This window comes from Streptomyces sp. NPDC002032 (assembly GCF_042890765.1).
GTDB lineage: Bacteria > Actinomycetota > Actinomycetes > Streptomycetales > Streptomycetaceae > Streptomyces.
On record NZ_JBIASM010000016.1, the window covers coordinates 1 to 55756 of the forward strand.

Genomic DNA, 55756 nt, shown 5'->3' on the forward strand with positions numbered 1-55756 from the left:
CAACGGCCCGATCACATCCCAGGCCTGATCAGTCACCTCATGACGTCGCACCACGAACGGAGCAACGACCGACCTACATTGCGGACACGCCCTAGGCCGCGCCTCCCCCTGCGGACCCGCGCCCGGGCCGCCCCGCCCGGGCCCCGCCGAACGCGCGTGCGGGCGTCTCGCCGGCCAGCCGGAACGCGTGCGCTGTGCGACGCTGGCGAGGGGTCCGCGGGCGGGGCGCGGACCGTGGAGCGAGGCGGTACGGCGTGTGGCGAGGGCGGTTGCGGTGGCGGGCCGCGGGCGGGGCACTGGTACGGGTGGTCCTCGTCTGGGCCGCGTCCACCCTCACGATGCTCGCGCTCGCCGCGGTCCTGCCCGACTTCCGCCTCCAGTCGCCCGACGGGGACAGCGTCTCCCGGGTCGCGCTGACCGCCGCCTGGGCCGCCGGAGCCTTCGGCCTGCTCAGCGCGCTGGTATGGCCGGTCCTGGTCCGGGCCCTGCTGCTCGTGCCCGCCCTCGTGCTCGGGCTCCTCGTGTTCTTCCTCAACGGCTCGCTGCTGCTGATGGCGCTCGACCTGATCCCCGACGCGCGGGGAGCGAGGGTCGCCCCCGAGACCGCGGTGGTCGTCGCCGCCGCCATGTCCGCCGTGGCGTCGGCCACCTCCACCGCCCTCGCGATGCGGGGCGACGAGGCGTACAGCCGCCGCCTGCACCGGCTGGCCGACCGGCGCCGGCGCCGGCGCCGCCACGGGGCGCCCCCGGGCGGCGCCGGCCCCGGGCTGGTCTTCCTCCAGCTCGACGGCGTCGGGTACGAGGTGCTGCGGCGGGCGGCGGCCGACGGCCTGATGCCGACGGTGGCCGGCCTGCTGGAGCGCACCCACCGGCTGACGCCCTGGCGCACGGACTGGTCCAGCCAGACCGGCGCGAGCCAGCTCGGCATCCTGCACGGCTCCAGCTTCGACGTCCCGGCCTTCCGCTGGTACGAGAAGGACACGGGCGAGGTGATGGTCTGCAACCGGCCCACCAGCGCCGCCGAACTCCAGCGCCGGGCGATCGAGCGGACCGCGGACGGCGGCCTGCTCACCCTCGACGGCGCCAGCCGGGGCAACCTCTTCAGCGGCGGCGCCGACCAACTGGCGCTGGTGCTCTCGGTCGCCGCCCGCCGGGGCCGCGCCAACCGCTCCCGCGCGGGCTACTTCGCGTACTTCCGCGACCCGGCCAACGCGGTGCGCACCGCCCTGTCCCTGGTCGCGGAGGTGGCCCGGGAGATCGGTCAGTCGCTGCGGGCGCGGGCGCGCAAGGTGACGCCCCGGGTGTCGCGGGGCGGCCTGTACCCGGTGATCAGGGCCTTCGCCACGGTCATCGAACGGGACGTGGTCGTCTCGGCGGTGATCGGGGACGTGCTGGCGGGCCGGGCCGCCGTATACGCGGACCTGGTGGCCTACGACGAGGTCGCGCACCACTCCGGGCCGCGCGGCCGCGACACCGACCAGGTGCTGGCCCGGCTGGACCGGAGCCTGGCGCTGATCGCCCGGGTCGCCGAGCACGCGCCCCGGGAGTACCGCCTGGTGCTGCTGTCGGACCACGGCCAGAGCCCGGGGGAGACCTTCCTCGCCCGCTACGGCCTGACCCTGAAGGACCTGGTCCGGGCCGGCTGCGGACTGCCCGTCCCGCGCCGGGCGGGCCGTACCCGCAGCGGCGCCGAGGCCCGCGCGGCCGTCCTGGCGGCCCTGCACCGGCCGGTGGAGGAGGCGGGCGAGGAGGCCCGCCCGGCGCCCGGCTCCGATCCGGTGGTGCTGGCCTCGGGCAACCTCGGGCTGGTCTCCTTCCCCGAGGTGCGGGGCCGGGCCACCCGGGAGTGGATCGAGCGCGCGCACCCGGCCCTGCTGCCCACCCTGGCCCACCACCCGGGAGTGGGCTTCCTGCTGGTGGACGGGGAGGTGCTGGGTCCGGGCGGGGCGAGCGCCCGGCTGGACGTGCCGGGGGCGGCGGAGGAACTGCTGGCGGCCTTCGGTCCGGGCGCGGCCGACGCGGTCCGGCGGACCGACTCCTTTCCGCACGTGGCCGACATCATGGTCAACTCCGCCTACGACCCGGAGACCGGGGCCGTGCACGCCTTCGAGGAGCAGATCGGCTCGCACGGGGGCCTCGGCGGGGAGCAGGGGCACCCGTTCCTGATGTGGCCGACGGTGCTGTCGGACCCCGGCCCGGAGCCGGTGGGCGCCGAGGCCGTGCACGGCGTGCTGCGCCGCTGGCTACGGGAGGCCGACGGCCCCCAGATCCCGCTGACCGGCGGGGATCCGGTACGGGAACCGGTGCGCGAGCCCCTGCGCGGGGCGGCCCCGCAGCCGCCGCCTGAGCGTGCGCGGGAGGATCACCGGCCGGAGCCGGAATCGAGTGGAACCCTTCCTTCCGCAGGGGTCCCCGCACCGGACGAAACCCGGTGATTTGATGCCGACTTCGGCGTGGTCAACCATGTGGGGACCTGCCCACCATGTGAGACGTTCCGAGGCGCACCCCCGATGACCAGCACCGCAGTCCCATCCGCCGTGACCGACACGGCCCCCGCGACCCCCGCGACCCCCGCGGCCTCCTCGGCGGCCACCGCCACCGGCACGGCCGCCCCGGCCCCCGGCCAGGGCGGCGACCGGCACGCCCGCCGCTTCGGCCTCCCGGTCGCCATCTGCCTGGTCATGGGCAACATCATCGGCGGCGGGATCTTCCTGCTCCCCGCCTCGGTCGCCCCCTTCGGCACCATCAGCCTCGTCGCGTTCGCCGTCCTCACCGCCGGTGCGATGGCCCTCGCTCTCGTCTTCGGCCGGCTCGCCGAACGCCACCCGCGCACCGGCGGCCCGTACGTGTACGTCCGCGCGGCCTTCGGCGACTTCGCGGGCTTCCTCGCCGCCTACAGCTACTGGATCACCGCCTGGGTCTCCAACGCGGCCCTCGCCGTGGCGGCCGTCGGCTACCTCGGCGTGCTCTTCCCCGCCGTCGGCGCCCACAAGTGGTCCATGTGCCTGGCGGCCCTCGCGGTCCAGTGGCTGCCGGCACTCGCCAACCTGGCCGGCACCCGGTACGTGGGCGCCGTGCAGCTGGTGGCGACCGTGCTGAAGCTGGTCCCGCTGCTCCTGGTGGCCGTGGGCGGGCTGTTCTTCTTCGACCCGGCGAACCTCGGGCCCTTCCAGGCCACCGGCCAGGGGCCGGTCGGGGCCGTCTCGGCCTCGGCCGCGATCCTGCTCTTCAGCTACCTCGGAATGGAGTCCGCCGCCGTCAGCGCCGGCGAGGTCCGCGACCCGGCCCGCAACGTCGCCCGGGCCACCCTCCTCGGCACCGGCGGCGCCGCCGTCGTCTACCTCCTCGGCACCCTTTCCGTCTTCGGCCTGGTCTCCCACGCGAAGCTGGTCGACTCCCAGGCCCCCTTCACCGACGCCGTCAACGCGATGTTCGGCGGCACCTGGGGCGGCACCCTCGTCGCCTGCGCCGCCGTGATCTCGATGCTCGGCGCCCTCAACGGCTGGACCCTGCTCAGCGCGCAGACCCCGTACGCGGCCGCCAAGGACGGGCTCTTCCCGAAGGTCTTCGAGATCAAGCGGCGCGGGGTCCCCGTCGTCGGCGTCCTCGTCACGGCCGCCCTGGCCTCCGCGCTCACCGTCTACAACTACACCGCCGGCTCCGAAGGCGTCTTCGAGGTCCTGGTCCTGGTCACCACCTTCACGGCGACCGTCCCGTACCTGCTGTCCACGGCCGCGCAGCTCTACTTCCTGGCCTCCGGCCAGGGCGGGCGCGTCCACCGCGGGCGGCTGGTGCGCGACGCCGTCCTGGCCTCCCTGGCCTTCGGCTTCTCGATGTGGCTGGTCGCCGGATCCGGCTACGCGGCCGTCTACCAGGGCGTGCTCTTCCTCTTCGCGGGCGTCCTCGGCTACGCCCTGATGGCGGCCCGCAAGCAGCGCGCCGCCGGGCGGGGGGCCTGACGCCGAAGCCCGCGCCGTAGCGGCGGCCGCGTCGTGTTCCACGAGGCGGCGCCGTACGACGCGGGCTGTGTCCCGCGACCGGCCCGAGGGCTTAGTCGAGGTAGTCGCGCAGCACCTGCGAACGCGAGGGGTGGCGCAGCTTCGACATGGTCTTGGACTCGATCTGGCGGATGCGCTCACGGGTGACCCCGTACACGCGGCCGATCTCGTCCAGCGTCTTCGGCTGGCCGTCGTTGAGGCCGTAGCGCATGGAGACCACGCCCGCCTCGCGCTCGGAGAGCGTGCCCAGGATGGACTGGAGCTGCTCCTGGAGGAACGTGAAGGACACGGCGTCCGCCGGGACGACCGCCTCGGAGTCCTCGATGAGGTCACCGAACTCGCTGTCGCCCTCCTCACCCAGGGGGGTGTGCAGGGAGATCGGCTCGCGGCCGTACTTCTGGACCTCGATGACCTTCTCGGGGGTCATGTCGAGTTCCTTGCCCAGCTCCTCCGGAGTGGGCTCCCGGCCGAGGTCCTGGAGCATCTGGCGCTGCACGCGGGCGAGCTTGTTGATGATCTCGACCATGTGGACGGGGATGCGGATGGTGCGCGACTGGTCGGCCATGGCACGCGTGATCGCCTGCCGGATCCACCAGGTCGCGTACGTGGAGAACTTGAAGCCCTTGGTGTAGTCGAACTTCTCCACCGCGCGGATCAGACCGACGTTGCCCTCCTGGATCAGGTCCAGGAAGAGCATGCCGCGGCCGGTGTAGCGCTTGGCCAGGGAGACCACGAGACGGAGGTTGGCCTCCAGCAGGTGGTTCTTGGCGCGGCGGCCGTCCTCGACGAGGATCTCCAGCTCGCGCTTGAACGCGGGCTTGTGGTCCTCCTCCTCTTCGAGCTTGTACTCGGAGAACAGGCCCGCCTCGATGCGCTTGGCGAGCTCGACCTCCTGCTCGGCGTTGAGGAGCGGCACCTTGCCGATCAGCTTCAGGTAGTCCTTGACGGGGTCGGCGGTGGCGCCGGCCACCATGACCGTCTGCGCCGGGGCGTCGTCCTCGTCGTCGTCGGACAGGACGAAGCCCTGGGTGCCGCCCGTCTTGGGCGCCTCCTCCTCGGGCTCGTCGGCGAGGTCTTCGGCCGCCCAGTCCTCGCCCTCGGCGGCGGGGGTCTCGGCGTCGTCGCCGTCCTTGCCGCCGGCCTTCTTCGTGGCGGCGGTCTTCTTCGTGGCCGTGGCCTTCTTCGCGGCGGTCTTCTTGACCGCGCGCTTCTTCGGCTCGGCAGCGGCTCCGGCCGTCACCTCGTCCTCGGCGCCGGCCGGCGAAGCGGATATCGCCGCGGCGGTGGCCGGGGCGGCGGTGGCCGCGGTCTTGCGCGCGCCGATGGGGCGCGGCGCGGCGGCCTTCTTCGTCACGGTGCGGGCGGGGGCGGCTGCCGCCTTGCGGGGCTTCTTGGCGGCGGCCTTCGTGGCGGGGGCGGCGCTGACGTGGAGGGCGACACCCTCCTCGTCCAGGACCTGGTTCAGGCTGCGCAGGACCCGCTTCCACTGGTCCACCGGGATGCGGCCGGCCTCGAAGGCCTGACGCACATCGTCACCGTTGATGTGACCCTGCTCGCGGCCGCGCTCGACGAGCGCGACGAGGGCCTCCGATTCGGCGATCTCCGGAGGGAACGTACGGGACGGGCTGAGCGACACAAGGAGCCTCTCGTTGCGAACAGATAGGGAGTGGGCGGGACATCATCGCGCGAACTCGGGAAACAGACCCGAGGGGGGTCTGTATTCCGGGGCCGCGCGAGGACACCTGTCGGTTCATCGCATGCCCGAGTCGATTCGTTACGCGCTGAATTGAGTGACCTGCGCCACGCTGTGGCCGCGCAACCGATCCCACGAGGATCCGTCCGCCCCGGATTCGCGCCTTCCGCCGGTCCCGACGTCAGCCCGTTCTGCGGGCTTGGATCAAGAACCGGGCGGTGTGCGCGACGAACGGGCCGTCGCGCTCGATCCGTTCGTGGAGCTCGCGCAGCCGGTCCCGGTACTGCCCGACCGTGAAGCCGGGCACCATCCAGATCACCTTCCGGAGAAAGTAGATCACGGCTCCGATGTCGTGGAACTCCGTCCGCAGTCGCTCGGAGCGCAGATCGACGACTTCCAGGCCCGCTTTCGTGGCGTCGGCGACCGCGTCGTCGGGGTGCCGGCCGCGCCGCACCTCCTCGGGCTGGGGGCCCAGGAAGTACTCGACGAGCTCGAATACGCTCGCCGGACCGACCTGCTGCGAGAGGTAGGTGCCGCCCGGTGTCAGCACCCGGGCGATCTCGTCCCACCAGATGGTCACCGGGTGTCGGCTGGCGACCAGCTCGAAGGCGGCGTCGCCGAAGGGCAGCGGCGGCTCGTCGGCGTCCGCGACCACGACCGCGCCCAGGGGGTGCAGCAGCCGGGTCGCCTTCTCGATGTTCGGCGGCCAGGACTCCGTGGCGGCCGTCAGCGGGGGCAGCGGACCGGCTCCGGCGAGCACCTCGCCGCCGCCGGTCTGGATGTCCAGTGCGGAGCGGACCCGCGCCAGATGCTCGCCCAGCAGCTTCTGGTAGCCCCAGGAGGGCCGCTGCTCGGTGGCCCGGCCGTCGAGCCACGAGAAGTCCCAGCCGTCCACGGAGACGGACTCCGCTTCTGCGACGAGATGGTCGAAAGTGCGCGTCATGCCCCGATCGTCCCAGGCCGGGCCCCCGGCGACCACCGGATATGTCGACTAGACTGTGCGGCGGGCCGTGACTGGCGTTCGGGTGGATCACCACCGGGGAGCGGCCCGGCGTACACCCACTCCCGTACGCCGACTGCCGCGCGCCTGGGCGATCCGCGATCCGCGTTCCGCTGCGACGTCCAGGAGACCCCATGACGACCGCCACCGCCCGCCTGATGGACGGCACCGCCCTCGCCCGCCGCACCGCCGAGCGGACCGCCGCCCTCGCGGCGAAGATCACCGGCAGCACCGGCACCGCGCCCTGTCTCGCCACCGTCCTGGTCGGCGAGGACCCCGCGTCCGTGACCTACGTACGGATGAAGCAGAACCGTTGCGCCAAGGCCGGGATCACCTCCCGCCACGTGGAGCTGCCCGCCTCGACCACCACCGAGGAGCTCGTCGCGCAGATCACGGCCCTCTCCGAGGACCCGGAGATCAGCGGCATCCTGCTCCAGCACCCCGTCCCGCACCACATCGACGAGCGCGCCGCCTTCGAGGCCATCGCCCCGGGCAAGGACGTCGACGGGGTCACCATGCACTCCTTCGCCGCGATGGGCTTCGGCCTGCCGGGCTTCGTCTCCTGCACCCCCGGCGGCATCATGCGCCTGCTGGAGGCCTATGACGTCGACCTCACCGGCAAGCACGCCGTCGTCGTCGGCCGCAGCGCGATCCTGGGCAAGCCCGCCGGCATGCTGCTGCTGGAGCGCAACGCCACCGTCACCTACTGTCACTCCCGCACCGTGGACCTGCCCTCGATCGTCCGCCAGGCCGACGTACTGGTCGCCGCCGTCGGCAAGGCCGAGTTCATCCGCGGCGAGGACATCAAGCCCGGCGCGGTCGTCCTCGACGCCGGCTACAACGAGGGCAACGTCGGCGACGTCCACTTCGAGTCGGCCGCCGCCCGCGCCTCCCTGATCACCCCGGTGCCCGGCGGGGTCGGCCCGATGACCATCGCGGTCCTGCTGGAGCAGACCGTGCACGCCGCCGCCGCACAGGCCGGTCTTGACCTCGCGGACCTCCTCGCGGACCTCTGACCCACCCCACCGCGCGCCACTGGGCGCGGGATGACGCGACGCCCCGGACCCCTCGGTCCGGGGCGTCCGTCATCCCGCGCGGGGCCGCGACGGCCGCCGCGGGCCCCGTACCGGTGCCGGCCGCCTGCCGGGCGGCCGCGCCCTCAGCCTGGCGGTTCCCCCCGGGCCGCCGCCGCCACGATCGGGGAGGTGCGCAGCGCCCGGGCGAGGGCGCGCAGCGGCGGACGCTCCGGGAGCTGCCCGGCGCCCTCCCCGACGGGCCAGGGCGGGGGCGGGGGCTGCGCCGTGCCCGCGCGGTCCGCGGCCTCCCGGCTGCGGCAGGCCGCGGCCAGGACGGCCGCGTCGGCCACCACCGAGGCGGCCCCCTCGTCCAGACCCCGACGGCGCGCGGCCGCGTACGCCGCCTCGCGGACGGCGGGGTCGAACCAGCCGGCCAGGGCCAGCAGCCCGTCGTCGATCACCGACTCCCGGTGGACCAGCCGGATCCCGAGCGGCGACCACCAGGCCAGCGGCACCGTCGTCACGCTGCGGGACGCGAACGCGCGCAGCGCCTTCCACAGCGGACGCAGCCCGTGGTGGTGGCGCAGGTCCCGCCAGGCGGACGAGCCGCCGGCCAGCGGTACGAGGAACCCCGCGCCCAGCGTCAGGGAGGCCCCGGAGGCCAGCGGCGGCGCCACGTCCGTGGACAGCACCACCCAGTCTCGGCCGGCCCAATGGGCGGCGAAAGCGGCCCACTTGGCGGCGAGGTAGGCCAGGTCCAGCAGCCCGCTGAGCACGATCAGGGCCAGCCCGGTGCGCAACGGCCGCAGCGAGCGGTCGGCCCGCCGCCACCACTGCGCGCACAGCGCCGTCAGGGCCAGAGCGCCGACGGTGTGCGCCAGCAGGAAGCAGACGATCATCTCGCGGATCCAGGGCGTCGTGGCGTAGTACGTGTCCAGGTCCCGCAGCCGCTCCACCGGCGCGTCACCGATCACGAACAGGACGACGATCGCCACGGCCGCCCCGCCGAACACGGCCGCCGTCAGCCGCGTGGCCCGGCGCACCGCCGCGGCCGGCCCGCCGCGCCACCGCAGGACCAGGACCACACAGGTCCCGGAGAACAGGGTGGCGAGGGAGAACACAAGCGGCGCCGAGAAGTTGACCACCCCGGTCGCCCGGTTGACCGCCGAGATCGTCGGCGGTGACGCCAGGAAGGTGATCGGGGCGCCCAGTACGAGCAGGAGGCACGCGGTCCGGTTCAGCGGCCGGTCCCACTCCCGGCGCAGCGACGGCACCTTGACCAGCAGCGCCAAGACCATCAGCGAACCCGGCAGGAAGCGCAGCAGCCCGCCGTTCACCGGGTCCGTCCCAGCCCGGCGACGGCGCGCTCGGCCGCGGTGAGCGGCGGTTCCCGGAGCGCGCCGCGCTCCGAGGCGCGCAGCACGTGCCAGACCACCGAGGGCCGCAGCCAGTCACCCGGCGGCCCGCTCATGGTGATCACCTTGAACAGGGCGTCGGTCAGCACCCCGTCGGTGGTGGCCCCCGTCATCAGCCGGCCGACGTACCGCTCGAGCAGACCGGACCCGGCCTTCGGCTTCATCCCGGTGGCCCCCGGGTACAGGATGTCCTGCGAGGTCGCCAGCTCCCAGGCGGTGGCCACCTGCGGGGTGATCGCGCGCTGCGCCGCGCGGCCGGTCCCGGGGTCGGCGAGGTCCCTCTCCCGGAGCAGGGCGCGCACGGCCAGCAGCCCCTGGGCGGCGACCGTCATGCCCTGCCCGTACAGCGGGTTGAAGGTGGCGACCGAGTCGCCGACGGCGAAGAAGCCGTCGGGCAGCGCGGCCTTCTCGAAGTAGACGCGCCGGTTGGCGGTGCCCGGGGTGACGGCCACATCGGTCAGGGGCTTCCTGCCCTCCAGGAGTTCACCGACGACCGGGTGCCGCAGACCCTTGGCGAACGGGACGAACAGCTCCGGATCGGCGGTCGGCCGGCCGCCCCGGGTGCCGGAGAGGGTGGCCTGCCAGCGCCCGTCCTCGATCGGCACGATCGTGCCCGTCCGCCCGGGTACGGGCGCCCGCGGGTCGGACTGCACGTTGACGATGGGGAACCCCGACGCGTGCGCCCCGGCCGGGGCCTCGAAGATCCGGGTCGCGTAGACCAGCCCGGAGTCGACCTCGGCCCGCCGGATGCCGGCCACGCCCAGTGCCCCGAGCCAGGCCACCGCCCGCGAGCCGCGTCCGCTCGCGTCGACCACGAGGTCGGCCGCCAGCAGTCGGCCCCGCTCCCCGGGCGTGTCGACGCGGACCCCGGTGACCCGGGCCGCCGTGCCCGCAAGGCCCCCGACCCGGCTCCGCCGGAGCGTGGTGACCCCCTCCAGGCCGCCCACCCGGGCGCGGAGCACCGAGTCGAGGAGGCCGCGGCTGCACGCGAGGGCGAACTGCGTCCCGCCGCGGCGCGGGATCCAGCCCCGGGCGGTCAGGGTGACCAGGTCGGCGGGCAGGCTGCGGCGCAGCGCCCCCGCGCCCGTCAGCTCGTCGAGGATGCCCGGGAGTATCCCCTCCATGGCGCGGGCGCCGCCCGACCACAGCAGGTGGGTGTGGCGGCCCTGCGGAAGCCCCCTGCGCGGGGCCGGGCCCTCGGTCAGCGCGTCCGCTTCGATGACGGTGACCGCCGCGTGCTCGGCGAGGACGGCGGCGGCGAGCAGCCCGGTCAGACTGCCGCCGATGACGACGGCGTGGCGGCGCGGTGGGGACTGGTTCATCGTGTCGTGCTCTCTGTCTCGGGCCGTATCGGGGCCTCGGCACGCGGCGTGCGACGGTCCGGGTCGGTGTGCCGGTGTGCCGGTGGGTCGGCGTGCGCGTGTGCCGGTGTGCCGGTGAGTCGGTGTTCCGGTGGGTCGGTGTGCGGGGGCGGGTCACCCGCGGGACGTGGGGCTTCCCCAGCCGAGCGAGGTGTTGATGCGCTCCAGCGCCCCGGGGAAACGTTCCTCCCGGCGGGCCGGCAGATAGGGCCGCAGGAGCATGCCCAGGTGCAGGCCGAAGGTCTCGGCCCGGATCTCCGCGGGATCCCCCTGGTCGGCCCGGGCGGCGGCCTGCCGGACCACCGCGTCCAGACCGCCCTCGCGGGCCAGCAGCTCGGCGAGACCGGCGTGGCGTGCCGTCAGCCGGGCGGCCACCGCCATGCCCGGCCCGAGCTCGTAGCCCGTGCCCTCGGCCACGTGCCACAGCTCGTGGCAGGCGATGACGATCTGGTGCTCGGGGCGCGTGCGCTCCTCGATGACGACCAGGTCGACGTCCTCCAGCTCCAGCCAGAGCCCACTGGCCGAGTCCGGCGGGAAGGCGGTGAAGTGGAAGTCGACCGGCCGCCCGCCGCGCCGGCGCCCCAACGCGGTGCACAGGGCGCGGATGAGCCCGGCGACATCGGCGGGCGGCGCGGAGCGCACCTCGGCCAGCAGCTCCGCGCCGAGCCTGCGCATCTCCCGCGTGGTCCTCATGACGCCGTCCCCGCGGCGGGGTCCGGGGCCACGGTGGCTTCGGGTCGGGCGGCGGCTCGCACCGGGTCATTCTCCGTTTGTCGACAAGACGTTCGAGTGGGGGGCTCTGCGCAGCCTAGTCCCCGCTCCCGGCGCCCGACCAGCGCCTTCCCAAAAGGCGGAACCCGTGCGGAGGACCCCACCCGCCCACCGCGTTGACCCCGGAGGTAATCGACCCCGCCCCGGTGCCCCGGCACCGTAGGGGTACGGGTTCCGGGGCCGCGCACACGGCCCCGGGAACCGCACCCGCCCACCGCACCCACCCCCCGACGGAGGCCGATCCGCCATGTCCGCGACCCTCTTCGCCGCCCTCGCCCGCACGAGCGCCCCGCAGACCGCGCTGCGCCGCTTCCTCGCCCTCGACGCCGTGGTCACCGCCGGCAACGGCCTCGCCTACGCCGTCTTCGCCGGACCCCTCGGCCGGCTGCTCGGCGTGGACCGCCCGGCCCTGTTCGTCCTCGGCCTCGTCCTGACCGGCTACGGCGCCGGGGTCGGCCGGCTGGCCGCGCGGCGCAGGCCGCCTGTGTGGCAGGTGCGGTGCGTCATCGGGGCCAACTGCGCCTGGCCGGTCCTCAGCCTGCTCTCGCTCGCCCTGTGGTTCTCGCCCACCGCGGCCGGAGCGGTGTGGATCCCCGCACAGGCCCTCGTCGTCGCCGCCTTCGCCCTCCTCCAGCAGCTGGCGCTGCGCCGGGCCGGCTCAGGGGCCCAGTGAGCGCAGGTACTTCACCGTCGCCGGATCGGCCGGGAGGAAGGTCTCGATGGCCAGCTCGGCGACGGTCACGTCCAGCGGCGTGTTGAAGGTGGACACCGACGACACGAAGGAGAGCAACTGCCCTTCGTGTTCGATCCGCAGCGGCAGGGCGACGCACGGGTACCCCTCCGCGCCGGCCTCCGCCCCGGCCTCCCCCTCCTCTTCCGGCAGCGGTACGGGGTAGGCCGCGACCTCCTCGTACAGGGCGCGCAGCGGCTCCGAGCGCACCAGAGCCATCTGCCGCTCCATCTGCTCCAGCAGGTGGCCCCGCCACTGCCGCAGGTTGCGGATCCGCGGGGCGAGCCCGCGCGGGTGCAGGGTCAGCCGCATGGCGTTCAGCGGCGGCGCGAGCAGCTCCTCCGGGATCCCGTCCAGCAGCATCGCGATGCCCCGGTTGGCCGCCACCACCGTGTACGTCCCGTCCACCACCAGCGCCGGGTACGGCTCGTAGCCGGTCAGCAGCTGCTCGATGCCCTCGCGCAGCGCACCCATGGCGGGCGCGTCCAGCGGGGTGTGCGCGTACCGCGGGGCGTAACCGGCCGCCACCAGCAGGGCGTTGCGGTCCCGCACCGGCACGTCCAGGTGCTCGGCCAGCCGCAGCACCATCTCCTCGCTCGGCCGGGACCGGCCGGTCTCCACGAAGCTGATGTGCCGGGACGAGGAGTCGGCGCGCCCCGCCAGCTCCAGCTGGCTGACCCCCCGCCGCTCCCGCCAGGCCCGCAGCAGCGCACCCACACTCGCCGTCGTCATGCCCCGACGGTAGCCGAGCGCGGGACGCGGCCCACCGGCGGCCGCCCGGACGGCGAAGACCCGGACGGCGCCGCCCGGCGCCCGGGGTGTGCCCGTGCGCCGGGAGCGCTCTGGCGCACCGGGGCGCGGAAGGGTCCCGCCGGCGCTCCCTGTGGGAAACTGACCACACGTCACACGGAAGGAGAACGCGGATGCAGAGCGAGCCGCTTTCGCAGAAGGAGATCGAGGACCGGCTGCGGGAGCTCCCCGGCTGGGCCTTCGAGGACGACCGGATCCTGCGCACCTACCGGCTGGCCACGCACCGGGCCGCCAGCGCCCTGGTCGCCCACATCGCCGTCGTCCAGGACGAGTTGAACCACCACTCGGACCTCACCCTCGGCTACGACACCGTCCGCCTCGCCGTGCACAGCCACGACGCCGGCGGACTCGTCACCGAGAAGGACTTCGGCCTCGCCGAACGCGTCGAGGCCCTCGCCCCCGCCCATGGAGCCGCCTGATGGCGGGAGCGCGACCGCTGCTCGTCGACTACGACGCCGAGGCCGGGGTCTACGACGCCACGCGCGGCGGGGTCCCGCGCGCCTAGGCCGCCGCCGCGGAGGTGCTCGGCCTGCTCCCGGCGCACGCCGGCCCGCACCCTGCTCGACCCCGGCTGCGGCACCGGCATCGTCACCGCCCGGCTCACCCGGCCAGGGCTCCGCGTCCTCGGCGCGGACACCTCGTACGGGATGGCCTCCGCGGCCGTGCGGCGCGGCGTCCCGGCCCTCCTCGCCTCCGGGACCCGGCTGCCGCTGCACCTGCTGCGCGGCCCCGGCGCGGTGGCGGAAGCGGGGCGGGTGCTGCGGCCCGGCGGGGTGCTCGTCACCACCGTCGACAAGGACGCCGCGCACGACGTCGGCAGCGACATAGACGCCCTGCTCGCCCCGCACCTGACGGCCGGACCCGCCGACGCCTCCCACGAGGTCGAGGCGTACGCGGCCCGGGCCGCGAGACCCGGTTCACCGGCCACGGCCAGGGCCGCACCCCGCGCGGCGCGGCCACCGCTCTGCTGGCCGGGCGCTACGCCTCGCGGATCAGCCCGCGCGGGACCACCGCGGCCGCCCCGGCCGCCCGGCCGGCGGACCTGCCCGGGCAGGACGCCCCGCGCGCGGAGCCCACGTACCGCGTACGGAGCTTCGTGCGCGTCTGAGGGCGAGCGCCGGGCCCGGGGTCTACGCCCGTTCCAGGCGCCACCACTGGGACGCGGAGTCGGTGTCCTCGGCCTGGCGGGCGCGGCCCTGCGCGTCGGCCTCCAGCGGGAGGCCGCTGATGCACGCGATCAGCGAGACCACCCCCGGCTCGTCGAGGTGCTCCTCGACGAGCCACTCCTGCGCCCCGAACGCGTTGGCCCGCCACACCTGCACCCGGGCCCCGCTGTCCGTCGAGGCGTTCGCGACGTCGAGGCGGCGGCCGTTGTCCTCGCTCACCACGTGGAAGATCCCGCCGCCGCTGTGCACCGGCGAGATCCGCCACCGGCGGGCGGCCGCCGGCGCGGGCGGCCCGTCCGGGCCGACCCGCACCCGCGAGGCACCCTCCAGCTGGAGCACCAGCCCACTGTCGACGTTGCGGATCCGGTAGATCCCGTCCGGAAGGTTCACGCCGCCCTCAGACGTCGAAGACGGCCGGGTCGGGACCGATCCGGCGGCCCGCCGCGCTCGCACCCAGGGCGTCCAGCGCCGCGAGGTCCCCGGCGTCGAGCTCGAAGCCGAACACGTCCAGGTTCTCCCGGATCCGCTCGGGCGTCACCGACTTCGGGATCACCACGTGGCCGAGCTGGAGGTGCCAGCGCAGCACCACCTGCGCGGCGCTGCGGCCGTGCTTGGCGGCGACGGCGGCGACGGCCGGCAGGGTCAGCAGCTCCTTGCCCTGGCCCAGCGGGGACCAGGCCTCGGTGACGATGCCGCGCGCGGCGTGCAGGGCCCGCAGTTCCTCCTGCGGGAAGAGCGGGTGCAGCTCGATCTGGTTCACGGCCGGCACCAGGGCGCTCTCGGCCGCCAGCCGCTCCAGGTCCGCCGGGCGGAAGTTCGACACGCCGACCGCCTTGGCGCGGCCGCTCGCGGCGATCTCCTCGAAGGTCTTCCAGATCGCGAGGAAGTCCTCGCGCATCGGGCGCGGCCAGTGGATCAGGTACAGGTCGACCTGGTCGAGGCCCAGCTTGCCGAGCGACTCGTCGAAGGCGCGCAGCACCTCGTCGCGGCCCCAGCGCACCTTCGGGCCGTTCCACAGCTTGGTGGTGACGAACAGCTCCCCGCGCGGCACCCCGGACGCGGCCAGGGCCCGCCCGGTGCCGCGCTCGTTGCCGTAGACCGCCGCCGTGTCGACGCTCCGGTAGCCGGCCTCCAGCGCCGTCCCGACGGCCCGCTCGGCCTCGGAGTCCGGGACCTGCCAGACCCCGTAGCCGAGCCGGGGCATGAGCGTGCCGTTGTTGAGCGTGACGGTGGGGACCTGGTTCACGTGGTGTCGTTCCCTCGGGGTCGGTGCGGTGTGGCCCGTGCCACGGCGTACGAGGGGCGACAACCAGCCCCCCGGACGCCGTATTCCCGCCATCCGGACGGTCTTTCGCGCCGGCCGCTGAGGCCGGACCCAGGTACGCCTCACGGACCAGGGGATCCGCCCGGACCTCGGCCGCGGTGCCCTCGGCCAGCACGCTGCCGAGGTCGAGTACGACGACCCGTGCGCACAGGCCCATCACGAAGGCCACGTCGTGCTCGACGAGCAGCACCGCGCAGCCCTCCCGTTCGGCCGGCCCCCGCACCACCGAGGCCAGCCGGTCCCGCTCGGGCGCCGACAGCCCGGACAGCACGTCGAACACGGTGGTCTTACCGGCCCCGTTCGGCCCGATCAGCCCGCACACCTCCCCGGCCCGGATGCCGAGGCCGACCCCGGCCAGGGCCCGGGCCCCGCCGAAGCGCACGGTGACCCCGCGCGCCTCCGGTACGTACGCGCGTCCGCTCATGGCGCCGTCCCCGGGTAGGCCTCGGTGAGCCGGTCCGGCTCCATCCCGGCCCGGGGGCCGCACCAGGAGACCCGGCCCCGGGAGAGGCAGGCCACGGTGTCGGCGATCCCGAGCACCTCGGCGGCCCTCTCCTCCACCAGCAGCAACGCGGCGGCTCACGCGGGGTAGAGGGCCGCCACCTCCCGCGCGTACGCCTTCTCGATCGCCCGCCGCTTCAGCTTCAGCGACGGCGTCAGCAGCCCGCGCTCCTCGGTGAACTGCCCGGGCAGCACCCGGAAGGCCCGGATCCCCTCGGCCTGCGAGACCAGCGTGTTGGCCGCCACCACCGCCCGCCGCACCTCCGCCGCCAGCTCCGGATCGTCCACCAGCTCCTCGGCGGGCCGCTGCGCCAGCCCGCGCATCGACAGCCAGTGCGCGATGCCCTCCGGGTCCAGGGTCACCAGCGCCGCGATGAACGGCCTGTCGTTGCCCACCAGTACGCAGTGCGACACCAGCGGATGCGAACGCACCCGCTCCTCCAGCGCGGTCGGCGCCACGCTCTTGCCGTTGGAGGTCACCAGGATCTCCTTCTTGCGGCCGGTGATCGTCAGGTACCCGTCCTGGTCCAGGCGCCCCAGGTCCCCGGTCGCCAGCCAGCCGCCGCGCAGCACCTCCTCCGTCCCCCGGGGGTCGTTCAGGTACCCGGAGAAGACGTGGCCGCCGCTCAGCCACACCTCCCCGTCGTCGGCGATGTGCACGGTGCAGCCCGGGATCGGCCGCCCCACCGTCCCGTACTTCGTCGCGCCCGGCGGATTCGCGGTGGCGGCGGCGGAGGTCTCCGTCAGCCCGTACCCCTCGTACACCGTGATCCCGGCGCCTTCGAAGAACAGCCCGAGCCGCCGGGACATCGCCGAGCCGCCCGACATCGCGTGCCGCACCCGGCCGCCGAGCGCCGCGCGCACCTTTCCGTACACCAGCTTCTCGAACAGCTGGTGCTCCATCCGCAGCCCGGCGGAGGGCCCCGGCCCGGTGCCGAACGCCTTCTGCTCGCGCGCCTCCGCGTACCGCACGGCCGTCTCCACCGCCCGGTCGAAGGGCCCCCGGCGCCCCTCCGCCTCCGCCGTGCGGCGGGCCGCCGCGAACACCTTCTCGAAGACGTACGGAACCCCCAGCACGAAGGTCGGCCGGAAGGCGGCGAGGTCCGGCAGCAGCTCGGACGCCGCCATCACCGGCTGGTGCCCCAGCTTCACCCGGGCCCGCACGGCGGCCACCTCCACCATCCGCCCGAAGACGTGTGCCAGCGGCAGGAACAGCAGGGTGGAGGGCTGCTCACCGCCGCCCGCCTGGAACACCGACTCCCAGCGGGCCACCATCGTGTCGGCCTCGAACATGAAGTTCGCGTGGGTGAGCACACAGCCCTTGGGGCGGCCCGTGGTGCCCGAGGTGTAGATGACGGTGGCGACGGCGTCCGGGGTCACCGCCCGGCGGTGGCGGTGCACCACGTCCTCGGCCACCGGCTCGCCCTGCGCCACCAGCTCCGCCACCGCCCCCGCGTCGAGCTGCCACAGCATCCGCAGCTGCGGCAGCCGCTCGATCACCGAGCCGACGGTCATGGCCTGGTCCTCGTCCTCCACGACGCACCCGGTGCAGGAGGAGTCGTAGAGGATCCAGTGCACCTGCTCGGCGGAGGAGGAGGGGTAGACGGGCACCGGCTGCGCGCCGATCGCCCACAGCGCGAAGTCGAACAGGGTCCACTCGTAGCGGGTGCGGGACATCACGGCCACCCGGTCCCCGAACCGGATCCCCTGCGCGAGGAGCCCCTTGGCGAGCGCCAGCACCTCGCCGGCCAGCTCCCGGGAGGTGACATCGCGCCAGATCCCGTCGGTCTTGCGCCCGAGCACGACCCGGTGCGGATCCTGTGCCGCATGCTGGAAGACGACGTCGGCCAGACCGCCGACCGGCGCTCCTGTGACCACGGGTGGCACGGTGAACTCGCGCAACATCCCGCTCCTCTCCGTGCTGGGCGCCGCGACGCTACCCCACCCACCCCGTCGGCCGGCACCCCCCGGAAAACCTCCACAAGATCCCTACGGCGGCGGTGGCGGGGGGCCGGTTCAGGCCGGACGGCTCAGGCGGTCGGCGCCCCTCAGGACGGCGGCCGCCAGGGCTTCCGCGGCCGGGGCGGGGCGGCGGCCCTGGAGCAGCGCGAACTCCACCGGCCCCAGTTCCGGCAGGCCGCCCACCCGGACCAGGCCCGGCGGGATCAGCCCCCGGGTGTGCGCCATCACCCCGAGTCCCGCACGGGCCGCCGCGACCAGACCGCTGAGGCTGCCGCTCGTACACGCGATCCGCCAGGCCCGCCCGTCCCGTTCCAGCACCTCCAGCGCCCTCGCCCGGGTGATTCCCGGCGGCGGGAAGACGATCAGCGGCACCGGGCGCTCCGGGTCCACCCGCACCCCCTCCGCCCCGATCCACACCATCCGGTCCCGCCACACCAGCCGGCCCCGCTCGTCCTCCGGGCCGCGCCGCTTGGCCAGCACCAGGTCCAGCCGGCCCGCGTCCAGCCGCTCGTGCAGGGTGCCCGACAGCTCGACCGACAGCTCCAGGTCCACCTCGGGGTGCTCGTGCCGGAACCCCTCCAGGATCTCCGGCAGCCGGGTCAGCACGAAGTCCTCGGACGCCCCGAACCGCAGCCGCCCGCGCAGCCGGGTCCCGGTGAAGAAGGCCGCCGCCCGCTCGTGCGCCTCCAGGATGGTCCGCGCGAACCCCAGCAGCGCCTCGCCGTCCTCCGTCAGGGCCACGCTGTGCGTGTCCCGGGCGAAGAGCGGGCGCCCGGTGGCCCCCTCCAGCCGCCGCACGTGCTGGCTGACGGTGGACTGCCGCACGCCGAGCCGGGCCGCGGCCTGGGTGAAGCTGAGCGTCTGGGCCACGGTGAGGAAGGTGCGCAGCTGGACGGGGTCGTACATGGGGACAGCATAGGGCGGTCCATCGCGTTCCGTGATGACAGTGAGTCTGGTGTGCGGGTTTCCCGATGGGCGCGCGGCGGCGAGCATGAAGGGGGACCCCATCGGCGCCCCGCCTTCCCCCCCTCGCCCCCAGTGCCCCCTGCCCCCCGGCCGTCCCGACCCCGAGTGAGCACCGACCATGCGACGCCCCCGCCTCCCCGCCCGGCTGCCCCTGGACCCGTACGTCCTCGCGCTGCTCGCCACCGTGGGCCTCGCCGCCCTGCTCCCCGCCCGGGGCGCCGCCGCCCCCGTCGCCGACGGCGTGTCCACCGCCGCCGTGGCCCTGCTGTTCTTCCTCTACGGGGCCCGCCTCTCCACCCGCGAAGCCCTCGACGGCCTGCGCCACTGGCGGCTCCACCTCACCGTCCTCGCCTGCACCTTCGTCCTCTTCCCGGTGCTCGGCCTGGCGGCCCGCTGGATGGCCCCCGGCCTGCTCACCCAGCCCCTCTACAGCGGACTGCTCTTCCTGTGCCTGGTCCCCTCGACCGTCCAGTCCTCGATCGCCTTCACCTCCATCGCCCGGGGCAACGTGCCCGCCGCGATCTGCGCCGGATCCTTCTCCAGCCTCGCGGGCATCGTCCTCACCCCCCTCCTGGCCGCCACCCTGCTCGGCGCCGGCACGGGCGGCTTCTCCGCCGGGGCCCTCGGCAAGATCGTCGTCCAGCTGCTGCTGCCGTTCCTGCTCGGCCGGCTCCTGCGCCCCCGGATCGGCGGCTTCCTGGTCCGCCACAAGCCGGCCCTCGGCTACGTCGACCGGGGCTCGATCCTCCTCGTCGTCTACGCCGCCTTCAGCGCGGGCATGGCCGCCGGGGTCTGGCACCAGGTCAGCCTCCCGCGCCTCGGGGCCCTGCTGGCGGTGGAGGCCGTACTCCTCACCGTCATGCTCCTGGTCACCTGGTACGGGGCGGGCCGGCTCGGCTTCGGCCGCGAGGACCGCATCGCCATCCAGTTCGCCGGGTCCAAGAAGAGCCTGGCCGCCGGACTCCCCATGGCCAGCGTGCTGTTCGGGGCCCAGGCCGGCCTCGCCGTGCTGCCGCTGATGGTGTTCCACCAGATGCAGCTGATGGTCTGCGCCGTCCTGGCCCGGCGCCGCGCCCGCGACCCGCTGGCACCCGGGCCCGAACTCCCCGGCGGGCGTGTGGCGGAGGTCTCGCCCCCGGCCCAACACCCCGCCGCACGGGGCCGGTAACGTGCGTCGGTGACCTGGATACGCCCGCTCGCCGCCTCCGCCCCGCGCCCCTGCACCCTCGTGGTCTGCCGCGGCTGCTGCTGCGGGGACCCCCGCAAGAACCCCGGCACCGACCACGCGGGCCAGCTCGCCCGGCTGCGGGAGGCCGCCGCCGCCTCCGAGGGGCGCCTGGCCGTCCGGACCAGCGACTGCCTCGGGCCCTGCGCCCAGGCCAACGTCATCGTGGTCCAGCCCACCAGCGAAGCCCGCCGCCGGGGAGCGCGGGCCGCCTGGTTCGGCTGGGCCCTGGACGACACCGCGACCGACGAGGTCATCGCCTGGGCGCAGTCCGGCGGCCCGGGCGTCACGCCGCTCCCGGCCACCCTGGACCTGCACCGCATCGACCCGCCGGAACCGAAGCCGGCCCCGGCGCCGCGCAAGGGGCGCCGGCGCTAGGCCGCCGGTCAGGCCGCCGGGGTCAGGCCTCCAGGGTCAGGCCTCCGGCCGGGAGGCGGGGCCGGAGGGCAGGATCACGCGCTCCTCGCCCGCGTAGACGTTCATGTCCCGGCCCCGGAGGAACCCCACCAGCGTCAGCCCGGACTCCACCGCCAGGTCCACCGCCAGCGAGGACGGCGCCGAGACGGCCGCCAGCACCGGGATGCCCGCCATGACCGCCTTCTGCGCCAGCTCGAAGGAGGCCCGGCCCGACACCAGCAGCACCGCACCGGCCAGCGGCAGCCGCCCGGCCTGCAGCGCCCGCCCCACGATCTTGTCCACCGCGTTGTGCCGCCCCACGTCCTCCCGTACGTCGAGCAGCTCGCCGCCGATGGTGAACAGCCCGGCGGCGTGCAGCCCGCCCGTGCGGTCGAAGACCTTCTGCGCCGCGCGCAGCCGGTCCGGCAGCTCGGCCAGCAGCTCCGCCCGCACCCGTACGGGATCATCGGCCAGCCCCGGGAACCGGGTCGCCGTACGGACCGCGTCCAGGCTGGCCTTCCCGCACAGCCCGCAGGAGGAGGTGGTGTAGACGTTCCGCTCCAGCGTGATGTCCGGCACCGGCACTCCGGGCGCCAGCTGCACGTTGACCACGTTGTAGGTGTTGGAGCCTCCCCCAGCTACCGCTGGGAGGGGCCCCCGGTCGGTCGCGCCCTCGCAGTAGGTCACGGCCCGGACGTCCGACGCATGCGCGATCACGCCCTCGCTGGCCAGGAAACCCACGGCCAGCGCGAAGTCGTCCCCCGGCGTCCGCATCGTGATGGCCAGCGGCTTGCCGTTCAGCCGTATCTCCAGCGGCTCCTCCGCGACCAGCGTGTCGGGGCGCATGACGACCGCCCCGCCCCGGATCCGCACGACGCGGCGCCGCTCGGTGACCCGTCCCATGGCGATCAGCCACCCGTTCTGTCTTGGTCGTGCACCTGACGAGCACATTCTCCCGGATCCACGGTGTACGAGGCTCCCCGGCAGCAAGTTGCTCGGAATTCTCCAAATTACGGTGTGTGAATCCTGTCGGGTCACGCGCACCCGTACCCATCGGTAGCAGGCCAAGCTGGGTGATCCTGACCGTCGTACAAAGGGGGACCCCGCCCATGACCGGTTCACGCGTGGTGGCGCTTGGGCACTACCAGCCCGCGAAAGTGCTCACCAACGAGGACCTCTCGGCCATGGTCGACACCAATGACGAGTGGATCCGGTCCCGGGTCGGCATCCGGACCCGGCACGTCGCGGGCCCCGAGGAGCCGGTGGACGAGCTGGCCTACCAGGCCGCCGGCAAGGCCCTCGCCAATGCCGGTCTGCTCCCGGACGACGTCGACCTCGTCCTGGTGGCCACCTCCACGGCCATCGACCGTTCCCCCAACATGGCCGCGCGCGTCGCCGCCAAGCTGGGCATGGGCGGCGGCCCGGCCGTGATGGACATCAACGTCGTCTGCTCGGGCTTCACCCACGCCCTGGCCACCGCCGACCACGCGATCCGGGCGGGCGCCGCCACCCGCGCGCTCGTCATCGGCGCCGACAAGATGACCGAGATCACCGACTACAGCGACCGCACCACCTGCGTGCTGACCGGCGACGGCGCGGGCGCGGCCGTGGTCGAGGGCTGCGCGGAGCCGGGCATCGGCCCGGTGCTGTGGGGCTCGGTGCCGGAGATGGGCCACGCGGTCCGCATCGAGGGCACGCCCCCGGTCTTCGCGCAGGAGGGCCAGGCCGTCTACCGCTGGACCACCAGCCAGCTCCCGCCGCTCGCCCGCAGGGTGTGCGAGAAGGCCGGAATCACCCCCGAGGACCTGGCCGGGGTCGTACTGCACCAGGCCAACCTCCGGATCATCGAGCCGCTCGCGGCCAAGATCGGGGCCGTGAACGCCGTCGTCGCCCGCGATGTCGTCGACTCCGGGAACACCTCCGCCGCCAGCATCCCCATGGCCCTGTCCAAGCTGGTGGAACGCGGCGAGATCCCCTCGGGCGCCCCGGTCCTCCTCTTCGGCTTCGGCGGCAACCTCTCCTACGCCGGCCAGGTCATCCGCTGCCCGTAGCCCCGCCCCCCTCGCACCACGCCGCAGGCCCGTTCCCACCCCGGGGGCGGGCCTGCGGTGCGTGCGACCTGAGAGGTAGCGGATGTGGCCCGCCGGAGTGACGCCTTCCGGCCCCGGCCCGCCCCAGGATGGCAGTACGCACCCCGCCCCCCGCCGAAACCAGGAGCGCGATCCCCATGAGCCGCCGCAGGACCCTCGCCCTGACCACCGCCGCAAGCGCCATCGCCGTCGGCCTGGCGGCCGTGGCGGCCCTCCCGGCCGCGGCGCACTGGTACGGCGGACGGCACCAGGAGTCGGGCAGCTACGCGACCGGCGCCGAGGCGAAGGGCGCACGGGCCTCGGTCCCGCGCTGGCTCCCGGACGGCGCGACGTCCGTGGAGTACGCGATGGGCACCACCGGCGGCCGGCGCCTCCTGAAGGCCACCCTCCCGACCGGGGGCCTCCCACCCCAATGCACCGACGCCCCGCGCTCCGGCGCGGGCAAGCCGGAGCTGGCGGCGTCCTGGTTCCCGCAGGGCGCCGAGGACAGGGCCACCGCGCGCTGCGGCCTGTACTACGCCTACGTCCAGGGCGACACCCTCTACGCCTGGCAGCTCAACGACGACTGGATCAAGGACGGCGCCGGCCGCTGACCAAGGCGCCTCGTCCCGCCCACGCCGCCGGACATGCCCGCAGGTCAGCGCGGCGCGTCTCCCGTCCGACCGCCCGGATAAGTGGTCGGAGGCCCGCCGATCCTTTGCTATTGTTGTCCATGTCGCCGCGGGAAACCGGGGCCGACCACCTAGTCCGGGTGGCGGAATGGCAGACGCGCTAGCTTGAGGTGCTAGTGCCCTTTATCGGGCGTGGGGGTTCAAGTCCCCCCTCGGACACAGAGTCAGTACACGAGAGCGGATCATGACCTACCGGTCATGATCCGCTCTCGTGCGTGGGGGCGTCCGGGCCGGCGGCCCGGCGGCCGGCCGTGAAGACGTGGCGGATGCGGCGGAGGGCGTTCAGGTCGGTCAGCGGGTCGCCGTCGACGACGATGAGGTCGGCGCGCTTGCCGGGGGCCAGGACGCCCGTGTCGGCCAGCCCCAGGGCGTGGGCCGCGTTGACGGTGGCCATGTCGAGGATCTCGCGCCGGGTGAAACCGAGCGAGGCGAAGAATTCCAGCATGCCGACGTAGTCGCCGAAGCGGGCTCCCGGCACGCCCGCGTCGGTGCCGGCGATGAACCGGACACCGGCCTCGCGCATCTCCAGGATGACCTCGGCCATCGCCTTCGCGCGCTCGGGCCCCATCTGATCGAGGAACAGCCGCCAGTCCCCGGACACGCACCGGCAGACGGCCACGTCGTCCTCGGCCATGCGGCGGATGACCGCCGGATCGTGGACGATGCCCTCCGCGGTCCGCCAGGAGCAATGCTCGATCGTCCGCACGCCGGCGGCGACGCAGTCCGCGATGGTCTGCGAACCGTGCGCGTGCGCGGCCACGCCCAGGCCGTGGCGCCCGGCCTCCTCGACGATCAGACGCAGTTCCCGAGTCGATGGACGCCCGCAATGTCACGGTCAGCGCGTGACGGCGGGCTCCGGCTTCACCTGGGGAGTGACGGCGATCCGCCGGAGGTAGCCGCCCGCGCGGCAGACGCCGTGGCCCCCGGTCCGTATGGACCGGGGGCCACGGCGTCCGTCCGTCAGCGCCGGTGGACGGAGTCCAGGTCCACCGTCAGGAGCTGGAGGGCCGCCTCGTGCGGGGAGTCGGGCTCCGCGTGGTAGAACTTCAGGATGTTGCCGTCCTGGAGGTCGGCGGACTGGTACATCAACTCCAGCTCGCCCACCACGGGATGGTCGAATAGCTTGGTGCCCTCGATGCAGTTCGCCACCCGCTGGCGGCACCAGAGCGCCGCGAATTCCTCGCTGTGAATGGTCAGTTCGCCGATCAGTTCGGCCAGTCGCGGATCGTGCCGGTGATTCCCGGAGATGAACCGCAGATACGTCACGTTCGACTCCGACTCGGCGGCCCAGTCCGCGTACAGGGCCTGGACGCTGTCGTCGAGAAAGTTCATCTTGATGATGTTGGGGCGTTGTGCGGCGTCCTCGGGGACATCGAAAGCGAGGTGGGGCGCGAACAGTTTGTGGTACAGCGAATTCCAGGCCAGGATGTCGCACCGGTAATTCAGCACGGCCGCCGCCACATTGCCGAGCGACGACATCAGCATGCGTGTGCTCGCGCTGAGTTGATCGTCGCTGGGAGTGGGCCGCTGCGGATTCTGCACGGGCGTGCCGATCTTGAGCAGGTAGTCCTGCTCGTCGGGGCTCAGATCCAGTGCGCGGGCGATGGAGAGCAGGACCTGCGGCGAGGCGTGCGCGGTCTGCGACTGTTCGAGCCGCGTGTAATAGGTCTGGCTCACGCCCGCCAGCGCGGCCACTTCCTCGCGGCGAAGTCCCGGAACGCGCCGGGAGTTGCTGGTGCGCAGCCCCCTCTGCTCCGGCCGGACACGCTCGCGCATCTGCCGCAGGTAACCGCCGAGGTCCGTGTTCACGATCTGTTCCATCCTTCTCATTATGAAGTGCCGAGCGGCGTCGGCAAGGGTCCCTGATCGCGGTGGCCGCCGCGAGGACGGCCGGGAGAGCGGGGTGCACCGCTCTCCCGGCCGCCTGCGACTACCGGGACTTGGCGCGCAACAGCAGCCACAGGAGCAGGCCGACGGCGAGCTGGGAGGAGCCGGCCACGCCGATCGCCACGTGGATGCCGGTGAGCTGCTCGGCGGCGGTCACGGTGCCCCGCCCGATGACGGCCGCGAACACCGCGCTCACCAGGGGAATGCCGATCGCGATGCCGACCTGCTGGCTCTGGGTGGCCATCCCGGTCGCCATGCCCTGTTCGTCGGCGTCGACGGACGAGGTGGCGATGACCATGAAGGACAGGGCCGCCGTCATGGAGAAGAAGGCGTTCACGAACTGGGTGATGATCAGGGGGATCAGCCAGCGCGAGTCCGAGGTCGCCCACAGCGCCGGCAGCATGAACGCGCCCTGCAGGGCCAGCGAGACGCCGAGCATCGTACGCGGCGGGACACGCTGGAGGAGGCGCGGACCGACGACGCCCGCGATGATCTGGCCCACGCCGATGCCGAGCAGCACCAGGCCGGCGACCAGGGACGACAGGCCGAGCACGTTCTGGACGTACAGACCGGTGAAGAAGATCAGCGCGGTCTCCCCGCCGAAGATGAACAGCGCGGCCACGTTGCCCCACGCGATGTCGGGCTTCTTCAGGACCTTCACCGGGACCAGGGCGTCGGTGGTGCGGCTCTCCACGGCCCAGAAGACGCCCAGCAGGACGGCCGAGGCGATCAGCGCGAGGCCCGCCGTCAGGTCCAGGCCCTCCTCGCCGACGCGGGTGACGCCGTAGATCGCGGTGAACAGGCCCAGGGTGATCAGCAGCGCGCCCGGCAGGTCGATCCGACTGCGCTGCGCCGCCCGGCCCTCGGCGACGACGAACGGCACGACGACGATCGCCGCGATGGCCACGGGGATGTTGATGAAGAAGGCCCAGCGCCAGGAGAACACGTCCGTCAGGACACCGCCGAGGATCGCGCCGACGCTGAAACCGGAGCTCATCATCACGCTGTTGAGGCCCAGCGCGCGGGTCCGCAGCGCGGGCTCGGAGAAGGTCGTCGTGAGCAGGGCGAGCGCGGCGGGGGTGACCGCCGCGGTGGCCAGACCCTGGAGGGTACGCGCGACCAGCAGCATCGCGGCCGAGTCGGAGACGCCGCCGATGAGCGAGGAGACGGCCAGGACGACCATTCCGGCGGTGAAGATGCGCCGGCGCCCCACGTAGTCGCCGACGCGGCCGAAGACGAGGGTGCATCCGGCGGCGCACAGGGCGAACGTCGTGGTGATCCACTGCAGGCTCCCCGTCGAGAACCCGAGGGAGACGCCGACCTCGGGCAGCGCGACGTTCAGCACGGAGAAGTCGGCGGCCATCATGAACTGGGACGCCAGCAGCACCACCAGGGCGGCGACTTGGCGCCCCGTCATACGGACAGGCGCCGCGTGCGCGGCGGTGGCAGGGGCGGTATCAGCGGTTGTCATGCCCCCAGCCTCGGCGGACCGGCCCGCCCCAGCCAGATCCCTTCTGAGGGCACTCCTGCCGAGACTGTCACTGGCAGTGCCACCTTCGCCCCGGCGCGGACCGGCCGGGTCGGCCAACGGGGCGAGCCCGTCACATGCGCAGGACCACCAGGCCGTCGGGGTGGGGGAGCGAGCCCGGGGTGATGTCCGTGAAGGTGCGGGGGAGGGTGAGGCGGGTCGGGTCGGGGTCGGCTTCGAAGAGGTAGGCCGCCGCCGAGGCGGGGTCGTTGACCAGGTGGGGGCCGTCCTGGGCGGTGACGCGGGTCAGCGGGGTGCGGAAGAGCCGGCCCAGCAGACGGAGCGTCTCGGGGGTGATCCGGGTCGACGGGGCGGGGTCCGCGGGGTGCGCGGGGTGCGCGTGGGGCGGGGTGTGCGGGGTGTGCGTGCGGCGCGGGCCGGGGGGCGGTGGGGGGTCCGGGGGGATGGCGCCGGACAGGAGCAGCGCGAGGAGGACCGGTACCGCCTTGTGGCGCAGGGCTTCGGTGGCGGAGGGCAGCCGGTGCGCGTGGCTCGCGGGCAGGGAGAGCGCGAGGCTTCCGGCGGCGCCCCCGGTCGCGATGGGCACGGCCGCGCAGACGACCCCGGGGGAGTACTCGCGCAGGTCGAAGACGGGGGCCCCCGGCGTCAGGGCGTCCAGGGCGCCGAACAGGGTCCGGCTGTCGGTGATGGTCCGCGCGGTGAGCCGGGCCGGGCGGTGACGGGTCACGTGGTCGGCCCGGCCGTGGTGGTCGAGCTGGGTCAGCAGGCACTTGCCGACGGCGCTGGCGTGCGCGGCAGCCCGGAAGTCCACCCATTCCCGCACCGGCGGAGCCCCCGGGCCGTCCGCCATCTGCGTGATGCGGACCTCGCCCTCCGCGTACCGGCTGAGGTACACGGCGGCGCCCGCGCTGTCCCGGGCCAGGGCCAGGGTGCGCTGGAGCTGGGCGGCCAGGCCGGTGCCGCCGCAGGCGCCGAGCCGGTCCAGGGCCGGCCCCCGCGCGTACACCCCCGCGCCCGGGCGGCAGGCGTACTCCTCCTCGCACAGCATGGTCAGCAGGGGGCGCAGGGCCCGCTCGGTGAGGCCCGACTCGCGCGCGAGCCGGGCGGCCCGGACGCCCAACGGGTGGTGCTCCAGGACCCGTACGACGGCCAGCGCGCGCCGCGCGTGCGCCAGGGCGTCGCCCGAGTCGCTCTGGACGACCGTCGCCCGCGCGGCGGAGGTCAGCGCGGGGTGGCGCAGCGGGCCCGGGTCCGGGCGGGGGCGGCGGGCCGGGAGCGGGGACGGCGGCAGGAAGGCGGCGAGCACCGAGGGCAGGCCGGGTCTGGGCAGCGGGACCGGGCCCAGGTCGGGGTCGTCGTGCTGGTCGACGTGGCGCAGGACCGCGGCCTGCGCGCACAGCCGGATCTCGCGCAGTTCGCGGCGGCCGCCCGGCCGGAAGTCGTGACGGCCCAGCTCCCGGGCCCAGAAGCGGGCGTCGTGGTGCTCGCCGCGCCGGGAGTGGTCGAGGAAGAGGCAGTACGCGGCGGGGGCGGTGCGCCGGGTTCCGGCGCCCGCGGCGAACTGCCACCAGAAGCGGGAGCCCTCGCGCAGCCCCGCCAGGTGCAGCAGGCAGCCGAAGACGGCCGCGCCGGGCGGGTCCGCGTGCCCGCTGTCGAGGAAGCGGCCGAGGTCCTGCCCGGCGCGGGGGTCGCAGACCGCGACGAGGCAGGCGGCCTTGAGGTCGCGGCGGGCCCGCTCGGAGTCCAGGGGGCAGTCGCGGGCCGGATCGCTCCAGCCGAAGGGGCGGCGCCGGTTGCGGGCCGCCGGCGCGGGGGCGCCCGGGACGCGGGGGCTGCGCAGCAGCCGGGACTCGGCGGCGCCGAGGTCGTAGTGCGGGTAGCGGTCGCGCACGCCCGCCCGCGCCAGGAACTCGGCCAGGGCGCGCGGCGGCCCTGCGGGTACGCCGGTGTGTTCGCGGGGCCTCATGATCCGGCGGAGGCGTCGAGCAGCCGGGCGAGGCGGCGGTGGGCCTGGCCCAGCTGGGAGCGGACGGTGGCCTCGTCCACGCCCATCACGGCGGCGGCCTCGCCGGGGGTGCACTGGAGTCCGTAGCGCAGGATCACGGTGTCGCGCTGGCGTTCGGCGAGGCGGGAGACCGCCGAGTAGAAGCGGATGGTGTCGGCGAGCACCTCGTACCGGTCGGCGTGCGCCTCCTTGAGGGCCGCCTCGAAGGCGGTGGTGTCCATCGGCTCGGGCCGCTGCCGGCGCGGGTCCCAGCGCTGCCTGCCGTCGACGATCCGCTGTTTGAGCACGGTCCAGGCGTAGGCGTCGAGCCGGTCCATGTGCAGCATGCGGAGCCAGTCGTCCATGATCGATTCGAAGGTCGCGTCCACGGCGTCCTCGGCGGCCGCGTCGGAGCCGAGCTGGAGGTACGCGAAGCGCATGTACGCGGGCCGGCGGTTGGCGTGGAAGGCCCAGTACGCCAGGCGCGCGGTCGGATCCCACTGGCTCATGGGCGTCGGCTGCCGCCTCCGGCTGGGCAGTCCCACGGCCCCGCCGGACTCCTCCGGTCCGCCATCGTTCACCGTTCCCCACCTCATCCCCTGTGCGGGTCCATGGAAGCAGCGCGGGCGCACTCGGAGGGCGCAGAGAAGAAACCTGGAAATATTACGTTCGGTGATGACCGGTTCGTGATCGAAGCCGACCGGTCCGACGGGCCGGTGTTCGGTGCTCCGGTGCTCCGGTGCTCCGGTGTTCGGCACTCCGGCGCTCCGGCGCTCCGGGGCGGCGGCGCTCGGCAACGTGTGACCATCCCATGATTCACTCGTTTGTCCGGCCGTGGCCACAACACCGCGATCCGGTTCCGAGCCCGAGACAGACCCGCAGCCTCCGGCGCCCCCCGCGGGCGGCGCGGTCGAGCGGGCCGAAGCCGTCCTGGTCGAGCAGTACCCCCGGCTGGTGCGCCTCGCCTACGTGACCCTCCCGCCCTCCCTCGGCCGGCACACCCGGGTCCTCCTCGCGCACCGCGCCGTCCAGCACGCCCTGCCCCGCGCCGGCGGCGGCCGCGACCCCGGCGGGACGGGCAGCCCCGACAGTCCGGGCGGCCCGCTGGAGGAACTGCGGGTACGGGTGCTGCGCGCCGCCCTCGCCCCGGCGGGCGGCGCCCGCGGTCTGCTGGCCCGGACCGGCTGGCCGCCCGCCCCGCCCTTCGTGTGGGGGCTGCGGCTGTGGCCTCCGGCGGGCGGCATCGACGAGGCGGCCCGGCTGCTGGGGGAGGCACCCGGCCCGGTCCGGGCCGCGTTCGTCCTGCACCGGCTGGACGGACTGCCCGAGGAGGCCGTCGTACGGCTGCTCGGCGCGGCCGGAGCGGCCGGTCCGGCGGACGCTGTCCGCGAAGCCCAGGCCGTGGCGGCCGGCGAACCCCTCCCGCCGGCGCTGCTGAACCCGGAGTTCGACGCCACCGTGGTCAGCGCCCGCCCCACCGACCTGCTGCGCCGCCGCCGCTGGGTCCGCGCCGGGTGGGCCGCCGCGGCCACCGTGGCCCTGGCCGGCGGGATCCTCGTCGCCGACGTCTCGCCCCCGCGCACCGAAGCGGCCCCCGCTGCCGGGCCGGTGGCCGCCGGGGTGCTGGACCCGGCCCGGCTGGTCCGGGTACCCGCCGAGGCCTGGGCCGACACCGCCCGGGTCGACTTCACCGCCTGGCCCGCGCGGGGCGCCCGCACCGCCGACCGGGCCCTGCTGACCCGGGCCCTGGGCGCCTGGGCGGCCCGGCCCGGGGGCATCCGCACCACGGCCGCGCCGGGCACCCCGACCGACGCGCCCGGGCGTCCGCCGCGCCTGCTGTACGCGGGGGACGTGGCCGCCGCCCCGGGGGAGGGCGCCGGCGTGGCGACGGCCGTGGTGGTCCTGCTCGACGCCGAAGATGACCGCGTCGTCCGCTACACCGAGCCCGCGCGCGGCGGCAGCGGTGGCGGCGGGTCCGGCGGCAGCGGAACGCGCACCCTCGACCTGGCCCGTACCGACGAGGCGGGCGTCACCACCGCCGCCGCCCTCACCCTGACCCGGGCCCCCGACGGGACGGCGGCGCGCTATCTGCTCGCGCCGTGGATCGCCTCCGCCGGCACCCGCGACCTGCTCCGTGCCGGGGACACCACCCGGCCCCTGGCGGTCGCCGCCGACGGGGTCACCGCCCCGGTCGCCGTCCCCCGGGGGGCCGGGGCCTGCGACGCCTGGCCCGTGGTCGAACTCACCTCCTCCGCCCGCATCGTCGAGAAGCACTCCTTCGTCCTCGCCGACCTGGGCACCCTCACCCCCGTCCACCTCACCTACACCCCGCTCCCCGACGGCCCCGGCGCCGTGCCCGCCCGGCAGCCCCGCGAGGCCACAGGAGCGGCCGCCCGCGCGGCCTGGGCGCCCGGCGCCTGCGGACTGCGCGCCCTGCGCGGGGACGGCGTACGGGCCGTCAACGTCTGGGACTTCGCCGACTCCGACCTCCCCGACGGGGGCGGCCGGGCCGTCTGGAGCTGTACCCGCGCCTCCGGCTGGGCCGGGCCGGGCGACGTCCTCGTCCAGCTGCGCCCGCCCGCCGGGCCCCCGCAGGAGGTCGCCCGGGCCCGGTCCACCGCCGCCTGCGGCCGCTTCGGCCAGCACCTGCTCGCGGGCACCCGGTGGCGCTCCCCGGCGGGCCGCTGGCACCTGCTGGCCGCCGGGAGCCGGGAGGTCACCGCCATCACCGCGAGCGGAGCCGTCCGGGCGGAGGCGGGCGGCCGCAGCCTCGCCGTGCCCGCGGGGCCGGAGGGCGCCCCCGTCTCCCTGACGGCCCGGCTCGCGAGCGGCGCCCGGATCACCGCCCTGGACGGCGGGGCGGGCGGGCGCGACTGAGCGGTGCGGACCAGCTTCCGACGGGCTTTCCGACCGGCCCCCGCGCGCGGTCTTGGCGCCCGTCCGACCGCCCGTCCGGCCGTTCGTCCGGCCGCCCGTCCGGCCCCCGGACGCCGGTCGGGGCCTGCGTTCCGCGCCTGTAGCATGGGCCCCTTGCGAGGGCCGTGACGCAGAGGTCACCGCCCTCGCTGCGTTTTCGCGTCACGACCACCCGGGCGAAATGCGGGCGCGTGCCCTTTCGGCGGTTCGATACGATGAACCGCATCACAATCCGTCACGGCACGCCGTCACGCATGAATCCGTACGAACCGTACAAATGAAACGAATGGAGCATCCGAGGATGGCTCGACACCTGATCACCAGCGCGCTTCCCTACATCAACGGGATCAAGCACCTGGGCAACATGGTCGGGTCGATGCTTCCGGCGGATGTGTACTCCCGGTACCTCCGCCAGCGCGGCCACGACGTCCTGTACATCTGCGCCACCGACGAGCACGGCACCCCCGCCGAACTCGCCGCCAAGGAGGCCGGGATCTCGGTCGCCGAGTTCTGCGCGCAGGCCCACGACGCCCAGAAGGCGGTCTACGACGGCTTCCAGCTGTCCTTCGACTACTTCGGCCGCAGCTCGTCCGCGCAGAACCGGGAGATCACCCAGCACTTCGCGCGCAAGCTCCAGGAGAACGGCTTCATCGAGGAGCGCGCGATCCGGCAGGTCTACTCGCCGGTCGACGGCCGCTTCCTGCCGGACCGCTACGTCGAGGGCACCTGCCCGCACTGCGGCTACGACAAGGCCCGCGGCGACCAGTGCGAGAACTGCACCCGCGTCCTGGACCCCACGGACCTGATCGAGCCCCGCTCGGCCATCTCCGGCTCCACCGAGCTGGAGGTCCGCGAGACCAAGCACCTCTTCCTGCGCCAGTCCGTGCTCCAGCACGAGGTCGAGGCCTGGGTCGCGGAGCACGAGGAGGAGTGGCCGCAGCTCGCCTCCTCCATCGCCCGCAAGTGGCTGACCGAGGGCCTGCACGACCGCGCCATCACCCGTGACCTCGACTGGGGCGTGCCGGTCCCCGCGGACACCTGGCCCGAACTGGCCGCCGAGGGCAAGGTCTTCTACGTCTGGTTCGACGCCCCGATCGAGTACATCGGCGCCACCAAGGAGTGGGCCGACCTGGACCCGGCGAACCGCGACTACACGTCGTGGTGGTACGAGGCCGACGACGTCCGCTACACCCAGTTCATGGCCAAGGACAACGTCCCGTTCCACACGGTGATGTTCCCCGCCACCGAACTGGCCACCCGCGAGCCGTGGAAGAAGGTCGACTACGTCAAGGCCTTCAACTGGCTGACGTACTACGGCGGCAAGTTCTCCACCTCCCAGAAGCGCGGCGTCTTCACCGACCAGGCGCTGGAGATCCTCCCGGCCGACTTCTGGCGCTACTTCCTCATCGCCAACGCGCCCGAGTCCGACGACTCCTCGTTCACGTGGGAGCACTTCACCGCCACGGTCAACAAGGACCTCGGCGGCACCCTCGGCAACTTCGTCAACCGCGTGCTGACCTTCTCCCGCAAGAAGTTCGGCGACGAGGTCCCGGCCGGCAGCCCCGCGGGCGAGACCGAGGCCAAGCTGGGCGAGCAGATCGCCGAGCTGCTCGCCGAGTACGAGGGCCACATGGACACCCTCCAGTACCGCAAGGCGGCGGCCGCGCTGCGCGCCCTGTGGTCGGCCGGAAACGCGTACCTCGACGAGAAGGCCCCCTGGCTGGAGGTCAAGACCGACGCGGAGGGCGCGGCGCTGACCCTGCGCACCGCGATGAACCTCATCCACCTCTACTCGGTGGTCTCCGAGCCCTTCATCCCGTCCTCGGCGCGCGCCATGCGCTCCGCGTTCGCCCTCGCCGGCGACACCGCGACGTGGGTGACGGCGGAGCAGGCCAAGGCGCTGGACGCGGTCCCGGCCGGGACCCCGTTCACCGTGCCGCCGGTGCTCTTCGCGAAGATCACCGAGGAGGACCTGGAGTCCTACCGGGAGCGCTTCGGCGGCACCCCGGAGGCCTGACGGTCCCCGCATCCGGCTCCCGAAGGGCGCGACCTGCCGAGGTCGCGCCCTTCGGCGCGAGCGGCCGCCGGACGCGGTTCTCCTCGGGCCCGCAGGTAGGGAAAACCCGACCGCGAAGGCTCCGCCTGACCGTGCAGACCGGAGCGGGCCGCGCGGCTGGAATGGGTCCATGACCCCTTCCTCCCGTCTCCGCGCCGCATCCCCCACCGTCCGGTGGACCGCCGGGTGGCTGCTCGCGGCCGCCTGGGCCCTGTCGTTCCCGCTGTTCTCCTCGCTCGGCCCGCACCGGCTGTGGGGGTGGTGCGCGGCCGCCGGGTACCTGGCCGCCGCCGGGGCCACCGTGCTGGGGCGCCGCCGGACGGCGCTGGGCGCGGCCCTGCTGGGAGCCGTCGCCGTCCCCCTGCTGTACCTGGTCCTCACCGGGCAGGGGCAGTCCGAGGTCGGGGTGATCGAACGGTCCGGGCGGCTCCTGCTGGAATCCGGACGGCTCTACGTGGACCGGCCCGCCGGGGTCGAGGAGTACACCCCCTACCTGCCGGGCATGGCCCTCCTCGGCCTCCCCCGCGCCCTGCTGGGCGGCGGCGACGGCTGGGCGGTCCGGCTCCTCGGCGATGCCCGCATCTGGTGCGCGGCGGCGCTGTTCGCCGCCCTGTGGGCCGGCCGCCGGATGCTGGGCGGGCCCGCCTCGCCGCTGCTCCCGGTCCTGGTGGCTTCGCCGGTGGTGGCCCTTCCGCTGGTGGTGAGCGGGGTGGACCTGCCGCTGGCGGGCCTGTGCTGCCTGGCGCTCGCGGCGGCCGTCTCGGGCCGCCCGGCGGTGGCGGGGGCGGCGCTCGCGGCGGCGTGCGCCCTCAAGTGGACGGCCCTGCCCGCGGTGGCGGTGGTCCTCGCCGTCCTGCTGGCCTGCCGGGGCGCCCGCGCCGCGGGGCGCTGCGCGGCGGTGGCGGCGTCGGGCACGGCCGTGCTGGTGCTGCCGGGGGTGCTGCTCCAGCCGGAGGAGCTGTGGCGGCAGGTGTTCGCGTTCCCGACGGGCCGGGCGGAGGTGGCGACCCCGGCGAGCAGTCCGCTGCCGGGGCACCTGCTGGCCGGTCTCGGGCCGTGGGGCTGGTACCTGACGGTGGCCCTGCTGGCGCTGGGCGGCCTGGCGGTGGCGCTCTCGCTGTGGGCGCGCCCGCCGCGCACCCTCGTCGCCGCCGCCGACCGGCTCGCCCTCGGGTTGACCCTGGCCTTCCTGCTGGCTCCGGCGGGCCGCTTCGGGTACCTGGCCCTGCCGGTGCTGCTGGTGCTGTGGGCCCGCTCGACCGCCCCGCGGCCGGCCCCCTCCCGCGTCGTGGCCCGCTCGGGCCCCCGGGAACGCCGCCCGGCGGAAGCCCGCTAGCCCGCGCCCGGGGTCAGGGTCAGGGGTCAGGGGTCAGGGTCAGGGGCGGGCGTTCGCGCCGCGGAGATGGGCCAGGACGGCCAGGACGCGGCGGTTGCCCTCCGTCGGGTCCAGGTCCAGCTTCATGAAGATGCTGGACGCGTGCTTGACGACGGCCGCCTCGGTGACGAACAGCCGGGCCGCGAGCGCCTGGTTGTTGAGCCCCTCGGCCATGAGCGCCAGCACCTCGCGCTCGCGCGGCGTCAGCCGGGCCAGCGGGCGGTCCCGCTCGTCCCGGGGCGCGAGCAGCACCCGGACCACCTCCGGGTCGATGACGGTCTGGCCCCCGTGGACCCGTTCCAGGGCGTCGAGGAACTCCGTCACCTCGCCGACCCGGTCCTTGAGCAGGTAGCCCAGCCCGGCCGCCGAGCCCCCGCCGAACAGCTGGGTCGCGTACGCCGTGGCCACGTACTGGGAGAGCACCAGGACCGGCAGCCCCGGGTCCTCCTCCCGTAGTTCCAGCGCCGCCCGCAGGCCCTCGTCGCGCAGCCCGGGCGGCATCCGCACGTCCGTGACGACCACGTCGGGCCGCTCGGCCCGAACCGCCCGCAGCAGCGCGGGGGCGTCGCCGACGGCGGCGAGGACCCGGTGACCGCCCAGGGTCAGCAGCTCCGTCAGCCCGGCGCGCAGCAGTACGGAGTCCTCGGCGAGGATCACTCGGAGCACGGCACCTCCACCCGCAGTTCGGTCGGTCCGCCCAGCGGACTGGACACCGTCAGCCTGCCCCGCAACATCGCCACCCTGTCCGCGAGTCCCGCCAGGCCCGCCCCCGCGCCGGGATCGGCCCCGCCGCGGCCGTCATCGCTGATGGTGAGGGTGAGCCGGTCGCCCTCGACCCTACCGGCGACGCCGACCCGCGAGGCACCGCTGTGCTTGGCGGCGTTGGCGAGGGCCTCGGTGATGGTGAAGTAGGCGGTGGTCTCCACCGGTTCGGGCAGCCGGGGCAGGTGGGCCAGGTCCACCGTGACCGGTACGGGATGGCGCAGCGCGACCTCGGCGACCGCCGCCGCCAGCCCGTGGTCGGTGAGCACCTGCGGGTGGATCCCGCGTACGAGGTCGCGCAGTTGCTCCAGGGCGAGCTTCGCCTCGTCGCGGCCCCGCGCGACGAGCGCCGCGGCCGGGGCCGCCTCCGGGATCCCGCGCAGCCGCATCTCCGCCAGGCCCAGGGTCATGCTGAGGGCCACCAGCTGCTGCTGGGCGCCGTCGTGGAGGTCGCGTTCGATGCGGCGCCGCTCGGCCTCGAAGGCCTCCACCAGCCGGACCCGCGAGCGGGTGAGCTCCAGGACCCGGCCGTCCTCCCCGCGCGGCCCGAGCAGCAGCCGGGCCGTCTTCACCTGGGCCCCGGCGATCAGCGCGCCCGCGTACGCGGCCAGCACCAGCCCGGCCAGCCCGGCGGCCGTCCCGCCCAGGGCCTCCAGCGGGCCCGAAACGGCCCGGCCGGGCACCAGCATCACCGGTTCCGGGGCGAGCGCCCACACGACGGCCGGGGAGGCCACGAGGAGCAGCGAGAACGCGACCAGGGCCAGCACCCCGAAGCCGGCCGCGCCGAAGACCGTCCCGAGCAGGGCGGCGTACCCGAACTCCCGCCGGGTCGCGCGCTCGCGCAGCCGGGTCCGCAGCCAGGCGGCCGCGCCGGCCCCGGCGAGCGAGGTGTGCGGATCGGGCACCGGCTCGGGGTCGACCCAGCGCAGCCGGTTGCGCTCCAGTTCACCGAGCGGCACCGCGCCGGCCAGGGCGGCGGTCAGCAGCAGCAGTCCGACCCCGGTCACGGCCAGCAGCACCCCGAGGCCGGTGAGCAGCACCAGCGCGACGAGCACCGGGTAGCCGAGGAGGAACCCGCCGCCCAGGTAGGCCCAGCACCGCCAGGGCCACCAGGAGCCGAGGAACCGCAGGGGCCGCCGCGCCACCTCCCACACGGCCACCGGTGGAGCGGGCAGGGGGGCGGTGATCGCGGACATGCGGTCCAGCCTAGGCCGTCCGGGCGGGGCGCCGGCCGGGCCGTCCGGCCCGCAGACGGGCCGTCACATGGCGGCGCCCAAGGCCAGGAAGCCGCAGATCAGCACGAGGGGGATGGCCAGCAGCGGCCAGACGAAGCGCAGGTAGCGGTCGTAGCCCACCTTCGCCAGGGCGACGCCGCCGATGGTGACGGCCGTGGTGGGGACCCAGAGGTTCATCCAGCCGCTGGAGGCCTGCCAGGCGGTCACCACGACCGCGCGGGAGACACCCGCGAAGTCGGCGAGCGGGGCCAGGATGGGCATGGCGAGGGTGGCGTGGCCGGAGGTCGAGGGGATCAGGAAGGCCAGCGGGAGGTTGACCAGGAAGACGATCACCGCGAAGAGGCTGGACGAGGTGCCCTTGACCACGCCCTCGATGGAGTGCAGGACCGTGTCGGTGATCTTCGAGTTGTTCATGATGACGGTGACCCCGCGCGCCAGCATGATTACCAGGGCCGGGGAGACGAAGTCGGCGGCGCCCTGGATGATCGTGGAGCTCAGCTTCGCCTCGCCCATCCCGGCCACCAGGCCGACCAGCACCGCCGCGCACAGGAAGAGCGCCGAGAGCTGCGGGAAGGACCAGTCCAGCTCCCAGGAGTACGGGGCGGCATCGGCGTCGCCGGTGAGCGCGCCGGACCAGGGCACCACCGAGAAGATCATGAAGCCGAAGACGAGGACCAGCAGCACCAGCACCGTCCGGTGCAGCCCGGTCAGCACCGGCTCCTCGCCGGAGTCGGCGGCGGCCTTCTGCATCCGGTCGCCCGGCAGGAACCCGCACAGGGACTTCGACGGGTCCTTCTGGACGCGCCGCGCGTAGCGGACGACGTAGAGGATGGTGACTGCCGTCAGCACGATCCACATCACGAAGCGCAGCCCGATGCCGTCGCCCAGCGAGATGTCCGCGGCCGAGGAGGCCACGCCCGTCGCGAAGGGGTTGACCGTGGAGCAGAGCACCCCGATGCCCGCACCGAGGATGGCGGCGCCGGCCGCGACGAGCCGGTCGTAGCCGAGCGCGAGCATCATCGGGACGAGCAGGCCGTAGAAGCCGAGGGTCTCCTCCGCGAAGCCCTCCACCGTGCCGAGCACGGAGAAGGCGAGCATCACGGCGGCGATCAGCAGGGCGCCGCGGTCGCGCAGCCGGTGGGCGAGGCGGGCGATGCCCCGGTCGAGGGCGCCGGTGGCGAAGACGACGGTGATGAAGGCGCCGATGGCGAGGACGAAGAGGAAGACGCCCGCGCTGCCGTACAGGGCGCCGGTGAAGCTCGGACCGACCTCGTGGGTGGTGAGGTCCTGGATGCCGTACAGGCCGTTGACGGGGGAGAGGAAGAGGTCGTTCAGCCGGTCGGTGAAGCTCTGGGTGCCGTGGACGCGGTGGTAGGTGCCCGACAGCGGGGCGCCGCTGTCGTTGCGCTCGTACTGACCGGCCGGGACGAGGAACGCCAGCAGCCAGACCGCCACCGTGACCAGGGCCAGGACGGTCAGGGCACTGGGGAACGCGAGCCGTTTGGCGGGGGCCGGGGGTTCGTTCCCGGCGGCGGGCGGGGGCGGCGGGGGAGGACCCCCGGGGCCGGCCCCGTCGGGCCGGTGGCCCGTCTCCGCCGGAGCGGCCTGATCGTCTGCTGCCACGCGCCACCGTCCCTCTGGTGCGACCTGCGACCCGCGACCCGCGACCTGCGACCGGATCCGGGGTTCGTGACCCGGGACGCGCGGCCGGCCATCCGCCGTTCACCGTCCGCCGTCCCGCGTGTTCCGATCATCGGCCGGGGGAGCGGTGCGCGCCGTGGCGGCGGGCCCGTACGGGTGAACGGGCGCTCCGGGGGCGCCTCGGGACCGGAGGTGCGCCCCGGGCCGGTCAGCGGCGCGTGGCGGCCGTTTCGCGGCGTGGTCCGGGGCGCGTACCCCGTTTTAGGATCAGAGCATGACGCGGACCAGCACCAAGACCGAGCTCGGCGACTTCCTGCGGTCCCGCCGTGCCCGGATCCGCCCCGAGGAGGCGGGCCTGACCGCCTTCGGCGGACGCCGCCGGGTACCGGGGCTGCGCCGCGAGGAGCTCGCCCAGCTGGCCGGGGTCAGCGTGGACTACTACACCCGCTTCGAACAGGGCCGCGCCGAGAACGTCTCGGAAGCCGTCCTCGGCGCCGTGGCGGTAGCCCTGCGGCTGGACGCCGCCGAGACCGCGCACCTGACCCGGCTCGTACGCAACGCCGGGCGCGCGGGGTCCCGTACGGCGGCGCAGGGCGAGGCCCGCGACACCGAGGAGGCCCAGCGGGTCCGGCCGGGGCTGCGCCGGCTCCTGGACTCGATGCCCGGGACCCCCGCCTTCGTGGTGGGCCGGCGCACCGACATACTCGCCTGGAACCCGCTGGGCGCCGCCCTGCTCACGGACTTCGGCGCCCTCCCGCCCGAGCGCCGCAACAAGGCCCGGCTGGTGTTCCTGGACCCGGAGGTACGCGGCCGCTACGCCGGCTGGCGGGCCAAGGCGCGGGACCTGGTCGCCTACCTCCGCTTCGACCTCGCACGGCATCCGCACGATGCCCGGTTCGCCGCGCTGATCGAGGAACTGTCCGCACACAGCCCGGAGTTCGTGGAGCTGTGGCAGGAGCAGGAGGTGGCGGAGAAGACGCACGGCGGCTACCACCTGCGCCACCCCCTGGCCGGCGAGTTCACCGTCGCCTACGAGTGCCTGCGGCTGCCCGACGATCCCGACCAGTTCCTGATCGCCTACACGGTGGAGGCCGGCTCGCCCTCCGAGGCGGCGCTACGGATCCTCGCGGCGGCGACGACCGACGGCCGGAGCGACGGCGCGGGCGGCGTCGGCGCCGGCGCCGGCGGCGCCGCGTACGCGGCCGGCGGCGACGGCCCCGCCGACGGCGCGGGCGCGCGCCGTCCGGAGCGCGAACCGGCCCCCGGGCGACCGGGCGGCCGGGGCCCGGTGCGGCGGGGCCGCTGACCGTGGCGCAGGCCGTGGCGCTGACCGTGGCGCAGGCCGTTCGCGGGCGCTGACCGGGAGCGGGCGGACACCGTGCCCGTCCGGCCGCCCGAAATCGGCACTCGCACAAGGATCTTGACCTGTATGCCGCGTGTCGAACCGGCCCCTTGATCGTTTCTTCAGCCGTAACCCTCACATCGGCTGCCGAATCGGGAGGCGTGCGGTGACGGCTTGGCAGTACTTCGCCGGGGCGGGTCTGGTGGCGGCGCTATGCCCGCTGCACGGCCACGTGGCGGTCGCGAGCGACGGTCACGGCCACGGGGCGCGGGTCGACGTCTGCGTGCCGGGCGGGCCCGCGCACCCGCCCGCCGTGCGGCCGCCCGCCTCTCCCCCGCCCGGGGTGCCGGCGCCGCCCGTGGCCGTGCCCTCCGTGCGGGTCACCCCGCCCGGAGCGGACCGGCCCACGGTGCGCCACCCGGGCGACGCGCCCGGTCTCGCGCAGGCGCCCGGGCCCGCCGCCCCGGTGCCGGGGGCGCCGGCGCAGCCGGCCCCGCCCGCGCCGGCCGCCGGGCCCGGACCCGAGCCGGTCCCGCCCGCCGCTCCCGCCCCGCCCGCGGTCGGGGCCGCCCTCACCCGGGTGAGCGCCTTCCACGTGCCCTCGTACCGTTCCGCGGCCTCGGAGCGGCGCGGCCCGAAAGGCATGACGACCATGATGCTCTTGGTGGTCGTCACCACCCCGGCCGTGCTCGCCGCCGCCGCGCTGCGCCCCCGCTCCAAGAGCCGCGGCTGACGCAGCCGATGAACCCACGCACCCACGAACGGGAGATTTCTCGTGTCCGAATGGCTGGTCCTGGCCATCGCCATGGCGCTCGTCTGCGCCGTCGTCCTCGCCATCACCACGATCCGGCACCGCCGGGTCGCGGCCGACGAGGACACCAGCGAAACCCCTGACGTCATCGAGTACATGACGATGATGGTCGGGGTGGTCTACGCGATCGTCCTGGGCCTGGCCATCGCCGGGGTCTGGGAGGCGCGCGGCTCGGCCGAGGACAGCGTGCGCCGCGAGGCGCAGTCCCTGTACGAGGTCACCCAGCGCGCCGACGTCTACCCGGCGCCCGTCCGGGACCGGATCCGCGGCGAGGTGGACGCGTACGTCTCCCACACCGTCAGCGTGGACTGGCCGCGGCTGGTCTCCGGGCAGGGCGCCTCCGACGAGGGCGCGCAGCTGCTCGGCAAGCTGCGCACGGACGTCACCCACCAGAGCCCCGCCAATGAACTCCAGGCGCAGGCCTACCAGCCGTTGCTGGACCACATCGCGGCCGCCGACGACGCCCGCCACTCCCGCACCCAGAGCGACGAGTCCACCCTGCCGAGCGTGATCTGGTTCGGGCTGGTGGTCGGCGGGCTCGTCACCATCGGGCTGATCTTCACCCTGCAGATCCGGCGCTCGGGCCGCGAACTGCTGCTGGCGGGCCTGTTCAGCGCGCTGATCGTGTTCCTGCTGTTCATGGTGTGGAGCTTCGACGCGCCGTACGGGCGGGACGGCACCGATTCCGCCGGGCCCTTCCAGGACCTGTTCCCGGCGGTGACGGTGACGGCCTCGCGCTGAGCCGGTCAGCTCGCCGTCAGGGCCGCCTGCCGCCGGGCCGCCGCCACCACCGGGGAGTGCCGCAGGGCGTCGGAGATCCGGACGAGGTCGCGCGGGCCGTCGGCCGCCACCAGCACCTGCTCCCCGTCCCCGTCGCCGTCCGCCTCCGCCGCCCCCTCGGGGGCGGCGGCGCTCGTGCGCACGGCGGCCGCGACCATCGCGGCGTCCGCGACGGCGCGGGCCGTCTCCTCGTCCGCCCCGGCCGCGCGGGCCCGCTCGTAGGCGGAGTCGCGGTGGCGGCGGTCGAAGCAGGGGCCGAGGCGCAGGAAGCCGTCGTGGATGTCGGACTCCCGCTGGATCACCCGGATCTCGGCCGGGGACCACCAGGACATCCGCACGCAGGGGGTGCCGGGGGCGGTGCTGCGCACCTCGTGCCACAGCGCGCCGAGCCGCCGGTACGTCGTCCAGGTGTGCCAGCTGTCCGACACCCGCTGGCACACCAGCGGCAGGACGAAGCCGACCGCGCTGACCAGCGCGGCGGCCGAGGCCAGGGGCGGGGCGACGTAGGTGCTCAGGAAGTCGAGGTCGTGGCCGAGCCAGCGCGCGGCGACCGCGGACAGCTTCGTGGCGTCGTAGGTGAGGCTGATCGAGTACCCCGACACGATGATCACCAGTCCGGCCCGCAGCCAGCCGCGCACCTGCACCGACCAGTGCCAGCACATCGCGACCATGGTCACGGCGGCCACGCTGTGCGCCAGCAGATAGGACATGATCATCAGACGGACGTACGGGGTGTTCGCGTAGAAGGTGTCGAAGTCGCGCAGCCGCTCGACGGGCATGTCCCCCAGGGCGGCGAACACCACGATCGCCACGATCACGACGGAGTAGCCCGCGATCCAGCGCTGGGTGGTGCGCCGGATCTCCCGCGCAGGGCCGCCGCGCCAGTTGAACATCAGGATCAGGCACGAGGCGCTGAAGGCCGTCATCAGGCAGTAGACCAGCGGGGCCGAGACGTTGGGGATCCCGGTCCAGCGGTTGACGGCCTCGATGGTGGGCGGGGCGGCGAAGGTGAACACCAAGGTGGCCAGGACCAGCAGGACACAGACCGACCGCAGGAGCGGATCGCGCCAGTGGGTGCGCAGCGCCGGCAGCTTGAAGACGAGGGAGACCGCCATCGCCACTGCCGGGATGTAGTAGTCCTGTCCGTTCAACGGTCGTTCCTGTGCCCCCGGTAGCCGAGGGAGGTCTCGATGCGGCCGGCCAGCTCGTCGCGCTGGGCCGGCGCCCGCACTCCGGCGGAACCGGCCAGCCAGGTGCGGCACCGGCTGCCCAGCAGGAGCCCGAAGGTCTCGGCCTCCGTCTCCTCCTGTACGTCCGCACGCGTGCGCGCCGCGACGCTGCGCACCGTCTCGCCGAGGTCGGCGCCGTCGGCGAGCAGCCGCGCGGCGACGGCGGCGCCGTCGACGTGGTGACTGCAGTGGCCCGCCTTCATGTGCCACAGTTCGTGGCCCAGGATCACCAGCTGGTGGTCGGGTGCGGTGCGCTCCTCGATGACCACCAGGTCGCGGTCCGCCATGTCGAGCCAGAGCCCGCTGGCCGTCCCCTGCGGAAAGGCGGCCATCCGGAACTCCACCGGGCGCCCGCGGTGCCGGCTCATGCCCTCGCAGAGGGCGGCGTAGAGGTCCAGGGGCTCCACGGGGGCGGGGAGCTTGATGCCGCCCACCAGCTCCCCGCACAGTCGCCGCTGCGCTCTGCCTATGCTCACCGTTCTCCCCGTCGGCGCGGATCCGGATCAGGACTCAAGGATCAGATCCAGACTTTCGACTGGGTCATGATTCGTTCGGTTTGACGCTTTCCAGAAGCATGTCCAGCCATTCGGTCACCTTGTCCCGGTGCTTGTCGCTGGGGAGTTGGGCGGCCCGCCAGGCGATGCCCCGTACACCGTGGTTCTGCAGGAGTCTTGCCAGCGGATCGCCGGCCGAAGCGGCCTCGGCCGGTACGGTTTGCCGCTCGCGCCCCGCGAAGTCCTGGAGCAGCTGCTGCTCGGTCCGCTGGAGGGCATCGGTGAGGGCGTCGGCGTCGTGGGCGGTGAGGAAGCCCGCGTGCACGCCGAAGAAGCGCTGGATGGCGTCACAGTGCTCCATGGTGGGGCGGCGGTCGCCGTTGATCAGGGCGCCCGCCTGCTGCCGCGACATGCCGGCGCCGTCCGCGATCTCCTGCTGGGTGTAGCGGCGGCCGTTGGGCTTCACCCGGGTGCGCCGCAGCAGGTCGAGACGCTGGAGGAAGCGCGCCTGGAGATCGGGTTCGCCGGCGGGGCGGCCGTCGAGCAGGGTCTTGATCACGTCCGTGGGGACCCCGGAGGCTTCGGAGAGCCGTCGCAGGTCGAAGACCTGGTTTCTGGATCGGCCCAATTTGTTCGCGAGTTCGGCGACCCGCGTGACGGTCGCTGCCAGGGGCGCGTTGGCCACCGCGACGGGAGCCGGGAAGCCGTCTGTCACCAGTGGTTCTCCTAGATCGCGCGAGGTCAGTGGGCACGTGGTCGGCCTCAGGGAATCTATCCGGTCTACCCCGGGAGAGCTAGAACTTGCCACAGCTGTGGCGGGAATGAGCTGTCGCGAGGCTGGAATTGCCACAATAGTTGACACTCGAATGAAGTCGGTAGCAGGATCGCCACACGGAAATGAAGATCCAGACCGTGAGGAGGGGGAGCTCTCGGTGCCACATCTCGCAGCGGTGGGCCCGTCTGATGGCCTCGTCCGAGCCGGTGAGGAACGCCTGGCGGGCGAGGAGTCCGTCCGTGGCGCAGTGCGGTCGGAGCGACGCAAGGAGATTTTGCGCCAGCGCCGCGAGGAGCTGGGCCTGAGCCAGGAGGACCTCGCGTCCCGCCTGCGCATCAGCGTACGTGCGTACGGAAACTGGGAGCGCGGGCTCGTCAAGGAGTGGACGGACCGCAAACTCCTCGCCCTGGCCGAGGCCTTGGAGATGAGCGAGCGGCAGTGCTTCTGGCTGTTCAGGGTCATGGTCGACCGGGATCCGCCGCCCACCTGGCGCGCGGCCGAGGACAACCGACTGCCCCAGGACCCGGCCCAGCGCGACTACCTGTGTGACTACGCGGCCCTCATGGAGGCCGTCCCCTACCCGAGCTTCCTGGTGGACCACCGCTGGGACGTCGCCCTGACCAATTCGGCCTTCGACCGGCTCTTCCAGTCGGTGCGCCCGCATCCGACGGCCCTGCCGGACGACAACTTCCTGCGCTTCGTGCTGTTCCACCCGGACGCCGCGGCCGTGCTGGAGGACCACGAACCGGCCTGGTGCGTACCGCTGCTGGCCCAGTTCGCGACCGCGCTCGGCGCGGCCCCGGACGACGAGGGACTGCGGAGCATCCGTCAGGAGGTGGCCCGCGACCCGTTCATGGAGGCGGCCTACCGGTACGGGGTCCCGCACTGGCTCAGCACCCACGGGGAGCTGGCCGCCGAGCAGGACGGCGCGGTGCGGACGGTCCGTCACCCCGACCCCGGATACGGCGTCGTGCGGTGCCGGATGGTGGCGGAATCCAGCCGAATGCTGGAGGGCATGGGACTGACCCGGGTCACCCTGGTGCTGTCCGCCCCGCAGGGCCTGCCGTCAGGTCCCGTGCGCGGTGGGACCGGGTTCCCGCAGCAGCAGGGCGCGCGGCTGAGGGCCGTGCCGTCGCCGGTGGACTGACCGGGGAGCGGGTTTCCCAGGGCCGGGCCGCGGGGCCGGGCCGCGGTGCGTGCCGCGGGCCGGCCCCGTGGCGTGCGCCGCGGATGCCTCCGACGGGTGCGTGCCACGATCCGCGCCATCGCGCGGATGTCACCGATCGTGGCATCCGGGTCGGTCCGGGCGCTCCCGGCGCCGTCCGTGGTTCCCTGGACCGGTGATCCACGGCAGCGGTCGTGACGGCGAAAGGCGGTAGGGGCGTGCGGTTGACCATCCTCGGCGGGGGCGGATTCCGCGTCCCGCTCGTCTACGGAGCCCTCCTCGCGGACCGCGGCGAGGGCCGGGTGTCGCACGTGACGCTCTACGACGAGGACCCCGGCCGGCTCACCGCCATGGCCCGCGTCCTCGCCGACCAGGCCGCGGCCTGCGAGGTGCCCGGCGCCCCGGCCGTCACGGCCACCCGGGACCTCGACGAGGCCCTGCGCGGAGCCGACTTCGTCTTCTCCGCCATCCGCGTCGGCGGACTGGAGGGACGCGCCGCCGACGAGCGGATCGCCCTGGCCGAGGGGGTCCTGGGCCAGGAGACGGTCGGCGCGGGCGGGATCGCCTACGGCCTGCGGACCGTTCCCGTGGTGCGCGAGATCGCCCGCCGGATCGCCCGCCACGCCCCGGACGCCTGGGTCATCAACTTCACCAACCCGGCCGGGGTGGTGACCGAGGCGATGGCCGAGGTGCTCGGCGACCGGGTCATCGGCATCTGCGACTCGCCGGTCGGACTCGGCCGCCGGATCGCCCGGCTGCTCGGCGCCCGCCCCCAGGACGCCTGGATCGACTACGTCGGCCTCAACCACCTCGGCTGGGTGCGCGGCCTGCGCGTCGGAGGCCGGGACGAGCTGCCCCGGCTGCTGGCCGACGAGCGGGCGCTGGAGTCCTTCGAGGAGGGCCGCCTCTTCGGCGCGGACTGGCTGCGCTCGCTCGGCGCGATCCCCAACGAGTACCTGCACTACTACTACTTCAACCGGGACACCGTCCGGGCGTACCAGGAGGCCGAGCAGACGCGCGGCGCCTTCCTGCGCGACCAGCAGCGCTCCTTCTACGCCGAGGCCGGACGGGCGGCGGACGGCCACGCCGGGCGGGCGCTGGCCGCCTGGGACCGGACCCGGGCCGAGCGCGAGGCCACGTACATGTCCGAGAACCGGGAGGTGGCGGGCGTCGGGGCGCGCGAGGACAGCGACCTGGAGTCGGGCGGGTACGAGAAGGTCGCCCTCGCCCTGATGCGGGCCATCGCGCGGGACGAGCGCGCCACCCTCATCCTCAACGTCCGCAACGGCGGCACCCTGTCGGTGCTCGACGCCGCGGCCGTGATCGAGGTGCCCTGCCTGGTCGACGCCAACGGGGCCCACCCGGTGGCCGTCGACCCGCTGCCGCTGCACGCGGTGGGGCTGGTGACCTCCGTCAAGGCGGCCGAGCGGGCGGTCCTCGCCGCCTCCGCGAGCGGGGCGCGGGCCGACGCGGTGAAGGCCTTCGCGCTGCACCCGCTGGTGGACTCGGTGACGGTGGCACGCAGGCTGCTGGACGGCTATGCGGCGGAGCACCCGGGTCTCGCGTACCTGCGTTGACCGCGGCGGGGCGCGGCGGGGCGGGGCGCGGCGTGCGGGGCGTGGCCGAAGCCGGCCCTCGCGTCCGGTTCACCCGTACGGCGGCTTGCGGCATGCGGGGGCGGGGGCGCGCTGTGACAGTGCGAGAGTGACCACTGCCCCCGCCACAGCCGCCGCGCCCCCCGTGCTGGACCGGCGGCGGCGCAACGTCATCTTCGGCACGATCATGCTGGGCGTGCTGCTGGCCGCACTCGACCAGACGATCGTGGGCACGGCCCTGCCCACGATCGTCGCCGACCTGGGCGGGGCGGCCCACATGTCGTGGGTGGTGACCGCGTACCTCCTCGCGGAGACCGTCGCGACGGTGCTGGTGGGCAAGTTCGGCGACCTCTTCGGCCGCAAGCTCATCTTCCAGATCTCCGCCGTCGTCTTCATCACCGGCTCCTTCCTCTGCGGCCTCGCCGGCAACATGACCCTGCTCATCCTGTGGCGGGGTGTGCAGGGCATCGGCGCCGGCGGTCTGATGGTCACCTCGATGGCGCTGATCGCCGACGTGGTGCCGCTGCGCGAACGCGGCAAGTACCAGGGCGCGATCGGGGCGGTCTTCGGCGTCGCGACGGTGATCGGCCCGCTGCTCGGCGGCCTCTTCACCGACCATCTGAGCTGGCGCTGGGCCTTCTACGTCAACGTCCCGATCGCGATCCTGGTCGTCATCGCGGCCGCCCGCACCATCCCCTCGGTACGGGTCGCCGGCCGGCCGGTCATCGACTACCTGGGCATCGCGCTCGTCGCGGCCGGCGCCAGCGCGCTGATCCTGGCCACGAGCTGGGGCGGGAACGAGTACGCGTGGAGCTCGCCCGCCATCATCGGGCTGTTCGCGGCCGGCGTGCTGGCCCTGGGGCTGTTCTGCCTGGTGGAGACGCGGGCCGCCGAACCGATGCTGCCGATGCGGCTGTTCCACAACCCGGTCTTCTCGGTGTGCTCGGTGCTGAGCTTCGTCGTCGGCTTCGCCATGCTCGGCGCGATGACCTTCCTGCCGACCTACCTGCAGTACGTGGACGGGGATTCGGCGACCGTCTCCGGCGTGCGCACCCTGCCCCTGGTCATCGGCCTGCTCATCGCGTCCGTCTTCAGCGGCAACGTCACCAGCAAGACCGGGCACTACCGGATCTTCCCGATCGTGGGCAGCGCGGTCATGGGCGTGGGCCTGTACCTGCTGTCGCGGATGGGGCCGCAGACCGGTGCCTGGCTGGAATCGCTGTACATGTTCGTGCTGGGCGCCGGAATCGGCCTGTGCATGCAGGTGCTCACCATCGCCGTGCAGAACACCGTCGACTACGCCGACCTCGGCACGGCCACCTCCGGCGTCACCTTCTTCCGTACGCTCGGCAGCGCGTTCGGGACCGCGGTGTTCGGGACGATCTACGCCAACACCCTGGAGCCCGAGCTGAGGGCGGCCGTGGCGCAGGCCGCCCGCGCCACCGGGGCCGATCCGGCGGAGCTGGCCGCGGCCGCGCAGAGCCCCCAGGGGGTGCACGGGCTCGATCCGGCGGCCGCCGGGCCCGTCATCGCCGCGTACACCGAGGCCCTGCAGACGGTGTTCCTGTGGACGGTGCCGGTGGCCGCGGTGGGCTTCGTCGTCGCGCTCTTCCTCAAGCAGGTCCCGCTGCGCGACAGCGCCCGCGCGGGGTCCACGGACATGGGCGACGGCTTCGGCTCGCCCGCCACGGCCTCGGGGGATTCGGCCAAATTGCTGGAGCTGGCGGTCGCCAAGCTCGTACGCGGCATGGGCCCGGACACGGCGCGCGGGATCGTCGACGCCTCCGACACGCGGCTGGACATCGCGGGCGCCTGGGCCGTCATGCAGGTGGACCTGCTCACGCGGACGGTCGGCCACGCCAGTCTCGGCCTGATCGGGGCGCGGCGTTCGCTGCCGCCCGAGGTGCTCCTGCCGGTCTTCGACCGGATGTCGGAGGAGGGCTTCCTGACCCGGCAGAACGGTTTCTTCGCGCTCACCCCGGCGGGGGAGCGGGAGGCGGGCGTGATCTCGGGGGCGTGGGCGGCCTGGCTCGGCGACCAGCTGGAGAAGGACCGGGGGCGGCCGCGCAGCGCCGAGCTGAGGGTGGCGGCGGACGCGATCGCGAAGCGGCTGCTGGCCGAGGACCTCGGCGACGGCAATTTCGCGCCACGGCTGGTGAGGCGGGGGTAGCGCGGGGAACCCAGGGCGCGGCCCGGTCGTCCTTCCCTGCGCGTACGGATCCGCGTGCGAGGCGTGCGGGCGTGCGGGCGAGGTGGGGGGTACCGCTCATGGCGATGACATTGGCGGAGGAAGTCGTATTGCTGTCCCTGGACGCGCGGTCCGGGGCGGCGGCGCGCCGGCAGGCGGTGGGCTGGGCCGTCGCGGGCGGCATACTCCTCGAACTGGTCATGGCGGAGCGGGTGGCGGTGACCGGCACGTACCTGGAACTGCGGGACCCGGCGCCGACCGGGGAGCGGCTGCTCGACAGCCGCATCCAGCTCATCGGATCGTGGCTGAGGGGCCGCAGCAAGCGGCGGGTGACGGACTGGCTGACGAAGGACCACGCCATGGCGGTGGGCGCGGCGCTGGACGGCCTCGGCGAGCGGGGCGTCGTCGGGTCGGAGGTGCCCAAGGTGGCGGGCGTGTTCCCGCAGCGCCGCCACCCCGGGTCCGACGCGACGGTGGAGCGGGAGCTGCGGGAGCGGCTCGGGGCCGCCGTCCTGGGGGGTGCGGAGCCCGACGCGCGCACGGCCGGACTCATCGCCCTGCTGCACGCGGCCGGGCTGCACGGGCCCGCCTTCCCGGACCGGCCGGCCCGGGAGGTGGCCCCGCGGATGGGGGAGATAGCCGCCGGTCAGTGGGCGGGGGAGAGGGTCCGCGCGGCCGTCCGGGACATGCGGGCCGCGGTGGCCGCCGTCACGGTGTTCACGGCCGCGGCGGCGGTCTGAGGGCGGCGGTCTGAGGCGGTCCGAGGGCGGCGCTCTGAGGCGGAGTCCGGCGGGCGCGGTGCGCCCTACCGGGTGTGCGGCGGGGCGGCGGCGGCCGCCGGGCCCGTCGGATAGTCGTACGAGGGCACGTGCGGCAGCATCGAAAGGTCCGGGCGCCAGATGCGGAGCACGGCGGCCGTGGGCGGGTAGAGGGCGGAGGGCACCTCGGCCGGGGAGAACCACTGCCAGCGGGCGATCTTGTGCGGCTCGGTGACGGTGGGGGCGCCCTCGGCGGTCCGGGTGAGGGCGGCCGCGGTCAGCCGGGTCAGGCCGGATGTCGCATCGATCTGGACCGCGAGCACCTCGATGCCCTCGGGAGCGGCCCGCAGAGCCGTTTCCTCGGCGAGCTCGCGCGCGGCGGCCTGCTCGAAGCCCTCCCCGGGATCCACCTTGCCGCCGGGCAGTTCCCACCGGCCGTCGTGGGCCTGGCCGAGCAGGACACGGCCGTCGTCGCCGAGCACGATCAGCCCGACGCCGACGACGGCGTTGGGCCGCGGGACGGCTCGTACGGCCGCTTCCGGCTGGTCGGGCCGTTCCGGCTGGTCGGTGCGGTCGGCCCGGTTCTGGTGTTCGGTAGCCATAACTCCATTTGCCGGGCCGGTGCGACGGTTTGTCAAACCCCGCAGGTGTGAGGGGCGATCGGGGCGAGAGGCGGATAATCAGACAGTTGTGCGGGTTTCGGTCAGGGCCCGTTCGCGCAGGCTCTGGGCGGTCCGATCGTCGTACGGTTCGCCGGCTCGGGGGGATGCGCATGGCACACGTGCTGGTCATCGGCGGAGGGGTCGCGGGCCTCGCGGCCGCGCTGCTCGCCGCGCGGCGGGGGCACACCGTCGAGCTGTTCGAACGGGACACCCGCGCCCCCGGCACCGCCCTGGACCGGGACTTCTTCGGCTGGCGCCGCCCCTCCGTGCCCCAGGCGGCCCAGCCGCACGCGCTGCTCGGCGCCGCCCGCAAGGTGCTGGTCAGCGAACTGCCCGACGTCCACGCCGAGATGCTCCGGCTCGGGGCCCGGGAGTGGCACGAGCTGGACTGGTTCGACGTACGGCCGCCCGCGCGGCCCGGAGACGAGGACCTGGTCATGCTCCAGGCCCGCCGCATCGTGCTGGAGAGCGCCCTGGCCACCGCGCTGCGCGCCGAGCCGGGCGCGGTGGTGCACTACGGGGAGCCGGTCTGCGGGGTGACGGCCGTCTCGGGGGCGGCCGGGGCCGGGGCCGCAGCCGGGGCCGGGGCCGGCGCCGGACCGGCGGTCTGTCCGACGGCCGGTTCCGATCCGGGGATCCGCGTCACCGGGGTGAACACGCGCGACGGCGCGTACGCGGGGGACCTCGTCGTGGACGCGGGCGGGCGGCGCGGCGGCGCCGAACGCTGGCTGGCCGCCGCCGGCTGCCGGCCGGGCACCGTCGAACGGCACCGGACCGGCCTCGCGTACTTCTGCCGCTGGTACCGGCTGCCTCCCGGGGTGCGGGAGGGGCCGCGCCGGCCGTGGGCGGTGACCGGCGGCGGCTTCGCCGGGTGCGCGGTCTTCCCCGCCGACAACGGGGTCTTCGCCGTCACCCTGTTCGTGCACACCGAGGACCCCACCCGTGCGGCGCTGCGCGAGCCGGCCGTCTTCGAGGCCGCCGCACGCGCCTTCCCGCCCGGCGCGGCCTGGCTGGAACTGGGAGCCGCGCCGCTGTCCGGGGTCCTGGCGACGGCGAGCCTGGACAACCGGTGGAGCGCCCTCGCGGACGAGCGGGGCCCGGTGGTCAGCGGACTGGTGCCCGTCGGGGACGCCCTCACGCACACCAATCCGACCCTGGGGCAGGGGACCTCGCTCGCCCTGTGGGCCGCCCACCGGGTGGCCCGGACCGCACACCAGGACCCCGGATCGGCCGGCTTCGCCGCCGACTACCACGCGTGGGCGGTGCGCACCGTCAAGCCCTGGTTCGACTTCCAGGTCGTCGCCGACGCGGCGATCGGGGCGCGCTTCGCCACCCGGGCCGGGCGGACGGGGACGGCCCGCGAGGCCGCCGCGCTGTTCGAATGCGCGTTGGAGGACCCGGAGGTGATGCGGGCCCGGGCACGCGTCCGGCACCTCGTGGAGACGCCCGGGCGGGCCTACGCGCACCCGCTGATCCGGGCCCGCGTGGCGCGCTGGCTCGCGGCCCGCCCGGAGTACGCCCCGAACGCGGTGGGCCCGGACCGTGCGGAGTGGGAGAAGCTGACGGCGGGGTGAGCTGGGGGCCGGACGGGGCCGGCCGGTGCGGGCGGCCCGGGGCCCGGTCCGCCGGTGTTCGGCCGGTGCGGCCGGTGCGGGTGTCAGACGGGGGCGCCGAGGACTTCGGCGAGGTCGTAGCCGACGACCTCCTCCAGCTGGGCGTACGTACAGCCCTCCGGCGTGCGGTCCGGGCGCCAGCGGCCGAACTGGGCGGTGTGCCGGAAGCGGTCGCCCTCCATGTGGTCGTACTTCACCTCCAGGACCCGCTCCGGGCGCAGCGGCACCCAGGACAGGTCCTTCTTCCCCGTCCAGCGGCTCTGCGCCCCCGGCAGCCGGGCGCTCTCGTGCGCGGACTCCTCGGCCCAGGACGCCCAGGGGTGGCCCGAGGGGTCGGGCATGCGCAGCGGCTCCAGCTCCTCGACCAGCTCGGCGCGGCGCTTCATCGGGAAGGCGGCGCAGACCCCGACGTGCTGGAGCGCGCCGTGGTCGTCGTACAGGCCCAGGAGCAGCGATCCGACAATCGGACCGCTCTTGTGGAAACGCAGGCCGGCGAGGACGACGTCGGCCGTACGCTCGTGCTTGATCTTGAACATCAGGCGGGCGTCGGGCCGGTAGGGGAGGTCGAGGGGTTTCGCGACGACCCCGTCCAGACCGGCGCCTTCGAACTGCTCGAACCACTGCCGCGCGAGCGCGGGGTCGGTGGTGGCGGGCGCGACGTGCACGGGGGGCAGAGCGGTGGAAAGGGCGTTGACGAGGGCGCTGCGGCGCTCGCTCAGCGGGGTGTCCAGCAGGGACTCGTCGCCGAGGGCGAGCAGGTCGAAGGCGACGAAGCTGGCCGGGGTGGTCCCGGCGAGCAGCTTCACGCGGGACGCGGCGGGATGGATCCGCTCGGTCAGCCGGTCGAAGTCGAGCCGCCCGCCCTGCACGATCACGATCTCCCCGTCCACCACGCAGCGGGGCGGCAGGTTCTCCTTCAGGGCCGCCACCAGCTCGGGGAAGTACCGGGTCAGCGTCTTGCCGGTGCGGCTGCCGATCTCGATCTCGTCGCCGTCGCGGTGGACGATCGCGCGGAAGCCGTCCCACTTCGCCTCGTACTGCATGCCGGGCGGGATCTTCGCCACGGACTTGGCGAGCATCGGCTTCACGGGGGGCATCACCGGCAGATCCATGTCATCGATTCTGCGGTGGTACGTCCGGACCCGCCCGGTGTGCGCGCCCGGCCGGGCGCGCCTACCGTGGCGCACATGGGTGCTGCGGGTGGTGCGATCGAGCTCGAAGCCGGCGGGCGCAAGGTACGGCTGTCCAGCCCGGACAAGGTCTACTTCCCGGAGCGCGGCCTCACCAAGAGGGACGTCGCCGAGTACTACCTGGCCGTCGCGGACGGGATCACCCGGGCACTGCGCGACCGCCCCACGACCCTGGAGCGGTTCCCCGATGGGGTGGAGGGCGAGTCCTTCTTCCAGAAGCGCGCCCCGAAGAACCTCCCCGACTGGATTCCGACCGCCCACATCGCCTTCCCCAGCGGCCGCAGCGCGGACGAGATCTGCCCGACCGAGCCCGCCGCCGTCCTGTGGGCCGCCAACCTGGGCTGTCTCACCTTCCACCCCTGGCCGGTGCGACGCGGGGACACCGACCGGCCGGACGAGCTGCGCATCGACCTGGACCCGCAGCCGGGCACCGACTACCACCACGCGGTGGCCGCCGCCCACGAACTGCGGGCCCTGCTGGAGGAGCTGGGTCTGCGCGGCTGGCCCAAGACCTCGGGCGGCCGCGGGCTGCACGTGTTCGTGCCGATCGCCCCGCGCTGGACCTTCACCGAGGTCCGCCGGTGCGCGATCGCCCTGGGGCGGGAGCTGGAGCGGCGGATGCCCGGCAAGGTCACCACCGCCTGGTGGAAGGAGGAGCGCGGCGAGCGCATCTTCGTCGATTACAACCAGACCGCCCGCGACCGGACCATCGCCTCGGCCTACTCCGTCCGCCCGCGCCCGCACGCCCCGGTCTCGGCGCCGCTGCGCTGGGACGAGGTCGACGACGCGGAGCCGCGCGACTTCGACATCGTGACCATGCCGGCGCGCTTCGCCGAGCTGGGCGACCTGCACGCCGAGATGGACGAGCACGCCTTCGCCCTGGACGCGGTGCTGGAACTCGCGGCGCGGGACGAGCAGGACCACGGTCTGGGCGACATGCCCTATCCGCCGGACTACCCGAAGATGCCGGGCGAGCCCAAGCGCGTCCAGCCGAGCCGCGCGAAGCACGAGGACTGACCGCGCGCGTCGGGGGCCGCCCTAGGCTCGGGGCATGACCTCGTCCGGGCCGTGGCCCCTGCTCTTCCTCGATGTGGACGGCCCGCTCATTCCTTTCGGGGGTACGGGCTACCCCGCCGGGGACGCCACCGGCCATCCCCTGCTGGCCAGGCTCGACCCGGAGCACGGGCGCCGGCTGCTCGCGCTGCCCTGCGAGCTGGTGTGGGCCACGACCTGGGGCGACGAGGCCAACGAGGTCATCGCGCCGAGGATCGGGCTGCCCGCGCTGGAGGTGGCCGACTGGCCCGAGCCCTCGGCGCGGGAGGCGCAGGAGGGGTGGGCCGGCCTGCACTGGAAGACCCGGCCGCTGCTCGCCCGGGCGGCCGGACGCCCCTTCGCCTGGGTCGACGACGAGATCACCGCCGCCGACCGGGCCTGGGCGGCCGCCCGCCACACGGCCCCCGTCCTGCTGCACCGCGTCGATCCCCGTACCGGGCTGACGGCCGCCGACTTCGAGGTCCTCGCGCGCTGGCTGGCCGGGGTGGTCCGGGGCAGGTGTTGATGACCTGTTGATCGGACGTCCATCGGGCCGCAGCAGGATCGGCGGCATGTCGATGAACACCACTGCCACTTCCGCTCCCGCCTGGTACGACCTCGCGCTGTGCGCCCAGACGGGCCCGTCGTTCTTCTTCCCGGAGCCGGGTTCCTCGCTCCGCGACGCGAAGCGGCTGTGCGGGGCGTGCGAGGGGCGGCGGGCCTGCCTGGAGTACGCCCTGGCCAACGACGAGCGCTTCGGGGTGTGGGGCGGCCTCTCCGAAACGGAGCGCCAGGCCCTGCGCCCGCGCGGCTGACCCGGGCCGGGACGCCGCCGGGACGCCGTGGAGCCCCGGCGGGACCTGCCCGCCGGGGCTCCACTGCTTCAGCCGGCCGGTCAGCCCTTGCGGGCGGCCACGCGCGCGGCGCGCGCCGCGAGGCGCTCGTCGAACTTGCTGGCCTCGGAGTCCAGGCCGTTCATGAAGAGCCCGAGCTCCTCCTGGGCCTTCTGGCCTTCCGGACCGAGCCCGTCGATGTCCATGATCTTGAGGAAGCGGATCACGGGGCTCAGCACGTCGTCGTGGTGGATCCGCAGGTTGTAGACCCCGCCGATCGCCATCTGCGCGGCCATCCGCTCGAAGCCGGGCATGCCGTGGCCGGGCATCCGGAAGTTGACGACCACGTCCCGCACGGCCTGCATCGTCAGGTCCGGGGCGATCTCGAAGGCCGCGCCCAGCAGGTTGCGGTAGAAGATCATGTGCAGGTTCTCGTCCTGCGCGATGCGGGCCAGCATCCGGTCGCAGACCGGGTCACCGGACTGGTGGCCGGTGTTGCGGTGCGAGATGCGGGTGGCCAGCTCCTGGAAGGCGACGTACGCCACCGAGTGCAGCATCGAGTGGCTGTTGTCGGACTCGAAGCCCTCCGACATGTGCTGCATCCGGAACGCCTCGAGCTTGTCCGGGTCCACGGCGCGCGAGGCCAGCAGGTAGTCGCGCATCACGATGCCGTGCCGGCCCTCCTCCGCGGTCCAGCGGTGCACCCAGGTACCCCAGGCGCCGTTGCGGCCGAAGAGGGTCGCGATCTCGTGGTGGTAGCTGGGGAGGTTGTCCTCGGTCAGCAGGTTCACGACCAGCGCGATCTTGCCGATGTCGGTGACCTTGGACTGCTGCGGGTCCCAGGCCTCG

Annotated in this window: 48 protein-coding genes, 1 tRNA gene, 3 pseudogenes and 1 riboswitch (1 of these 53 cut by a window edge); of the genes and pseudogenes, 25 read left to right on the forward strand and 27 right to left on the reverse strand. The window is 74.4% G+C overall.

Annotated elements, in window-relative coordinates; translation table 11 throughout:
- Positions 1 to 338 precede the first annotated feature (338 nt).
- Positions 339 to 2435, forward strand: a complete 2097-nt coding sequence (locus ACFYYT_RS28715) for a phage holin family protein (RefSeq protein ID WP_388609820.1) — start codon at positions 339 to 341, stop codon at positions 2433 to 2435.
- 75 nt (positions 2436 to 2510) lie between these two features.
- The gene (locus ACFYYT_RS28720; protein ID WP_351831357.1) at positions 2511 to 3959 is read left to right on the forward strand and encodes an amino acid permease; all 1449 of its coding nucleotides are present in this window, start codon (positions 2511 to 2513) and stop codon (positions 3957 to 3959) included.
- A gap of 91 nt (positions 3960 to 4050) precedes the next feature.
- On the opposite strand, the gene ACFYYT_RS28725 is transcribed toward ACFYYT_RS28720, so the two are convergent.
- Both ACFYYT_RS28725 and ACFYYT_RS28730 read right to left on the reverse strand, forming a co-directional pair.
- The gene (locus tag ACFYYT_RS28725) at positions 4051 to 5634 is read right to left on the reverse strand and encodes an RNA polymerase sigma factor (RefSeq protein WP_351831359.1); all 1584 of its coding nucleotides are present in this window, start codon (positions 5632 to 5634) and stop codon (positions 4051 to 4053) included.
- Positions 5635 to 5872: 238 nt separating this feature from the next.
- Positions 5873 to 6634, reverse strand: coding sequence for a methyltransferase domain-containing protein (locus ACFYYT_RS28730; protein WP_351831362.1), 762 nt, complete (start codon positions 6632 to 6634; stop codon positions 5873 to 5875).
- A 57-nt stretch (positions 6635 to 6691) separates the two neighbouring features.
- A riboswitch (ZMP/ZTP riboswitch) is annotated at positions 6692 to 6791 on the forward strand.
- Between the two features lie 34 nt (positions 6792 to 6825).
- Between ACFYYT_RS28730 and ACFYYT_RS28735 the strand changes: the two genes are divergently transcribed.
- The gene (locus tag ACFYYT_RS28735; protein ID WP_351831364.1) at positions 6826 to 7707 is read left to right on the forward strand and encodes a bifunctional 5,10-methylenetetrahydrofolate dehydrogenase/5,10-methenyltetrahydrofolate cyclohydrolase; all 882 of its coding nucleotides are present in this window, start codon (positions 6826 to 6828) and stop codon (positions 7705 to 7707) included.
- A gap of 143 nt (positions 7708 to 7850) precedes the next feature.
- Here the strand turns inward: ACFYYT_RS28735 and ACFYYT_RS28740 are convergent, their stop codons facing one another.
- The 3 genes from ACFYYT_RS28740 to ACFYYT_RS28750 form a co-directional block, all read right to left on the reverse strand.
- Positions 7851 to 9044, reverse strand: coding sequence for an MAB_1171c family putative transporter (locus tag ACFYYT_RS28740; protein ID WP_388609745.1), 1194 nt, complete (start codon positions 9042 to 9044; stop codon positions 7851 to 7853).
- Positions 9041 to 10444 (reverse strand): pyridine nucleotide-disulfide oxidoreductase, encoded by a 1404-nt coding sequence (locus ACFYYT_RS28745; protein ID WP_351831496.1) that lies wholly within the window; start codon positions 10442 to 10444, stop codon positions 9041 to 9043. Before ACFYYT_RS28745 ends, ACFYYT_RS28740 begins: the two co-directional genes overlap by 4 nt.
- Before the next feature lie 153 nt (positions 10445 to 10597).
- Positions 10598 to 11176 (reverse strand): toxin-antitoxin system, toxin component, encoded by a 579-nt coding sequence (locus tag ACFYYT_RS28750; protein WP_351831493.1) that lies wholly within the window; start codon positions 11174 to 11176, stop codon positions 10598 to 10600.
- Between the two features lie 325 nt (positions 11177 to 11501).
- Here ACFYYT_RS28750 and ACFYYT_RS28755 point away from each other — a divergent pair, with 325 nt between their 5' ends.
- Positions 11502 to 11927: a hypothetical protein gene (locus ACFYYT_RS28755; RefSeq protein WP_351831490.1), complete on the forward strand. Its 426-nt coding sequence runs from the start codon at positions 11502 to 11504 to the stop codon at positions 11925 to 11927.
- On the opposite strand, the gene ACFYYT_RS28760 is transcribed toward ACFYYT_RS28755, so the two are convergent.
- Positions 11913 to 12716, reverse strand: a complete 804-nt coding sequence (locus ACFYYT_RS28760; protein WP_351831487.1) for a helix-turn-helix transcriptional regulator — start codon at positions 12714 to 12716, stop codon at positions 11913 to 11915. The genes ACFYYT_RS28755 and ACFYYT_RS28760 overlap by 15 nt on opposite strands.
- A 191-nt stretch (positions 12717 to 12907) precedes the next feature.
- Here ACFYYT_RS28760 and ACFYYT_RS28765 point away from each other — a divergent pair, with 191 nt between their 5' ends.
- Both ACFYYT_RS28765 and ACFYYT_RS28770 read left to right on the forward strand, forming a co-directional pair.
- Positions 12908 to 13213, forward strand: coding sequence for a 4a-hydroxytetrahydrobiopterin dehydratase (locus tag ACFYYT_RS28765; protein ID WP_351831485.1), 306 nt, complete (start codon positions 12908 to 12910; stop codon positions 13211 to 13213).
- Positions 13213 to 13902, forward strand: a pseudogene (locus tag ACFYYT_RS28770) (class I SAM-dependent methyltransferase). Before ACFYYT_RS28765 ends, ACFYYT_RS28770 begins: the two are co-directional and overlap by 1 nt.
- Positions 13903 to 13924: 22 nt before the next feature.
- On the opposite strand, the gene ACFYYT_RS28775 reads toward ACFYYT_RS28770, so the two are convergent.
- The 6 genes and pseudogenes from ACFYYT_RS28775 to ACFYYT_RS28800 all read right to left on the reverse strand — a co-directional run bounded on the left by ACFYYT_RS28775 (position 13925) and on the right by ACFYYT_RS28800 (position 18653).
- Positions 13925 to 14350, reverse strand: coding sequence for an RICIN domain-containing protein (locus tag ACFYYT_RS28775; protein ID WP_362126892.1), 426 nt, complete (start codon positions 14348 to 14350; stop codon positions 13925 to 13927).
- Between the two features lie 7 nt (positions 14351 to 14357).
- Positions 14358 to 15206: an aldo/keto reductase gene (locus ACFYYT_RS28780; RefSeq protein ID WP_351828667.1), complete on the reverse strand. Its 849-nt coding sequence runs from the start codon at positions 15204 to 15206 to the stop codon at positions 14358 to 14360.
- 133 nt (positions 15207 to 15339) lie between these two features.
- Positions 15340 to 15708, reverse strand: a pseudogene (locus ACFYYT_RS28785) (ATP-binding cassette domain-containing protein); the annotation flags it as partial.
- On the reverse strand, positions 15705 to 15845 hold the full coding sequence (locus ACFYYT_RS28790) for a hypothetical protein (RefSeq protein WP_351828665.1): 141 nt from the start codon (positions 15843 to 15845) through the stop codon (positions 15705 to 15707). The gene ACFYYT_RS28790 and the pseudogene ACFYYT_RS28785, both read right to left, overlap by 4 nt.
- Positions 15846 to 15863: 18 nt before the next feature.
- On the reverse strand, positions 15864 to 17687 hold the full coding sequence (locus tag ACFYYT_RS28795) for a long-chain fatty acid--CoA ligase (protein WP_351828674.1): 1824 nt from the start codon (positions 17685 to 17687) through the stop codon (positions 15864 to 15866).
- A gap of 114 nt (positions 17688 to 17801) precedes the next feature.
- Positions 17802 to 18653, reverse strand: a complete 852-nt coding sequence (locus ACFYYT_RS28800; protein ID WP_351828662.1) for a LysR substrate-binding domain-containing protein — start codon at positions 18651 to 18653, stop codon at positions 17802 to 17804.
- 178 nt (positions 18654 to 18831) lie between these two features.
- Between ACFYYT_RS28800 and ACFYYT_RS28805 the strand changes: the two genes are divergently transcribed.
- Together ACFYYT_RS28805 and ACFYYT_RS28810 are read left to right on the forward strand one after the other, a co-directional pair.
- Positions 18832 to 19881 (forward strand): bile acid:sodium symporter family protein, encoded by a 1050-nt coding sequence (locus ACFYYT_RS28805; protein WP_351828660.1) that lies wholly within the window; start codon positions 18832 to 18834, stop codon positions 19879 to 19881.
- A gap of 9 nt (positions 19882 to 19890) precedes the next feature.
- Positions 19891 to 20316 (forward strand): (2Fe-2S) ferredoxin domain-containing protein, encoded by a 426-nt coding sequence (locus tag ACFYYT_RS28810; protein ID WP_351828657.1) that lies wholly within the window; start codon positions 19891 to 19893, stop codon positions 20314 to 20316.
- A gap of 36 nt (positions 20317 to 20352) precedes the next feature.
- Here the strand turns inward: ACFYYT_RS28810 and fdhD are convergent, their stop codons facing one another.
- Positions 20353 to 21237, reverse strand: a complete 885-nt coding sequence (gene fdhD, locus ACFYYT_RS28815) for a formate dehydrogenase accessory sulfurtransferase FdhD (RefSeq protein ID WP_351828654.1) — start codon at positions 21235 to 21237, stop codon at positions 20353 to 20355.
- Positions 21238 to 21443: 206 nt separating this feature from the next.
- On the opposite strand from fdhD, the gene ACFYYT_RS28820 reads away from it, so the two are divergent.
- From ACFYYT_RS28820 to ACFYYT_RS28830, 3 genes are all read left to right on the forward strand, one after another.
- On the forward strand, positions 21444 to 22385 hold the full coding sequence (locus tag ACFYYT_RS28820) for a beta-ketoacyl-ACP synthase III (RefSeq protein WP_351828652.1): 942 nt from the start codon (positions 21444 to 21446) through the stop codon (positions 22383 to 22385).
- A 176-nt stretch (positions 22386 to 22561) separates the two neighbouring features.
- Positions 22562 to 23017, forward strand: a complete 456-nt coding sequence (locus tag ACFYYT_RS28825; protein WP_351828649.1) for a hypothetical protein — start codon at positions 22562 to 22564, stop codon at positions 23015 to 23017.
- Between the two features lie 152 nt (positions 23018 to 23169).
- Positions 23170 to 23254, forward strand: a tRNA-Leu gene (locus tag ACFYYT_RS28830).
- 37 nt (positions 23255 to 23291) lie between these two features.
- Here the strand turns inward: ACFYYT_RS28830 and ACFYYT_RS28835 are convergent.
- The 5 genes and pseudogenes from ACFYYT_RS28835 to ACFYYT_RS28855 form a co-directional block, all read right to left on the reverse strand.
- Positions 23292 to 23897, reverse strand: a complete 606-nt coding sequence (locus tag ACFYYT_RS28835) for an amidohydrolase family protein (protein ID WP_388609823.1) — start codon at positions 23895 to 23897, stop codon at positions 23292 to 23294.
- A gap of 158 nt (positions 23898 to 24055) precedes the next feature.
- On the reverse strand, positions 24056 to 24916 hold the full coding sequence (locus ACFYYT_RS28840) for a helix-turn-helix transcriptional regulator (RefSeq protein WP_351828647.1): 861 nt from the start codon (positions 24914 to 24916) through the stop codon (positions 24056 to 24058).
- 109 nt (positions 24917 to 25025) lie between these two features.
- A complete protein-coding gene (locus tag ACFYYT_RS28845; RefSeq protein ID WP_351828645.1) occupies positions 25026 to 26453 on the reverse strand; it encodes an MFS transporter in 1428 nt (475 codons plus the stop codon).
- Between the two features lie 472 nt (positions 26454 to 26925).
- Positions 26926 to 27645, reverse strand: a pseudogene (locus tag ACFYYT_RS28850) (IclR family transcriptional regulator C-terminal domain-containing protein); the annotation flags it as partial.
- Between the two features lie 788 nt (positions 27646 to 28433).
- Entirely contained in the window at positions 28434 to 28964 is a 531-nt protein-coding gene (locus tag ACFYYT_RS28855) for a sigma-70 family RNA polymerase sigma factor (protein ID WP_385320480.1), read from the reverse strand.
- 325 nt (positions 28965 to 29289) lie between these two features.
- Here ACFYYT_RS28855 and ACFYYT_RS28860 point away from each other — a divergent pair, with 325 nt between their 5' ends.
- The 3 genes from ACFYYT_RS28860 to ACFYYT_RS28870 all read left to right on the forward strand — a co-directional run bounded on the left by ACFYYT_RS28860 (position 29290) and on the right by ACFYYT_RS28870 (position 34763).
- Positions 29290 to 31332, forward strand: coding sequence for a hypothetical protein (locus ACFYYT_RS28860; protein WP_351828638.1), 2043 nt, complete (start codon positions 29290 to 29292; stop codon positions 31330 to 31332).
- 340 nt (positions 31333 to 31672) lie between these two features.
- Positions 31673 to 33388 (forward strand): methionine--tRNA ligase, encoded by a 1716-nt coding sequence (metG, locus tag ACFYYT_RS28865; protein ID WP_351828635.1) that lies wholly within the window; start codon positions 31673 to 31675, stop codon positions 33386 to 33388.
- Positions 33389 to 33557: 169 nt separating this feature from the next.
- Positions 33558 to 34763, forward strand: coding sequence for a glycosyltransferase 87 family protein (locus ACFYYT_RS28870; protein WP_351828633.1), 1206 nt, complete (start codon positions 33558 to 33560; stop codon positions 34761 to 34763).
- A 39-nt stretch (positions 34764 to 34802) separates the two neighbouring features.
- On the opposite strand, the gene ACFYYT_RS28875 is transcribed toward ACFYYT_RS28870, so the two are convergent.
- From ACFYYT_RS28875 to ACFYYT_RS28885, 3 genes are all read right to left on the reverse strand, one after another.
- Positions 34803 to 35468, reverse strand: a complete 666-nt coding sequence (locus ACFYYT_RS28875) for a response regulator transcription factor (protein ID WP_351828631.1) — start codon at positions 35466 to 35468, stop codon at positions 34803 to 34805.
- On the reverse strand, positions 35456 to 36760 hold the full coding sequence (locus ACFYYT_RS28880; RefSeq protein WP_351828628.1) for a sensor domain-containing protein: 1305 nt from the start codon (positions 36758 to 36760) through the stop codon (positions 35456 to 35458). Before ACFYYT_RS28880 ends, ACFYYT_RS28875 begins: the two co-directional genes overlap by 13 nt.
- A gap of 63 nt (positions 36761 to 36823) precedes the next feature.
- Complete coding sequence (locus ACFYYT_RS28885; RefSeq protein ID WP_351828670.1) at positions 36824 to 38278, reverse strand: Na+/H+ antiporter NhaC family protein; 1455 nt, start codon at positions 38276 to 38278, stop codon at positions 36824 to 36826.
- 436 nt (positions 38279 to 38714) lie between these two features.
- Here ACFYYT_RS28885 and ACFYYT_RS28890 point away from each other — a divergent pair, with 436 nt between their 5' ends.
- The 3 genes from ACFYYT_RS28890 to ACFYYT_RS28900 all read left to right on the forward strand — a co-directional run bounded on the left by ACFYYT_RS28890 (position 38715) and on the right by ACFYYT_RS28900 (position 41334).
- On the forward strand, positions 38715 to 39746 hold the full coding sequence (locus ACFYYT_RS28890) for a helix-turn-helix transcriptional regulator (protein ID WP_388609762.1): 1032 nt from the start codon (positions 38715 to 38717) through the stop codon (positions 39744 to 39746).
- Between the two features lie 202 nt (positions 39747 to 39948).
- Entirely contained in the window at positions 39949 to 40515 is a 567-nt protein-coding gene (locus tag ACFYYT_RS28895) for a hypothetical protein (RefSeq protein ID WP_388609765.1), read from the forward strand.
- A 42-nt stretch (positions 40516 to 40557) separates the two neighbouring features.
- A complete protein-coding gene (locus tag ACFYYT_RS28900; RefSeq protein ID WP_351828160.1) occupies positions 40558 to 41334 on the forward strand; it encodes a hypothetical protein in 777 nt (258 codons plus the stop codon).
- Positions 41335 to 41339: 5 nt separating this feature from the next.
- Here ACFYYT_RS28900 and ACFYYT_RS28905 read toward each other — a convergent pair whose 3' ends face one another.
- The 3 genes from ACFYYT_RS28905 to ACFYYT_RS28915 form a co-directional block, all read right to left on the reverse strand.
- The gene (locus ACFYYT_RS28905; RefSeq protein ID WP_351828162.1) at positions 41340 to 42524 is read right to left on the reverse strand and encodes an MAB_1171c family putative transporter; all 1185 of its coding nucleotides are present in this window, start codon (positions 42522 to 42524) and stop codon (positions 41340 to 41342) included.
- Entirely contained in the window at positions 42521 to 43078 is a 558-nt protein-coding gene (locus ACFYYT_RS28910) for a toxin-antitoxin system, toxin component (protein ID WP_351828165.1), read from the reverse strand. Before ACFYYT_RS28910 ends, ACFYYT_RS28905 begins: the two co-directional genes overlap by 4 nt.
- Positions 43079 to 43142: 64 nt before the next feature.
- Entirely contained in the window at positions 43143 to 43811 is a 669-nt protein-coding gene (locus tag ACFYYT_RS28915; RefSeq protein ID WP_351828167.1) for a helix-turn-helix transcriptional regulator, read from the reverse strand.
- A 334-nt stretch (positions 43812 to 44145) separates the two neighbouring features.
- On the opposite strand from ACFYYT_RS28915, the gene ACFYYT_RS28920 reads away from it, so the two are divergent.
- From ACFYYT_RS28920 to ACFYYT_RS28935, 4 genes are all read left to right on the forward strand, one after another.
- Entirely contained in the window at positions 44146 to 45018 is an 873-nt protein-coding gene (locus ACFYYT_RS28920) for a helix-turn-helix domain-containing protein (RefSeq protein WP_351828169.1), read from the forward strand.
- A 236-nt stretch (positions 45019 to 45254) separates the two neighbouring features.
- Complete coding sequence (locus ACFYYT_RS28925; protein WP_351828172.1) at positions 45255 to 46613, forward strand: 6-phospho-beta-glucosidase; 1359 nt, start codon at positions 45255 to 45257, stop codon at positions 46611 to 46613.
- 205 nt (positions 46614 to 46818) lie between these two features.
- On the forward strand, positions 46819 to 48801 hold the full coding sequence (locus ACFYYT_RS28930) for an MDR family MFS transporter (RefSeq protein ID WP_351828222.1): 1983 nt from the start codon (positions 46819 to 46821) through the stop codon (positions 48799 to 48801).
- Between the two features lie 98 nt (positions 48802 to 48899).
- On the forward strand, positions 48900 to 49559 hold the full coding sequence (locus ACFYYT_RS28935) for a GPP34 family phosphoprotein (RefSeq protein ID WP_351828175.1): 660 nt from the start codon (positions 48900 to 48902) through the stop codon (positions 49557 to 49559).
- A 65-nt stretch (positions 49560 to 49624) separates the two neighbouring features.
- Here ACFYYT_RS28935 and ACFYYT_RS28940 read toward each other — a convergent pair whose 3' ends face one another.
- Entirely contained in the window at positions 49625 to 50179 is a 555-nt protein-coding gene (locus ACFYYT_RS28940) for an NUDIX domain-containing protein (RefSeq protein WP_351828177.1), read from the reverse strand.
- A gap of 170 nt (positions 50180 to 50349) precedes the next feature.
- On the opposite strand from ACFYYT_RS28940, the gene ACFYYT_RS28945 reads away from it, so the two are divergent.
- Positions 50350 to 51813 carry an NAD(P)-binding protein gene (locus ACFYYT_RS28945; protein ID WP_351828180.1) on the forward strand — a complete coding sequence of 488 codons (1464 nt, stop codon included), beginning with the start codon at positions 50350 to 50352 and terminating at the stop codon, positions 51811 to 51813.
- A gap of 83 nt (positions 51814 to 51896) precedes the next feature.
- Here ACFYYT_RS28945 and ACFYYT_RS28950 read toward each other — a convergent pair whose 3' ends face one another.
- Positions 51897 to 52964: an ATP-dependent DNA ligase gene (locus ACFYYT_RS28950; RefSeq protein WP_351828182.1), complete on the reverse strand. Its 1068-nt coding sequence runs from the start codon at positions 52962 to 52964 to the stop codon at positions 51897 to 51899.
- A gap of 75 nt (positions 52965 to 53039) precedes the next feature.
- Here ACFYYT_RS28950 and ligD point away from each other — a divergent pair, with 75 nt between their 5' ends.
- From ligD to ACFYYT_RS28965, 3 genes are read left to right on the forward strand one after another with little or no spacing between them, the layout of a single operon-like run.
- Complete coding sequence (gene ligD / locus ACFYYT_RS28955; RefSeq protein WP_351828185.1) at positions 53040 to 54059, forward strand: non-homologous end-joining DNA ligase; 1020 nt, start codon at positions 53040 to 53042, stop codon at positions 54057 to 54059.
- 34 nt (positions 54060 to 54093) lie between these two features.
- Positions 54094 to 54600 carry an HAD domain-containing protein gene (locus tag ACFYYT_RS28960; protein ID WP_351828187.1) on the forward strand — a complete coding sequence of 169 codons (507 nt, stop codon included), beginning with the start codon at positions 54094 to 54096 and terminating at the stop codon, positions 54598 to 54600.
- A 46-nt stretch (positions 54601 to 54646) separates the two neighbouring features.
- Positions 54647 to 54889: a WhiB family transcriptional regulator gene (locus tag ACFYYT_RS28965; protein ID WP_351828190.1), complete on the forward strand. Its 243-nt coding sequence runs from the start codon at positions 54647 to 54649 to the stop codon at positions 54887 to 54889.
- Between the two features lie 80 nt (positions 54890 to 54969).
- Here ACFYYT_RS28965 and ACFYYT_RS28970 read toward each other — a convergent pair whose 3' ends face one another.
- Positions 54970 to 55756: the 3' portion of an acyl-ACP desaturase gene (locus ACFYYT_RS28970; RefSeq protein ID WP_351828193.1), read on the reverse strand. The gene runs 185 nt beyond the window's last position; only the last 787 of its 972 coding nucleotides appear in the window; its start codon lies off the right edge, out of view — the gene reads right to left on this strand; the stop codon is at positions 54970 to 54972.

What these genes read in the sequence shown, in the direction of transcription:
- ACFYYT_RS28730 (WP_351831362.1), bottom strand. Translation starts at nt 6,634, where the DNA reads ATGACGCGCACTTTCGACCATCTCGTCGCAGAAGCGGAGTCCGTCTCC.
- ACFYYT_RS28945 (WP_351828180.1), top strand. Translation starts at nt 50,350, where the DNA reads ATGGCACACGTGCTGGTCATCGGCGGAGGGGTCGCGGGCCTCGCGGCC.
- ligD (WP_351828185.1), top strand. Translation starts at nt 53,040, where the DNA reads ATGGGTGCTGCGGGTGGTGCGATCGAGCTCGAAGCCGGCGGGCGCAAG.
- ACFYYT_RS28755 (WP_351831490.1), top strand. Translation starts at nt 11,502, where the DNA reads ATGTCCGCGACCCTCTTCGCCGCCCTCGCCCGCACGAGCGCCCCGCAG.
- ACFYYT_RS28760 (WP_351831487.1), bottom strand. Translation starts at nt 12,716, where the DNA reads ATGACGACGGCGAGTGTGGGTGCGCTGCTGCGGGCCTGGCGGGAGCGG.
- ACFYYT_RS28930 (WP_351828222.1), top strand. Translation starts at nt 46,819, where the DNA reads ATGCTGGGCGTGCTGCTGGCCGCACTCGACCAGACGATCGTGGGCACG.
- ACFYYT_RS28855 (WP_385320480.1), bottom strand. Translation starts at nt 28,964, where the DNA reads ATGAGCCAGTGGGATCCGACCGCGCGCCTGGCGTACTGGGCCTTCCAC.
- ACFYYT_RS28765 (WP_351831485.1), top strand. Translation starts at nt 12,908, where the DNA reads ATGCAGAGCGAGCCGCTTTCGCAGAAGGAGATCGAGGACCGGCTGCGG.
- ACFYYT_RS28940 (WP_351828177.1), bottom strand. Translation starts at nt 50,179, where the DNA reads ATGGCTACCGAACACCAGAACCGGGCCGACCGCACCGACCAGCCGGAA.
- ACFYYT_RS28750 (WP_351831493.1), bottom strand. Translation starts at nt 11,176, where the DNA reads ATGAGGACCACGCGGGAGATGCGCAGGCTCGGCGCGGAGCTGCTGGCC.
- ACFYYT_RS28960 (WP_351828187.1), top strand. Translation starts at nt 54,094, where the DNA reads ATGACCTCGTCCGGGCCGTGGCCCCTGCTCTTCCTCGATGTGGACGGC.
- ACFYYT_RS28935 (WP_351828175.1), top strand. Translation starts at nt 48,900, where the DNA reads ATGGCGATGACATTGGCGGAGGAAGTCGTATTGCTGTCCCTGGACGCG.
- ACFYYT_RS28825 (WP_351828649.1), top strand. Translation starts at nt 22,562, where the DNA reads ATGAGCCGCCGCAGGACCCTCGCCCTGACCACCGCCGCAAGCGCCATC.
- ACFYYT_RS28890 (WP_388609762.1), top strand. Translation starts at nt 38,715, where the DNA reads ATGACGCGGACCAGCACCAAGACCGAGCTCGGCGACTTCCTGCGGTCC.
- ACFYYT_RS28720 (WP_351831357.1), top strand. Translation starts at nt 2,511, where the DNA reads ATGACCAGCACCGCAGTCCCATCCGCCGTGACCGACACGGCCCCCGCG.
- ACFYYT_RS28880 (WP_351828628.1), bottom strand. Translation starts at nt 36,760, where the DNA reads ATGTCCGCGATCACCGCCCCCCTGCCCGCTCCACCGGTGGCCGTGTGG.
- ACFYYT_RS28800 (WP_351828662.1), bottom strand. Translation starts at nt 18,653, where the DNA reads ATGTACGACCCCGTCCAGCTGCGCACCTTCCTCACCGTGGCCCAGACG.
- ACFYYT_RS28715 (WP_388609820.1), top strand. Translation starts at nt 339, where the DNA reads ATGCTCGCGCTCGCCGCGGTCCTGCCCGACTTCCGCCTCCAGTCGCCC.
- ACFYYT_RS28745 (WP_351831496.1), bottom strand. Translation starts at nt 10,444, where the DNA reads ATGAACCAGTCCCCACCGCGCCGCCACGCCGTCGTCATCGGCGGCAGT.
- ACFYYT_RS28805 (WP_351828660.1), top strand. Translation starts at nt 18,832, where the DNA reads ATGCGACGCCCCCGCCTCCCCGCCCGGCTGCCCCTGGACCCGTACGTC.
- metG (WP_351828635.1), top strand. Translation starts at nt 31,673, where the DNA reads ATGGCTCGACACCTGATCACCAGCGCGCTTCCCTACATCAACGGGATC.
- ACFYYT_RS28840 (WP_351828647.1), bottom strand. Translation starts at nt 24,916, where the DNA reads ATGGAACAGATCGTGAACACGGACCTCGGCGGTTACCTGCGGCAGATG.
- ACFYYT_RS28735 (WP_351831364.1), top strand. Translation starts at nt 6,826, where the DNA reads ATGACGACCGCCACCGCCCGCCTGATGGACGGCACCGCCCTCGCCCGC.
- ACFYYT_RS28950 (WP_351828182.1), bottom strand. Translation starts at nt 52,964, where the DNA reads ATGGATCTGCCGGTGATGCCCCCCGTGAAGCCGATGCTCGCCAAGTCC.
- fdhD (WP_351828654.1), bottom strand. Translation starts at nt 21,237, where the DNA reads ATGGGACGGGTCACCGAGCGGCGCCGCGTCGTGCGGATCCGGGGCGGG.
- ACFYYT_RS28870 (WP_351828633.1), top strand. Translation starts at nt 33,558, where the DNA reads ATGACCCCTTCCTCCCGTCTCCGCGCCGCATCCCCCACCGTCCGGTGG.
- ACFYYT_RS28820 (WP_351828652.1), top strand. Translation starts at nt 21,444, where the DNA reads ATGACCGGTTCACGCGTGGTGGCGCTTGGGCACTACCAGCCCGCGAAA.
- ACFYYT_RS28845 (WP_351828645.1), bottom strand. Translation starts at nt 26,453, where the DNA reads ATGACAACCGCTGATACCGCCCCTGCCACCGCCGCGCACGCGGCGCCT.
- ACFYYT_RS28965 (WP_351828190.1), top strand. Translation starts at nt 54,647, where the DNA reads ATGTCGATGAACACCACTGCCACTTCCGCTCCCGCCTGGTACGACCTC.